At 65.2% G+C, this 55,207-nt stretch carries 58 protein-coding genes and 1 tRNA gene (2 of these 59 only partly in view); 30 read left to right on the top strand and 29 right to left on the bottom strand.

Translation table 11 applies throughout. The features are described 5' to 3' along the window. Both PV773_RS06360 and PV773_RS06365 read right to left on the bottom strand, forming a co-directional pair. A protein-coding gene (locus PV773_RS06360; RefSeq protein ID WP_347965528.1) for a hypothetical protein crosses the window boundary here: on the bottom strand, positions 1-1,928 show its 5' portion. 532 nt of this gene lie to the left of the window's left edge; only the first 1,928 of its 2,460 coding nucleotides appear in the window; its start codon is at positions 1,926-1,928; its stop codon lies beyond the left edge, outside the window. Next, complete coding sequence (locus PV773_RS06365; protein WP_347965529.1) at positions 1,925-3,499, bottom strand: hypothetical protein; 1,575 nt, start codon at positions 3,497-3,499, stop codon at positions 1,925-1,927. Before PV773_RS06365 ends, PV773_RS06360 begins: the two co-directional genes overlap by 4 nt. Before the next feature lie 177 nt (positions 3,500-3,676). Here PV773_RS06365 and PV773_RS06370 point away from each other — a divergent pair, with 177 nt between their 5' ends. Next, positions 3,677-3,964, top strand: coding sequence for a hypothetical protein (locus PV773_RS06370; RefSeq protein ID WP_347965530.1), 288 nt, complete (start codon positions 3,677-3,679; stop codon positions 3,962-3,964). Positions 3,965-4,011: 47 nt separating this feature from the next. On the opposite strand, the gene PV773_RS06375 is transcribed toward PV773_RS06370, so the two are convergent. Next, positions 4,012-4,088 (bottom strand) — tRNA-Arg (locus tag PV773_RS06375). Positions 4,089-4,594: 506 nt separating this feature from the next. Here PV773_RS06375 and PV773_RS06380 point away from each other — a divergent pair. Continuing rightward, the gene (locus PV773_RS06380) at positions 4,595-5,182 is read left to right on the top strand and encodes a YigZ family protein (RefSeq protein ID WP_347965531.1); all 588 of its coding nucleotides are present in this window, start codon (positions 4,595-4,597) and stop codon (positions 5,180-5,182) included. Between the two features lie 97 nt (positions 5,183-5,279). Next, a complete protein-coding gene (locus PV773_RS06385) occupies positions 5,280-5,681 on the top strand; it encodes a cupin domain-containing protein (protein WP_347965532.1) in 402 nt (133 codons plus the stop codon). Positions 5,682-5,792: 111 nt separating this feature from the next. Here the strand turns inward: PV773_RS06385 and PV773_RS06390 are convergent, their stop codons facing one another. The 3 genes from PV773_RS06390 to PV773_RS06400 all read right to left on the bottom strand — a co-directional run bounded on the left by PV773_RS06390 (position 5,793) and on the right by PV773_RS06400 (position 9,038). Further along, positions 5,793-6,668: a sigma-70 family RNA polymerase sigma factor gene (locus PV773_RS06390; protein ID WP_347965533.1), complete on the bottom strand. Its 876-nt coding sequence runs from the start codon at positions 6,666-6,668 to the stop codon at positions 5,793-5,795. After that, on the bottom strand, positions 6,668-7,945 hold the full coding sequence (locus tag PV773_RS06395; RefSeq protein ID WP_347965534.1) for an FAD-dependent oxidoreductase: 1,278 nt from the start codon (positions 7,943-7,945) through the stop codon (positions 6,668-6,670). The genes PV773_RS06390 and PV773_RS06395 overlap by 1 nt, the downstream gene beginning before the upstream one ends. 145 nt (positions 7,946-8,090) lie before the next feature. Continuing rightward, on the bottom strand, positions 8,091-9,038 hold the full coding sequence (locus PV773_RS06400) for a D-alanyl-D-alanine carboxypeptidase family protein (RefSeq protein WP_347965812.1): 948 nt from the start codon (positions 9,036-9,038) through the stop codon (positions 8,091-8,093). 322 nt (positions 9,039-9,360) lie between these two features. On the opposite strand from PV773_RS06400, the gene PV773_RS06405 reads away from it, so the two are divergent. Together PV773_RS06405 and PV773_RS06410 are read left to right on the top strand one after the other, a co-directional pair. Then, positions 9,361-10,458, top strand: a complete 1,098-nt coding sequence (locus tag PV773_RS06405) for a hypothetical protein (RefSeq protein WP_347965535.1) — start codon at positions 9,361-9,363, stop codon at positions 10,456-10,458. Positions 10,459-10,522: 64 nt separating this feature from the next. Then, entirely contained in the window at positions 10,523-11,131 is a 609-nt protein-coding gene (locus PV773_RS06410; RefSeq protein ID WP_347965536.1) for a nucleoside triphosphate hydrolase, read from the top strand. Positions 11,132-11,200: 69 nt separating this feature from the next. Here PV773_RS06410 and PV773_RS06415 read toward each other — a convergent pair whose 3' ends face one another. The 3 genes from PV773_RS06415 to PV773_RS06425 form a co-directional block, all read right to left on the bottom strand. Further along, on the bottom strand, positions 11,201-11,905 hold the full coding sequence (locus tag PV773_RS06415; protein ID WP_347965537.1) for a glutathione S-transferase N-terminal domain-containing protein: 705 nt from the start codon (positions 11,903-11,905) through the stop codon (positions 11,201-11,203). Positions 11,906-12,047: 142 nt separating this feature from the next. Then, positions 12,048-13,259, bottom strand: coding sequence for a beta-ketoacyl-[acyl-carrier-protein] synthase family protein (locus tag PV773_RS06420; RefSeq protein WP_347965538.1), 1,212 nt, complete (start codon positions 13,257-13,259; stop codon positions 12,048-12,050). Position 13,260: 1 nt separating this feature from the next. Beyond that, positions 13,261-13,515 carry an acyl carrier protein gene (locus PV773_RS06425; protein ID WP_347965539.1) on the bottom strand — a complete coding sequence of 85 codons (255 nt, stop codon included), beginning with the start codon at positions 13,513-13,515 and terminating at the stop codon, positions 13,261-13,263. Positions 13,516-13,704: 189 nt separating this feature from the next. On the opposite strand from PV773_RS06425, the gene PV773_RS06430 reads away from it, so the two are divergent. The 12 genes from PV773_RS06430 to PV773_RS06485 all read left to right on the top strand — a co-directional run bounded on the left by PV773_RS06430 (position 13,705) and on the right by PV773_RS06485 (position 21,972). Continuing rightward, positions 13,705-14,559 (top strand): urease accessory protein UreD, encoded by an 855-nt coding sequence (locus tag PV773_RS06430; protein ID WP_347965540.1) that lies wholly within the window; start codon positions 13,705-13,707, stop codon positions 14,557-14,559. A gap of 17 nt (positions 14,560-14,576) precedes the next feature. Then, the gene (locus PV773_RS06435; protein ID WP_347965541.1) at positions 14,577-14,879 is read left to right on the top strand and encodes an urease subunit gamma; all 303 of its coding nucleotides are present in this window, start codon (positions 14,577-14,579) and stop codon (positions 14,877-14,879) included. Positions 14,880-14,886: 7 nt separating this feature from the next. Next, complete coding sequence (locus PV773_RS06440) at positions 14,887-15,141, top strand: DUF1272 domain-containing protein (RefSeq protein ID WP_347965542.1); 255 nt, start codon at positions 14,887-14,889, stop codon at positions 15,139-15,141. A gap of 149 nt (positions 15,142-15,290) precedes the next feature. Further along, positions 15,291-15,596, top strand: coding sequence for an urease subunit beta (locus PV773_RS06445; RefSeq protein WP_347965543.1), 306 nt, complete (start codon positions 15,291-15,293; stop codon positions 15,594-15,596). Continuing rightward, complete coding sequence (gene ureC, locus PV773_RS06450) at positions 15,596-17,308, top strand: urease subunit alpha (RefSeq protein WP_347965544.1); 1,713 nt, start codon at positions 15,596-15,598, stop codon at positions 17,306-17,308. Before PV773_RS06445 ends, ureC begins: the two co-directional genes overlap by 1 nt. Positions 17,309-17,492: 184 nt before the next feature. Then, positions 17,493-18,038, top strand: a complete 546-nt coding sequence (locus PV773_RS06455) for a peroxiredoxin (RefSeq protein WP_347965545.1) — start codon at positions 17,493-17,495, stop codon at positions 18,036-18,038. A gap of 217 nt (positions 18,039-18,255) precedes the next feature. Next, a complete protein-coding gene (locus tag PV773_RS06460; RefSeq protein WP_347965546.1) occupies positions 18,256-18,711 on the top strand; it encodes a DUF29 domain-containing protein in 456 nt (151 codons plus the stop codon). A gap of 203 nt (positions 18,712-18,914) precedes the next feature. Continuing rightward, positions 18,915-19,424 carry an urease accessory protein UreE gene (ureE, locus tag PV773_RS06465; protein WP_347965547.1) on the top strand — a complete coding sequence of 170 codons (510 nt, stop codon included), beginning with the start codon at positions 18,915-18,917 and terminating at the stop codon, positions 19,422-19,424. Beyond that, entirely contained in the window at positions 19,417-20,085 is a 669-nt protein-coding gene (locus tag PV773_RS06470; protein WP_347965813.1) for an urease accessory protein UreF, read from the top strand. The genes ureE and PV773_RS06470 overlap by 8 nt, the downstream gene beginning before the upstream one ends. Then, positions 20,082-20,522 carry a DUF3995 domain-containing protein gene (locus PV773_RS06475; protein ID WP_347965548.1) on the top strand — a complete coding sequence of 147 codons (441 nt, stop codon included), beginning with the start codon at positions 20,082-20,084 and terminating at the stop codon, positions 20,520-20,522. The genes PV773_RS06470 and PV773_RS06475 overlap by 4 nt, the downstream gene beginning before the upstream one ends. Beyond that, positions 20,519-21,154, top strand: a complete 636-nt coding sequence (gene ureG / locus PV773_RS06480; RefSeq protein ID WP_347965549.1) for an urease accessory protein UreG — start codon at positions 20,519-20,521, stop codon at positions 21,152-21,154. The genes PV773_RS06475 and ureG overlap by 4 nt, the downstream gene beginning before the upstream one ends. A 59-nt stretch (positions 21,155-21,213) precedes the next feature. After that, complete coding sequence (locus PV773_RS06485) at positions 21,214-21,972, top strand: class II aldolase and adducin N-terminal domain-containing protein (RefSeq protein WP_347965550.1); 759 nt, start codon at positions 21,214-21,216, stop codon at positions 21,970-21,972. Between the two features lie 43 nt (positions 21,973-22,015). On the opposite strand, the gene PV773_RS06490 is transcribed toward PV773_RS06485, so the two are convergent. Then, the gene (locus PV773_RS06490) at positions 22,016-22,597 is read right to left on the bottom strand and encodes an XRE family transcriptional regulator (RefSeq protein ID WP_347965551.1); all 582 of its coding nucleotides are present in this window, start codon (positions 22,595-22,597) and stop codon (positions 22,016-22,018) included. Positions 22,598-22,744: 147 nt separating this feature from the next. Here PV773_RS06490 and PV773_RS06495 point away from each other — a divergent pair, with 147 nt between their 5' ends. After that, complete coding sequence (locus tag PV773_RS06495) at positions 22,745-23,947, top strand: glycine C-acetyltransferase (RefSeq protein ID WP_347965552.1); 1,203 nt, start codon at positions 22,745-22,747, stop codon at positions 23,945-23,947. A gap of 17 nt (positions 23,948-23,964) precedes the next feature. After that, on the top strand, positions 23,965-24,987 hold the full coding sequence (gene tdh / locus PV773_RS06500; RefSeq protein WP_347965553.1) for an L-threonine 3-dehydrogenase: 1,023 nt from the start codon (positions 23,965-23,967) through the stop codon (positions 24,985-24,987). Between the two features lie 319 nt (positions 24,988-25,306). Here tdh and PV773_RS06505 read toward each other — a convergent pair whose 3' ends face one another. Genes PV773_RS06505 through PV773_RS06530 form a run of 6 tightly spaced genes read right to left on the bottom strand, consistent with a single transcriptional unit; the run spans position 25,307 to position 31,631 of the window. After that, positions 25,307-26,395 carry a sugar phosphate isomerase/epimerase family protein gene (locus PV773_RS06505; RefSeq protein ID WP_347965554.1) on the bottom strand — a complete coding sequence of 363 codons (1,089 nt, stop codon included), beginning with the start codon at positions 26,393-26,395 and terminating at the stop codon, positions 25,307-25,309. Between the two features lie 23 nt (positions 26,396-26,418). Beyond that, on the bottom strand, positions 26,419-27,237 hold the full coding sequence (locus tag PV773_RS06510) for an ATP-binding cassette domain-containing protein (protein ID WP_347965555.1): 819 nt from the start codon (positions 27,235-27,237) through the stop codon (positions 26,419-26,421). A 2-nt stretch (positions 27,238-27,239) separates the two neighbouring features. After that, positions 27,240-28,238 (bottom strand): ABC transporter ATP-binding protein, encoded by a 999-nt coding sequence (locus PV773_RS06515; protein ID WP_347965556.1) that lies wholly within the window; start codon positions 28,236-28,238, stop codon positions 27,240-27,242. 19 nt (positions 28,239-28,257) lie between these two features. Next, positions 28,258-29,115: an ABC transporter permease gene (locus PV773_RS06520; protein ID WP_347965557.1), complete on the bottom strand. Its 858-nt coding sequence runs from the start codon at positions 29,113-29,115 to the stop codon at positions 28,258-28,260. Continuing rightward, entirely contained in the window at positions 29,112-30,155 is a 1,044-nt protein-coding gene (locus PV773_RS06525) for an ABC transporter permease (protein WP_347965558.1), read from the bottom strand. The genes PV773_RS06520 and PV773_RS06525 overlap by 4 nt, the downstream gene beginning before the upstream one ends. Before the next feature lie 12 nt (positions 30,156-30,167). Next, the gene (locus PV773_RS06530; RefSeq protein WP_347965559.1) at positions 30,168-31,631 is read right to left on the bottom strand and encodes an ABC transporter substrate-binding protein; all 1,464 of its coding nucleotides are present in this window, start codon (positions 31,629-31,631) and stop codon (positions 30,168-30,170) included. 561 nt (positions 31,632-32,192) lie between these two features. Here PV773_RS06530 and PV773_RS06535 point away from each other — a divergent pair. Together PV773_RS06535 and PV773_RS06540 are read left to right on the top strand one after the other, a co-directional pair. Further along, the gene (locus PV773_RS06535) at positions 32,193-32,945 is read left to right on the top strand and encodes an aspartate/glutamate racemase family protein (RefSeq protein ID WP_347965560.1); all 753 of its coding nucleotides are present in this window, start codon (positions 32,193-32,195) and stop codon (positions 32,943-32,945) included. 353 nt (positions 32,946-33,298) lie between these two features. Then, positions 33,299-34,009 (top strand): GntR family transcriptional regulator, encoded by a 711-nt coding sequence (locus PV773_RS06540; protein ID WP_340038452.1) that lies wholly within the window; start codon positions 33,299-33,301, stop codon positions 34,007-34,009. Between the two features lie 47 nt (positions 34,010-34,056). Here PV773_RS06540 and PV773_RS06545 read toward each other — a convergent pair whose 3' ends face one another. After that, positions 34,057-34,587 carry a 2-oxo-4-hydroxy-4-carboxy-5-ureidoimidazoline decarboxylase gene (locus tag PV773_RS06545; protein ID WP_347965561.1) on the bottom strand — a complete coding sequence of 177 codons (531 nt, stop codon included), beginning with the start codon at positions 34,585-34,587 and terminating at the stop codon, positions 34,057-34,059. Positions 34,588-34,715: 128 nt separating this feature from the next. Beyond that, the gene (locus PV773_RS06550) at positions 34,716-35,648 is read right to left on the bottom strand and encodes a sugar phosphate isomerase/epimerase family protein (RefSeq protein ID WP_347965562.1); all 933 of its coding nucleotides are present in this window, start codon (positions 35,646-35,648) and stop codon (positions 34,716-34,718) included. Positions 35,649-35,818: 170 nt separating this feature from the next. On the opposite strand from PV773_RS06550, the gene PV773_RS06555 reads away from it, so the two are divergent. Both PV773_RS06555 and PV773_RS06560 read left to right on the top strand, forming a co-directional pair. Further along, the gene (locus PV773_RS06555; protein ID WP_347965563.1) at positions 35,819-37,996 is read left to right on the top strand and encodes a malate synthase G; all 2,178 of its coding nucleotides are present in this window, start codon (positions 35,819-35,821) and stop codon (positions 37,994-37,996) included. A 127-nt stretch (positions 37,997-38,123) separates the two neighbouring features. Beyond that, positions 38,124-39,680: a VOC family protein gene (locus PV773_RS06560; RefSeq protein WP_347965564.1), complete on the top strand. Its 1,557-nt coding sequence runs from the start codon at positions 38,124-38,126 to the stop codon at positions 39,678-39,680. A gap of 21 nt (positions 39,681-39,701) precedes the next feature. On the opposite strand, the gene PV773_RS06565 is transcribed toward PV773_RS06560, so the two are convergent. Genes PV773_RS06565 through PV773_RS06575 form a run of 3 tightly spaced genes read right to left on the bottom strand, consistent with a single transcriptional unit; the run spans position 39,702 to position 42,307 of the window. Continuing rightward, positions 39,702-40,655, bottom strand: coding sequence for a ring-cleaving dioxygenase (locus PV773_RS06565; protein ID WP_347965565.1), 954 nt, complete (start codon positions 40,653-40,655; stop codon positions 39,702-39,704). A gap of 60 nt (positions 40,656-40,715) precedes the next feature. Further along, positions 40,716-41,036, bottom strand: a complete 321-nt coding sequence (locus PV773_RS06570) for a 2Fe-2S iron-sulfur cluster-binding protein (RefSeq protein WP_347965566.1) — start codon at positions 41,034-41,036, stop codon at positions 40,716-40,718. Positions 41,037-41,050: 14 nt separating this feature from the next. Beyond that, positions 41,051-42,307 carry a cytochrome P450 gene (locus tag PV773_RS06575; protein ID WP_347965567.1) on the bottom strand — a complete coding sequence of 419 codons (1,257 nt, stop codon included), beginning with the start codon at positions 42,305-42,307 and terminating at the stop codon, positions 41,051-41,053. Between the two features lie 174 nt (positions 42,308-42,481). Between PV773_RS06575 and PV773_RS06580 the strand changes: the two genes are divergently transcribed. After that, positions 42,482-43,312 (top strand): AraC family transcriptional regulator, encoded by an 831-nt coding sequence (locus tag PV773_RS06580; protein WP_347965568.1) that lies wholly within the window; start codon positions 42,482-42,484, stop codon positions 43,310-43,312. 104 nt (positions 43,313-43,416) lie between these two features. After that, entirely contained in the window at positions 43,417-44,220 is an 804-nt protein-coding gene (locus tag PV773_RS06585) for an arginine deiminase family protein (RefSeq protein ID WP_347965569.1), read from the top strand. Positions 44,221-44,226: 6 nt separating this feature from the next. Here PV773_RS06585 and PV773_RS06590 read toward each other — a convergent pair whose 3' ends face one another. The 5 genes from PV773_RS06590 to PV773_RS06610 form a co-directional block, all read right to left on the bottom strand. After that, positions 44,227-45,222, bottom strand: coding sequence for an MDR family oxidoreductase (locus PV773_RS06590; protein ID WP_347965570.1), 996 nt, complete (start codon positions 45,220-45,222; stop codon positions 44,227-44,229). Positions 45,223-45,435: 213 nt separating this feature from the next. Then, entirely contained in the window at positions 45,436-46,635 is a 1,200-nt protein-coding gene (locus tag PV773_RS06595) for a metal transporter (protein ID WP_347965571.1), read from the bottom strand. Continuing rightward, a complete protein-coding gene (locus tag PV773_RS06600) occupies positions 46,632-47,762 on the bottom strand; it encodes a multicopper oxidase domain-containing protein (RefSeq protein ID WP_347965572.1) in 1,131 nt (376 codons plus the stop codon). Before PV773_RS06600 ends, PV773_RS06595 begins: the two co-directional genes overlap by 4 nt. Before the next feature lie 359 nt (positions 47,763-48,121). After that, positions 48,122-48,295 (bottom strand): hypothetical protein, encoded by a 174-nt coding sequence (locus PV773_RS06605; RefSeq protein WP_347965573.1) that lies wholly within the window; start codon positions 48,293-48,295, stop codon positions 48,122-48,124. A gap of 180 nt (positions 48,296-48,475) precedes the next feature. Then, a complete protein-coding gene (locus PV773_RS06610) occupies positions 48,476-48,796 on the bottom strand; it encodes a hypothetical protein (protein ID WP_347965574.1) in 321 nt (106 codons plus the stop codon). A gap of 322 nt (positions 48,797-49,118) precedes the next feature. Between PV773_RS06610 and PV773_RS06615 the strand changes: the two genes are divergently transcribed. Both PV773_RS06615 and PV773_RS06620 read left to right on the top strand, forming a co-directional pair. Then, complete coding sequence (locus PV773_RS06615; protein ID WP_347965575.1) at positions 49,119-49,778, top strand: ParB/Srx family N-terminal domain-containing protein; 660 nt, start codon at positions 49,119-49,121, stop codon at positions 49,776-49,778. Positions 49,779-49,799: 21 nt separating this feature from the next. After that, positions 49,800-50,810, top strand: coding sequence for a DNA methyltransferase (locus PV773_RS06620; RefSeq protein WP_347965576.1), 1,011 nt, complete (start codon positions 49,800-49,802; stop codon positions 50,808-50,810). Here the strand turns inward: PV773_RS06620 and PV773_RS06625 are convergent. After that, positions 50,696-51,616 (bottom strand): Crp/Fnr family transcriptional regulator, encoded by a 921-nt coding sequence (locus PV773_RS06625; protein WP_347965577.1) that lies wholly within the window; start codon positions 51,614-51,616, stop codon positions 50,696-50,698. The genes PV773_RS06620 and PV773_RS06625 overlap by 115 nt on opposite strands. Positions 51,617-52,197: 581 nt before the next feature. Here PV773_RS06625 and PV773_RS06630 point away from each other — a divergent pair. From PV773_RS06630 to PV773_RS06640, 3 genes are all read left to right on the top strand, one after another. Beyond that, entirely contained in the window at positions 52,198-52,332 is a 135-nt protein-coding gene (locus tag PV773_RS06630) for a hypothetical protein (RefSeq protein ID WP_347965578.1), read from the top strand. 69 nt (positions 52,333-52,401) lie between these two features. Continuing rightward, the gene (locus PV773_RS06635) at positions 52,402-52,746 is read left to right on the top strand and encodes a hypothetical protein (RefSeq protein ID WP_347965579.1); all 345 of its coding nucleotides are present in this window, start codon (positions 52,402-52,404) and stop codon (positions 52,744-52,746) included. A 150-nt stretch (positions 52,747-52,896) separates the two neighbouring features. Continuing rightward, positions 52,897-53,163, top strand: coding sequence for a DUF2933 domain-containing protein (locus PV773_RS06640; RefSeq protein ID WP_347965580.1), 267 nt, complete (start codon positions 52,897-52,899; stop codon positions 53,161-53,163). 127 nt (positions 53,164-53,290) lie between these two features. Here PV773_RS06640 and PV773_RS06645 read toward each other — a convergent pair whose 3' ends face one another. After that, positions 53,291-53,779 (bottom strand): hypothetical protein, encoded by a 489-nt coding sequence (locus PV773_RS06645; RefSeq protein ID WP_347965581.1) that lies wholly within the window; start codon positions 53,777-53,779, stop codon positions 53,291-53,293. 85 nt (positions 53,780-53,864) lie between these two features. Continuing rightward, on the bottom strand, positions 53,865-55,207 hold the 3' portion of the coding sequence (locus tag PV773_RS06650) for a multicopper oxidase family protein (RefSeq protein WP_347965582.1). Its footprint extends 103 nt past the window's final position; only the last 1,343 of its 1,446 coding nucleotides appear in the window; its start codon lies beyond the right edge, outside the window; the stop codon is at positions 53,865-53,867.

Below are 55,207 nucleotides of genomic sequence, written 5' to 3' on the forward strand. Positions count from 1 at the left end.
TCGGCGATCTGCTTTTGAAGATTGGCGACCGCGCCGATCAGCTGATCCCGGTTGGCGCGGCGCTGTTGCGTGCGCCGCTGTTCCATCTGCCGCTCAAGGTCCGGGTCTGCGGACGGTGGTTTGGGCGCATCGGGAGCCGGTGTGAAATCCTCCCCCGCTTCGAGCGCCTTGGTTGCATCCGCCACATCGTCGCCGAGATCAAAAGCCGCCGTGATGCCTTCGGAATCGGCATTCCCGTCAGGGTCGAGCGACGGGCCGTTCAGTGCAAGAATCCGGTTGAGGAAACCCCGGATGTAAGAAAGGTTGGTGCCGCTGAGACTGTCGCGTGACAGGGCGCCAGTATCGGAGCGCAGCTGCCGCCCGGCAACAAAGCTCTCATAGTTCAGCGTCGCGTATGCCACCGATTGGTCGGGCTCGCTGGAAGTGCGAGTCGGCTTCTGGCGCTTGATGGGCGCTCCCTGGCGCAGGGCCGTGTCGGCCGCCTCCAGTTCACTGAGCGTTTCCAGGAGCCACAGGCTCACGTCGGTTTCGCCGTCGAGCATGGCAAGCGCCGCATCGACACGCTTGGTGCGCGGGTCGCGGACCGCTGCGCGCAGCGCGTCGCGTATCAAAATGACGGCGGGCGCAGAGAGATTTCCGTCGGTATACCGCAGGCGGGCGAATGAAGGACGGTCAGAATCGGCAACGGCCAGCCGGTATCGCCGCTCGCTGGTTTCGGTGGACGGCAAAGGGTGCAGCGTGACGGCCACGATCTCGCCGCCGACATTGAGAAATTCAAGCTGGCTGTCATCCACGTTCGCGCCTTCCGGCGGACGCCATGTCAGCGTGTCAAACAGGCAGGAGAACCGGCCCGGATTGCGCGCTGAAAGATCATTGAGAGGGATCGGTTCGTCCGGGGGTATCGAGGCAATCGCGGTCCTGTCGATGGGGGGCGCTTCCAGTGCCGCCGCGAGACCCAGCTTCTCGATCACTGCATTCGGCGGCAGCGCACGATACAGGCACGCTTCCTCGTTGATCCCCGCGAAGCTCGTATTGCCCAGTGCGGCCACGGTACAGTTCGCGCTGCCATAGAGAACATGATCGGCCTGCGCCGTCTGGACGATAATCAGTTTCGCGTGGACAAAGCGGTTTTCATCCGGGGCCTTGAAGTTCCGCAGGCTGATCGGCCATGACTGGTCCAGCGCATCTGGCGGAAAAACGTGGCGGCCTTCATCAAGAAGAATGACAGCCTCGGCAACGGCCGTTGCATCGACAAGGTGGTTGATCGCTGCCAGATCGTCGTCCCAATAGGGGCTGACGACGATAAGCCGTTCGGCCTTCTCGTCTCCGATAGCCGCCAGAAACTGGCCGGCAATCCCCTGGGAACCGCCCGAAGCAATGAAGGCCGCGTGGGTGCCATCCTTGAGGGTGACGATCCCCGGCGTGGGACCGTCTTCCATCAACCACGGCGTCCGCGTGCGCATCCAGTCTATCTGCTGCTGGATGCCGGGATCGCGGTCATCCAGAAACCTCGTGAGATACCGGAAGGCGGCGTTCACAAGCTGACGCTCGCCCGACGGCTCGGCGGCGCATTCCACCACGCCGGCAATTTCCAGATTGCCAGCGAGGCCAGCCGAGGTCGTATTTGCAGAACTGACAATCATGCGACCGCCGGACCTTCCCAGCTGCAACGCGACCTTCGGATGAAAGACGCCTTTCGCCGTCGCGCCTGTTACTGTGTAAAGCCGGCCGGCGTGACGCGGCAGCGAAGAATTGCCGTCCAATGCCAGCGACAGCATGCGATCATCGACAATTAGCAAATTGTTGTGGCAGCCAGCTCCCCGTGCACGCGAAAAAATGACGTTCTCATAGGCGTCGAAATCTACGCCGAACGTCGTCACCAGACAGGTGTGAAAGCCGCTCTTGCCGAAGTACTCATAGAGTTTCATGGCGACCCCATTAGGGCCTTGCCCTGGACAGTGAGGCCCTGATCGGCGATTAGGTGAAGGTCTTCAAGGAAGGTGATGGCGGGACCAAGCCGGGGATTGGTGAGAACCGGCCCGCTCTGCGCGCGCGGGCGAACCCGTCCGTCATCGACTTCGAATAGGAAGGTGTAGTCGTTCTGGTATCTGAATTTCCGGTGCGCGACCCATAGATGGCGCTTGATGACCCGTTCCTCGATGATCCGGGCGATCATGCGAGTGAACGGTTCGTCCTTCCTCGCATTGAGGAATGGCATTTCAGTTACGAGGGAATGAAATCCCTCCCCATTGAGCTGACCTAGCTCCGTCTGCATGGCGGCGCTGACAGTCTCCGAGCGTCCCAGGACGGCGGCGAGCAGTTTTAGCGCGGCCCATGCCGCCTCCGCCGTCGTCTTCTGGTTGGCACCGGCGGTGGCGTTGATCGCTTCGGTCAGCTTGCGTTCCGCAGCCGGACTTCCACCATTGGCGTTTTCGGCCGGCGGCGAGCCATCGAGAAAATCCCGCCATGTCTCTGGCCAACTCGGCGCGGCCTCCGAGATGGAGGATACGGCGTCGGCGATCAGCCGGTTAAGCCCAACGCCCGCTGGAAAGTCCTCAAGGGCGTCGAGGCAGAATTTCAGGAGTGTTTCGTAGCTGTAGTGAAGAAGGTCGTTGGCCTGATAGACCGCCCACCGAAGCCGCTGTTGTTCGAGCACCGGATTGCCGACCTTGAACTTCTCGTCGTTGGGGCTTGCCCCTGCATACAGGAGCCATCTCGCGCTCCCAACATCGGGACCTTCGTGAAGGTGCGCGGCGGCCTGGAGCAGCAGCTGCAAGGTTTGGCGACGAGACAGGTCGGCGGGCCGTTGCAGCGGACCCGACGCAAAGAGCAGGTCCTGGTAAAGCCGACGCTCGCCGCTGTCGGCCGGTATGGATGACGGCGTCAGCGGGGAGAAATCATCAAGGTCGGTGCGGGTGACGACACCGCTCTGTATCGTGTCGAAGAAGCGCTCCGCCAGCGGGCCAGCAGATTCTTCAAAGGCTTTTCCAAGCGCCTCTCCAAACTCGGGGCTTGGAACGGGAATCTGGTGATCTTTGGCAACGGCGTAGACGCCAATCTCAAAAAGCTGACTGGCGTAGGCCGCGCCGTAAGCGCCCCATGCCTGCTGTAGGTAGGGCGCGCCGTCGCTGCCGGGGTCGGCGTGAGGCGCAAACTCCACGACGGATTCCTGATCCGAATCCAGCTTCCGCTGCGCCCACAGGACACCGGCCATGCCGCCTTCATCGCCGCGCCTCTGGGCGGCGAGGGCATAAACGGCCTCGGCGCGCCGCACGAATTTCTGCCATGTCTTCGGGTTCGTATCGCCGACGCGGCGCGCGTAGGTCGATGCAAGCCAAGCATAGAGGCCGTAATAACGGATGCGCAGCGTCACGTTGCTGATGCCGGGCAGCAGACGCTGATAAAGATTGATGCTGCTGTTCTGCATCCCGAGCGGGTCGAGACCGCTCTTTTTCTTGTAGTCGGTCCAGTCGGGATAAGCGGGGAGTTCAGCGGACACGTTGAGTCATGCCGCGATGGCGGTTGTTCAGGTGTGTCACAGTTATCATTCAGCGAGCCCCCACTTTCTGGAAAATAGCTAAGCATATTCAAGAACGTAAGCACGGAAGAACCGCTGACCGCAATGCGTTTTGCTGTCTATTCCTGCGACGGCGTCCGCTGGGGGCGTAGGCCGTCTATGGCAGGCTTCTCCAGCTCCGGCTCGCCCGCGACGGCGCGGTCAAGGAATCTGTCGCACTCGCGCTCCTGCGCTTTCCTTAGAGCGGCGAGCCAGTGGTCCTGTGAGCCCGGAAGCCGGATCACGGAAGACAAGATTGCCGCCTTCGTCGAAACGATGCGCGGCAACGTGCTGTCAGGCGATACGCCGTTTCGCCGCGCCTGGCTGCGCTCGATTATCGACGGCGTCGAGGTGGACGACACGGAATCCGTATTCACGGAAGGCGGACAGTTCTGGAGCGTCTGGTGATGGGTGGCGGCGCGGCTCCGGCAGGAGTGCCTAGTTTTGTTCGTAAATGGCGCACCCAACAGGATTCGAACCTGTGGCCTCCACCTTCGGAGGGTGGCGCTCTATCCAGCTGAGCTATGGGTGCATCGATATTCAGATAGTGCCCGAGATCAAGCAGGGTCAATCCCGAAACTAGGTAATGGATGCGGCTGACTCACAGCGGGCCAACCCCGCCAATCGTCGCCGTTCGTTCTCTACAACCTCCTTCCAGTTTGCTTCCGCGGTGCTTCCGTGACCTCAGAAGCCGTTTCCCTGTTTCTTCCGAGCTCCACCAAAACTTTGGTTTCACTCTACTTTTTTCGCACCCGCGCCTCCCAAAAAGAGCTTGCGTATGCCTTCGGAGGGCAGCGCTCTATCCAGCTGAGCTACGGGTGCTCGTCCACGGCAGACCGCGAACCACGCCCGGCGCGCCGGACGACGCAGCCGTCATAGCCGAAGCCGTCGCCCGCTTCAACGGGGAAGTGGAAAGTGGGGTGCTCCGGACACGGCGAGCGAAGTCCGGGCACCAAGGGCAGCGGCGGCTAGCGGCTTTTCGACTGGCGAGGCGAAGGCCTGCTGGCGATCGGGGCGTCGCTTGTGTATCGGGGAGGCATGTTCACGCTGACGCGCCTCGAGAGCTTCTCCCAGGAGATCAGGAAGAGCCGCTTCCTGGCCGTCGCCGGGCCGGTGGCCAGCGAGGCGGCGGCAAAGGAGTTCATCGCGGCACGTTCGGAAGTTGGGGCAAACCACAATTGCTGGGCTTGGCGCGTCGGCCAGGCCTATCGCTTCAGCGACGACGGCGAGCCGAGCGGCACGGCCGGCAAGCCCATACTGCAGGCACTCGACGGCCAGTCGCTCGACAACGTCGCAGTGGTCGTCACGCGCTGGTTCGGCGGCGTCCTGCTGGGCACCGGCGGGCTGGTGCGGGCCTACGGCGGCACCGCCGCCGCCTGCCTGCGAGCGGCCGAGAAGACCGCGCTGGTGGCGACGACGGACGCATGCGTCAGCTGCGACTTCGCCGACCTGGCACTGGTCAAGGCAAGGCTCACCGCGTCGCCGGGCACAACCATCCAAGCCGAGAATTTCAACGCGACCGGAGCCCACCTCACTGTCAGGATGCCGGAAGCAGAGGCGGAGGCGATTGCCCGGCTGATCGCCGACCTGACCAGCGGGCGCGCAACGATCAGGTTCGCGGATTGATCAAAGCCGGCCGCACCCCTTTGCCTTTTTCGGCCGAGCGCGAGCGGATAGGGTGAACTGGCTCGACCCAAATGACAGGAATCGGAAGGAGGCTCAAATGGAGATCAAGCCCTGCGGATCAAGGCCCTCGGCCAAGCCGTCGCCCGACTACTTCACCGGCGCGGTGCGCCAGGATCCGATCATCGAGGCCCCTGCCCCCGCGCAGGTGCGCGCCGTGACCGTGACCTTCGAGCCTGGCGCGCGCACCGCCTGGCACACCCATCCGCTCGGGCAGACGCTGGTCGTCACGTCGGGCTGCGGCTGGGCCCAGGTCTGGGGCGGACGGATCGAGGAGATCCGGACCGGCGACGTCGTTTGGTTCGCGCCCGGCGAGAAGCACTGGCACGGCGCGACCGCCAGCACGGCGATGACCCACATCGCCATCCAGGAAGCGCAGGACGGCAAGGCCGTCGACTGGCTCGAACACGTGTCGGACGAACAGTACCGGGCGCCGGCCTGACCGCCCCCTTCCTAACGAACCTCGGCTGCCGGCACGGGCGAACCGTCCGCCGGCTCACCGCAGCTTAGCCGCCTACACGGAGGCCATCGGAGGTGGCACGGCCGGCGTCGATCAGTGCAGAGTTTCCACGACGTGCCTGAGCTTGTCTGGATTGCGCACGACATAAATGCCGACGATGCGGCCATTCTCAAGCTCCAGAGCCGTGGTCTGGAGGATGTCGCCCCGCTCGACGGTGACGAACCCGGGCAGGCCGTTGATGAAGCCATAGCGTAGCAGTCGGGACCTGCTCTTAGCGAATGCGGACGCGAAGGTCGCGAACAGCCGCATGACGTTGTCGAGCCCGGAGAGCGGCGCGCCGTGAGCCGTCGCCTTGCCGCCGCCATCGGCATAGACCGTGATGTCCGCGGCGAGCAGCGCGCGCAGGCGCTCCATGTCACCATCCCGGGACGCGGTGAAGAAGGCTTTCGCGATCTCGAGGCCCCATTCCTTCGGCACCGGATAGCGCGGACGATCCGCACGGACATGGGCACGGGCGCGACTTGCCAGTTGCCGACATGCGGCCAGGTCACGCCCGATAGTGGCCGCGACCTCCTCGAATCCGAGACCGAACACGTCGTGAAGCAGGAAGGCTGCGCGCTCCATTGGCGACAGACGCTCCAGCGCCATCAGCAGCGGCAAGGTGACGTCGTCCGCCACATCCTCGCCCGATTCCACAATTGGCTCCGGCAGCCACGAGCCGACATATGTCGCGCGCTCGCGCCGGACCGTCCTGAGCCGGTCCAGACACAAGCGCGTGACGACCCGGCGCAGAAATGCCATCGGCTCGCGCACGGCGCCCCGGTCGACGCCGAGCCATCGCAGAAAGGCATCCTGGACCACATCCTCGGCTTCCGCGACCGAGCCCAGCATCCGATAGGCAACACGGACAAGAGCCGGCCGAAGCGGATCGAACACGGCGGCGGCGTCCTGGCTCGATACGGATGCCATCAGACTACCTTTCGCCGCACCGGCTCGAGATCGGGTTTCGGACCGTCCACCCGGCGGGCCCTTTCGGCAAGGTCGATGCTCGAACTCGCGAGCAACGCTTCGGCCGTGCCATCGGCCGGTGGATAGATGACTTGCGTGTTGACCAGCCGCTTCACCGCCTTGCCTTCGCAGCCGGTCTTCTCGACCCTCCGTTCCCAGCCCTGGGTGACGACCGCGCCGAAGCGGCCGAGGTCAAGGCAGGTAACATAGCGCAGTTGCGTGTAAGGCACCGTCGGCAGGCCAAGCAAGTCACGCGCGGCGTTCTCGCCGGCGACACGGCCGAGCTGCCCCGCGTGCTGGCAGGATTGCAGCGTCCGGTGCCCATCGCCGGTATCGGCCGCCGCGGCGTCACCGGCAACGAAGACCTCAGGCGCGGCGAGCGCCCTGAGCGCGGTATCGACGACGACCCGGCCGAGCTTGTCATGCGCGCCCGGGACCTGCGCCGCGAAAGCAGAGGCGGCCATCCCGGTCGCCAGAACCACGGCATCGGCAGCAAGCACGGTACCGTCATCAAAGCTTACGCGGTCCGCAGCCAAGGTTCGCACCGCAGCACCGAGGCGCCGTTCGACGCGGGCTGCCACCAGCGCCGCCTCGATTTCCGCCCGCGGCCCGGATCCAAGCTCGGGTCCCACGGTCTCGGCCCGGTCGATCAGCACGATGTGCAGCCGCTCGGCGGCATTATCGCCACCGTGAGCAACCAGCCGGTCGCGCAGCTCGAGCGCCAACTCGATGCCGGTGAAGCCCGCGCCGACGACTGCGATGGTCGGCGACGCAACCTCACGGACGAGGTCGCCCAGGCGCCGATCGAAGGCGACCGCCTCGGCCTGGGTGTCGACCGAAAACGCCGCGTCGGCGCCCGTCACCGGGGGCCGGCGCATCCGGCTGCCGGTGGCGACGATCAAGCGGTCAAAAACGAGGCGCCCACCGCCGGACAGCTTCACAGTCCTGGCAAGAGCGTCCAGTCCGACAGCCTCGCCCGGCACGAAGGCGACGTCCACCTTGTGCAGGAGGGGCAACAGCGGGACGCCAAGCGTCTCCGGCCGCGCCTCGTACAGCCGCGGCCGGATTTGAAGCGTCGGCTCAGGCGACACCAAGCTCACATGTGCTCGGGGGCCGGCGACTCGCCGGGCCGCGAGCGCCGCCCAGAAGCCGGCAAAGCCGCCGCCGACAACCAGTATCTTGCCGGCATGATCACGTCCTTCGAAATCGGCAGTGGCGGGGTTCAGTCCAAATGTCATCGTCATCTCCACTTCAGGGGCTTTCGGAGACATGACGACTGGAACGAGCGGAATGTGACATCCGGAGTAAGAATTTTCGGGCGAGCGCCGAGGCTCACGGCCACGGGCGCACATCCGTCGGCCTGACGCTTGCCGTTCGGACTTCTTAGCGGACCTCGGCTTCCGGTACGGGTGAACCGTCCGGCAGCGCCGGCGCCGCGGCCACGGGCATAGGCATCCCCAGGCCCTGGGCAGGCACCTGCGCAACGGCAGGCGCGGCCGGGGGCGCCTGGTACAGCGAAGCCGCGAGGCTGCCGCCGGAAGCCTGCGGCAGGTATCGGGCGATGAGTTCCTCGACATGGGCGTTGCGCTTGCGCGCGGTTTCGCCACCCATGACCACGATGACCAGCTTGCGTCCGCCGGCATTCACCGAGGTGACGATGTTGAAGCCGGAGGCGCGAATGTAGCCGGTCTTGATGCCGTCGACGCCGTCGATCCTGCCAAGCGTGTCGTTGTGGCCGCGGATGCGCTTGCCGCGGTAGCTGAATTCGGTTGCCGAGAAATAGTGATAGTACTGCGGGAAGCGCTGGCGCAGCGCCATGCCGAGCACGGCCATGTCGCGTGCCGTCGTGCGCTGCTCCGGATCGGGAAGGCCGGAGGCATTGCGAAACACCGTCCCGGTCATGCCGAGCTGCCGCGCCCGCGCGGTCATCTGCCTGGAAAAGCCATCCTCCGAGCCGCCAAGATATTCGGCGACCGCAACGGCGACATCGTTGGCCGACTTGGTGGCCAGCGCCTGGACCGCCGAATCGACGTCGATCTGCCCGCCGCGCTTGAGGCCCAGCCGCGACGGAGGCTGGGAAGCGGCATTGTCGGACACGGGAATCAGCGTCGAGCCCGACAGCCGCCCCTGCTGCATCGCCTCGAAGACCAGATACAGCGTCATCATCTTGGTCAGCGAGGCCGGGTAGCGCGGCGCGGTGGCATAGGCCTGGAACAAGGTCTTTCCATTGCCGGCATCGACGACGATGGCCGCGTATTTGTCCGGCGCGGCCGGCGGCGGCGCGACGCTGAGCGTCTCCGTCGTGGCGCAGCCGGCAGTGAACGCAGCCAGGACGAACAGCGCTGCCACCCGGCGCAATAGGCCGGACCACAGCGGCCGGGGACGGCCGATCAAGGGTGAAGGAGAAAGCGCCTGGGCTAACAAAGCAAACCCTGTCGTTGACGATCCCGACCGGCCGAAGCAGACGTCTTCGGACGGCGGAAGCCGGGAAACTATAGAACGCGCGACGCGCCGTCCATTTGGCTCACTCGGTCCGGTACATGTTGGCGCCACAGTGTTGAACATTGGTTACACCCGGCCGCTTGCACGGGCCTTGCGCCACGGCCCCCAAATCGGCTTGTCTCCAAAACATGTGGCAACGGAAGGTCCTGCGATGAACGAATATGCATTTCGAGCAGAGGGAATTGCGGCGAAGCTTGACCTCGCGGTCGGCCACATCGCCGACCTTGCGATCGAACGCGACGGACGGCTGCTCCGCCCCCTGCACCGGGCTTCGTGGGCGGACGGCCCGCGAGACCGGCTGCCACCGGACCTGTCGGCCGGCGTGGCGCGGCTGTCGGGCGATTTTCTCTGCGCTCCCTTCTCGCGCAGCGACATCGAAGAGGCGCCCTTGCACGGCTGGACGGCGAACAGCGCCTGGGAGCCGGTTTCCGACGACGCCGTCGAGGGTGGCAGGCAGGTCAGGTTCAGGCTGCTGCGCAAGGTGATGGGCGCGACCGTGGACAAGGTGCTGACGCTGCGCGACCACCATCCCTTCCTCTACGAGGAACATGTCTTCACCGGCGGTTCCGGATCGATATCGGCAGCATGTCACCCGATGACAGAGATGCGCGACGGCGGCTGGCTGGCATTCTCACCGAAGCGGCTTGCCGCAACGCCGGAGACTGCGCCGGAGCCCGACCCCGGGCGCGGCAAGAGCATGCTGGCCTATCCCGCCCGCAGCGAGGATCTCGGCCGATTCCCGACGGCCGCGGGAGGCACGGTCGATCTCGCCGAATTCCGGGCCGACCTGCGCCACGAAGACTTCATCACGCTCGTCGAGGCGGCGCATGGCGGCATCGGCTGGACGGCGGCAGCCAGGCGTGCCGAAGCCGACGTCGTTCTGGTGATGAAGAACCCGATGGAGTTGCCGGTGACGATGCTGTGGATCAGTAACGGCGGACGCTACTACTCGCCGTGGAACGGCCGCCACGGCGTGATCGGCATGGAGGATGGCCGCACCGCCGTCGGGCACGCCGCTTCGCTCGGAGACAACTGGCTGCGGCGCGAGGGCGTAGCAACCGCCTTCGAGCTGGGTGGCAGATTCGCCTTCCGGCACGTCGTCGGCGCCATTCCCTCGCACGGCGGCGACGCACCGGTTTCGGTCTCCGCGGCAGACGGCACACTGAGGGTGGAATTCGCCGACGGCGCGCAAGAGCTTGTGGCTTTCGACGACAAGTTCCTCCGTATCGGACAATCGCCCTTGAATTGAGGGCACCGCGGCCTCAATTTTGACGTCAGCCGGGGCAGGATGCCAAACTTTCCTGAGGAGGCCCATGTCAGAGATCGCCCATATCGCCGCAACCCTGTTCAAGCGCGCCCACCATGCCGACCGGTTCATCGTCGGCATCGCCGGACCGCCGGGCTCAGGCAAGTCCACGCTCGCAACGGCACTGCATGACGTGCTGCCGGAAGGCGCGGCTGCCGTGGTGCCGATGGACGGCTTCCACTTTGACGACATCGTGCTCGAACAGCGCGGGCTCAGGGCGCGGAAGGGGGCACCGGAAACCTTCGACTTTGCCGGCTTCGAGGTGCTGCTCAAGCGCCTGCGCAGCGCCGAGCCCGACATCGCCATTCCGGTTTTCGACCGCAGCATCGAATTGTCGCGCGCGGCAGCTGCCGTGGTCGGGTCCGACATCAAGTTCATCCTCGTCGAGGGCAACTACCTTTTGCTCGACGAGGACCCGTGGCGGCGGCTCGCACCGCTGTTCGACTTCACCATATTCGTCGACGCGCCGCGCGAGGAGCTCGAGCGGCGGCTGGTGGAGCGCTGGCGCGAACACGGCCGCTCGGACGCCGACGCCCGCAACTGGATCGACACCAACGACATGCCGAACATCGACCGCGTTCTGCACGCGCGGCGACGGGCGGATCTCGAAATCTGAGCTGGAAAAAAGCCGGAACCGCAATGCGGCCCCGGCTTTTCGAATTCTGCCTGGTGGAAGGCGCGGCCGTCAGGGCCGTGCCGGAATGTTCAATCCCTTCTGCACGGCGGGGCGGGCAAGGCCTCGTTCGAGCCATGCCGCGATATTCTTGAAATCGTCGAAGCCGACGAGATGGCCCGCCTCGTAGAAGCCGATCAGATTGCGCACCCAGCCAAGCATGGAGATGTCGGCAATGGTGAAGTCGTCGTCCATGATCCACTTGCGGCCTTCGAGCCGCTTGTCGAGCACGCCGAGCAGCCGGCGCGACTCATCGCGATATCGATCCAGGGGACGCTTGTCGGCGATCTCGCGGCCGGCGAACTTGTGGAAGAAGCCGAGCTGGCCGAATATCGGCCCGACCGACGCCATCTGGAAGAACACCCACTGGATGGTCTCGTAGTGACGGGCGCGGTCGGCAGGGATCAGACGGCCGGTCTTCTCGGCGAGGTAGAGCAGGATGGCGCCCGACTCGAACAGGGCCAGCGGCTTGCCGCCCGGGCCATTGGGGTCGATGATCGCGGGGATCTTGCCGTTCGGGTTCAGGGACAGGAATTCGGGCGTCCAGCTCTCGTTCTTGCCGATGTTGATGGCGTGCGCCTCATAAGGGAGATCGAGTTCTTCCAGCGCGATCGACACCTTCACGCCGTTCGGCGTGGGAAAGGAATAGAGCTGGATGCGGTCGGGATGCTTGGCCGGCCACCGCAGGGCAACAGGAAAAGGGGTAAGCTCGCTCATGAACGGTTCCTTGGGCGTGAGGCCCGCGCGACGCGCCGGCCAGGAAGGTGGGGGCACGCAAGAGTTAGGCATGGTCGCGCGCCGCATCAATATGCAAATGCGCACAAACCCAGCCAGCCAACCCGCAAGGCGTTCAGTCCGTTCAGGCCGCCTTGACCGCCACGACGGCATTGGTGCCGCCGAAGGCAAAACCGTTGCTCAGCGCCACGCGCACCTCGCGCCGCCTGGCGACGTTCGGCGTGACGTCGAGATCGCAATCGGCATCCGCCTCGCGATAATTGGCCGTCGGAGGCACCAGGCCTTCGCGTACGGCCATCACGCAGGCGATCATCTCCAGCGCACCCGACGCGCCGAGGCAGTGGGCATGCATCGACTTGGTCGACGACACCGACAGCTTGCCGGCATGGGCGCCGAAGACCCGCTTGATGGCCGCAGTCTCGATCTGGTCGTTCGCCTTGGTGCCGGTGCCGTGAGCGTTGATGTAGTCGACCTCCTCGGGCGCCAGGCCCGCATCGAGCAGGCAGGCGCGCATGGCGGCGGCAGGACCGTCGACTGTGGGGGCAACGATGTCGGAGGCATCGCCCGACATGCCGGCGCCCGCCAACTCCGCCAGGATGGTCGCGCCGCGGGCAATGGCATGTTCGTAGGTCTCGAGCACGGCCATGCCGGAGCCCTCGCCAAGCACCAGGCCCTGGCGGTCGGCCGAGAACGGCCGGCAGGTGTCGGGCGAAAGCACGCGCAGCGCTTCCCAGGCCTTGACGATGCCCCAGACCAGGGGCGCATCGGTGCCGCCGGCGACCATGACGTCGGCGCGGCCGGCACGCAGTTGGTCGACGGCCGAGGCAAAAGCGTGGTTTGACGAAGAGCAGGCCGAGGTGACGCCGAAGACCGGGCCGCGCAGGCCGAGGCTCATGCTGACCTGGCCGGCGGCAGCGCCCGGCATGACCTTGGGCACGGTGAAGATGCCGGCGCGGTTCCTGCCGTCGAGCAGGATGGCGCGGTAGTTCTCCTCGATCGCCTCCCAGCCGCAGACGCCGACGCCGACGATGGTTCCCATGCGGTAGGTATTGGTCTCGTCGGAAACGAGCCCGGCATGCGCCATCGCCTCGCGCGCCGCGATCACCGCCAGCAGGCTGAAGCGATCCATCGAAACAAGCTGCTTGCGGTCGATGCCGTGATCGGGCAGCTCGGTGATCTCGGCGCCGCTGCGGGTCTTCAGGTCATGCAGCGGCGAATGGACCAGCTGGCCGATGGCCGAGCGGCCATTGCGCATGGCGTCCCAGATGGCGGGCGCGCCGTTGCCGAGCGCGCACAGCCCGCCGATGCCGGTGATGACGATACGCTGGCGGTTCATGTCAGGCTTTTTGGGCAATCAGGCCGCGAACGGCTTCGACCATGTCGCCGACGTTCCTGAGGCTGCTCCAGGCCTCGACCGTGTTCATCTCGATCTCGATGCCGTATTCCTCTTCGAGGTCGAAGATGATCTCGGTGAGTTCGAGGGAATGGATGCCGAGCGACGTCAGTTCGGTATCCAGGGTGATCTCTTCGCCACCGGGTTCGGCGTGGGCCTTGATCTTGTCGATGATGTCCGTTGCCAGTTGATCGGCCATAAGCACCCTTCCCCAGAACTTTTCATTGTCAGGCAATCGCCCCTTCCCGCAGCGGGCCTGAATGAGACCCTCGGGCAATCCAGCCCCCGATATGAGCCAAAGACGTCGTTTCTCTATAGAAACCGAAACGCGGGGAGGCAACAAGCTATATATCGACAAAACCGCCGTCTCGGCTAACCTCAGGGCATCATGAGCATTGGCCTTTCCCCATCCGCCGCGGCCGACGCCGCGGCCATGTCCTCGCAACGCGTCGCCGCGACCGGCAGGCTCGAGGTTCAGTGGCGCGACGGCCGCAGCCGTCTCTCCCGGCTCTTCCAGGAGGGTGCGGCCAAGATCCGGCTTCCAGACACCGGCGCGGACCCGCTCGAGGCGGTGCTGATCAACATGGCCGGCGGATTGACCGGCGGCGACAGGATCGCATGGGAGGCGGAGATCGGGGCGAAGGCCAGGGCTTCACTGACTACCCAGGCCTGCGAAAAGGTCTATCGCGCGCTGGCCGGTCAGGCCGAGGTCGATGTTCGCCTGATTGTCGGCGAAGGCAGCTTCCTCGGCTGGCTGCCGCAGGAAACAATCGTCTTCGACCGCGCCGCCCTTTCGCGCCGGCTCGACGTAGACCTTGCGCCGCGAGCCGAGGCGCTGATCGTGGAGGCGACGATCTTCGGCCGCAGCGCCATGGGCGAGCGCGCCCGATACGGTACGTTCCGCGACCGCTGGCGTATCCGTCAGGGCGGCAGGCTGGTCCACGCCGAAGACCTTGCCGTCGGTCCCGACATCGAGGCGACGCTCGCGCGGCCGGCCTCGGCCGGCAGACACATCGCCTTCGCCACGCTGCTGCTCGTCTCCGAACGCGGCGAACAGATGCTGGAAGCCGCGCGGAAAATCATCGGCGACGACGGCGGCGCGAGTTTCTGGACTGTGGGTGAAACTGGCAAGCTTCTTGCGAGGCTTTGCGCCGAAGACGGCTACCAGCTACGTAAGCGACTCATGCCACTGGTGGCCCTGCTCAATGGACAGGCAGGCTTGCCCAGACTGTGGTCACTCTAGGATTTTTTGGTGCGCGAATGAACCTGACGCCGAGAGAAAAGGACAAGCTGTTGATCGCCATGGCCGCGATGGTGGCGCGCCGCAGGCTCGAACGCGGCGTCAAGCTCAACCATCCCGAAACAGTCGCCCTGATCTCCGACTTCATCGTCGAGGGCGCCCGCGACGGCCGCGCGGTCGCCGAATTGATGGAAGCCGGGGCACATGTCGTCTCCCGTGCCCAGGTGATGGAAGGCGTGGCCGAGATGATCCACGACGTGCAGGTCGAAGCCACTTTTCCCGACGGCACCAAGCTGGTGACGGTGCACGAACCCGTCCGCTGAGGCTTCCATGCTCGAACTGCGTCCCAATTGCGAATGCTGCGACCGCGACCTGCCGCCCGCGGCAACCAATGCCGTGATCTGCACCTTCGAATGCACCTTCTGCACCGATTGCGCGGAAGGCATTCTCGGCGGTACCTGCCCCAATTGCGGCGGCAATCTTTCCGCGCGGCCGATCCGGCCGGCGGCAATGCTTCTGAAATACCCGGCATCGACCAAACGCGTGCTGAAAGCCGAAGGATGCGCGCCGAGGTCGGTCGCCTGATTGTTTGATTTGAAAGGTACTCACAATGTTTACGCGCCTCGCGCTCGCCCTCTCGGCACTTTCGCTCTCGGTCGCGCCCACCTCTGTGCACCTCGATCCTGCCCAGCACGGCGTCTTGCATTCGCTGCTTGGCGCCTGAGGACAGAGCCATGATCCCCGGAGAGATCATTCCCGCCGAGGGCTCAATCGAGCTCAACAAGGGTCAGCCGACCATCACACTCAAGGTCGCCAATACCGGAGACCGGCCGATCCAGGTCGGCAGCCACTATCATTTCTACGAGACCAACAACGGCCTGAAGTTCGACCGCGAGCAGGCGCGCGGCATGCGGCTCGACATCGCCGCCGGCACCGCCATGCGCTTCGAGCCCGGCCAGGAACGCGACGTGACCCTGGTGCCGCTCGGCGGCAAGCGCGAGGTCTACGGCTTCCAGAAGAAGGTGATGGGGAAACTCTGATGCCTGCACAAATCTCCCGCGCCTCCTATGCCAGGATGTTCGGCCCGACGGTGGGCGACAAGGTGCGGCTCGCCGACACCGAGCTGTTCATCGAGGTCGAAAACGACTTCACCGTCTATGGCGAGGAAGTGAAGTTCGGCGGCGGCAAGGTCATCCGCGACGGCATGGGCCAGAGCCAGCTCAGCCGCGCCCAGGGTGCGATGGACTGCGTCATCACCAACGCGCTGATCCTCGACCACACCGGCATCTACAAGGCCGATGTCGGCCTGAGGGACGGGCGCATCGCTGCCATCGGCAAGGCCGGCAACCCCGATACGCAACCCGGCGTCACCATCATCATCGGCCCGGGTACCGAGATCATCGCCGGCGAAGGCAAGATCCTGACCGCCGGCGGCATCGACACGCATATCCACTTCATCTCGCCGCAGCAGGTCGACGAGGCGCTGAACTCCGGCGTCACCTGCATGGTCGGCGGCGGCACCGGTCCGGCGCACGGCACGCTCGCCACCACATGCACGCCCGGCCCCTGGAACATCGCCCGCATCATCCAGGCCTTCGACGGCCTGCCGATGAACATCGGCGTGTTCGGCAAGGGCAACGCCTCGCTGCCGGGCGCGCTGGAAGAGATGGTGCTCGCCGGCGCCTGCGGGCTCAAGCTGCACGAGGACTGGGGTTCGACGCCGGCGGCCATCGACACCTGCCTGTCGGTCGCCGACGCCTATGACATCCAGGTGGCGATCCATTCGGACACGCTGAACGAGGGCGGCTTCGTCGAGGACACTGTCGCAGCCTTCAAGGGCCGCACCATCCACTCGTTCCACACCGAAGGTGCCGGCGGCGGCCATGCCCCCGACATCATCAAGGTCTGCCAGTACCCCAACGTGATCCCGGCCTCGACCAACCCGACGCGCCCCTACACGGTCAACACCATCGCCGAGCATCTCGACATGCTGATGGTGTGCCACCATTTGTCACCGTCGATCCCCGAGGACATCGCCTTTGCCGAAAGCCGCATCCGCAAGGAGACGATCGCGGCCGAGGACATCCTGCATGACCTCGGCGCGTTTTCGGTGATCTCGTCCGATAGTCAGGCCATGGGCCGGGTCGGCGAGATGATCATCCGGACATGGCAGACGGCCGACAAGATGAAGCGCCAGCGCGGCGCGCTGCCTCAGGAAAAGGGCAACAACGACAACTTCCGCGCCCGCCGCTACATCGCCAAGTACACCATCAACCCGGCGATCGCCCATGGCATGTCCCGCGAAATCGGCTCGATCGAGGTCGGCAAGCGCGCCGACCTGGTGCTGTGGAACCCGGCCTTCTTCGGCGTGAAGCCCGACATGGTCATGCTGGGCGGCTGGATCGCCACCGCGCCCATGGGCGACCCCAACGGCTCGATCCCGACACCACAGCCGAGCCATTTCCGCCCGATGTTCGGCGCCTATGGCAAGGCGCTGACCAACAGCTCGATCACCTTCGTCTCGAAGGCCGGTCTCGAAGGCGGCCTGCGCGAGCGCATTGGCGTCGAAAAGCAGATGGTGGCGGTGGAGAACACCCGCAGCGGCATCGGCAAGCACTCGATGATCCTCAACGACGCCACCCCGCACATGGAGGTCGATCCCGAGACCTACGAGGTGCGCGCCGACGGCGAGCTTCTCACCTGCGAGCCGGCGACGGTGCTGCCGATGGCGCAGCGCTACTTCCTGTTCTGAGGCTTCGCGAACCCGCGCATCGACCCTACAGGCCGGTGCGCGGGCTGCCCGCGACTGGATGCCACGGCGGCAATGCTGGACAGGTCCCAGCCAGACACTATGGTGCCGGCGCTAGCTAAAAATTCGGCAAGTTGCCCCGAACCCAAGATCGGGGCATCCGGCTATCTTGGAAATGGAGTTTCACATGATCGGGAAGAACGTTCCTTCCGTCACCTTCCGCACGCGCGTGCGCGACGAGGCCGTCGGCGGCCCGAACCCCTTCCGCTGGGAAGACAAGACCTCGGCGGACTATTTCGCCGGCAAGCGGGTCGTCCTGTTCTCGCTGCCGGGCGCCTTCACGCCGACCTGCTCGACCTACCAGCTGCCCGATTTCGAGAAGCTGTTCGGCGAGTTCCAGGCCGAGGGCATCGACGAAATCTACTGCATCTCGGTCAACGACGCCTTCGTCATGAACGCCTGGGGCAAGTCGCAGAACCTCGCCAACGTCAAGCTGATCCCCGATGGCTCGGGTGAGTTCACCCGCAAGATGGGCATGCTCGTCGCCAAGGACAATCTCGGCTTCGGCATGCGCTCGTGGCGCTATGCCGCCGTCATCAACGACGGCCAGGTCGAGAAGTGGTTCGAGGAAGAAGGCTTCTCCGACAACTGCGACAGCGATCCCTACGGCGTGTCGTCGCCGCAGAACATCCTTGCGGCACTGAAGAACGACGGCGTTGCCGAAGCTGCCTGAGCATCGGCGTCTTCGCTGAACACCCCGGCCGCATCCGCGCGCCGGGGTTTTTCATGAAGTTTGTCCAGAGCCGTACATGGTTTGACAATTGCAGTTTTGCGCAATCGTCAACTTCGAAGGCAAGATAGCGTGATTTGACCGCGATTGCTGATCTTGCCAGGCTCCATCTGCTCCAATTCTGTTGGCGGACCGTCCATTTCAGCGCAAGATAACCGGCATGAACAAGATTTTCGGCAAATCGCAATTGACGCCCTATGAGGCCGACTACGCTCGCTGGTGCTCAGAGCAAGCTTCGCTGCTGCGTGACGGAAAGCTCGAAGCGGTGGACCGGGAGAACCTTGCGGAGGAGATCGAGAGCTTGGGGCGGAGCGACAAACGCGAGATCGAGAGCCGGCTCAACGTCCTGCTCGTGCACTTGCTCAAATGGCAGCATCAGCGGGACGGACGTACGGCAAGTTGGAAGGCGACAATCACGGAACAGCGGTGGCGCATTTCGCGGGTAATCGAGGACAGCCCCAGCCTTGCCAGCTATCCGCGCAAAGTGCTCGCCGGTGAGTATGCCCTTGCCCGCGCGGCAGCAGCCATAGAGACCGGCCTGGCGGAGGACAGCTTCTCTACCGAATGTCCCCTTTCGATCGCCCAGGTCCTCGATCCGGCATTCCTGCCCGAGTGAGGCAAGCGATCGAGAAGACACTCCCCGAACGTGACGTACCGCGATCCCGGTGGCACTTTGCCTCATCGTCACAGTGACCAGCGAGAGGCGATATTCGCTGGCTTTCGTGGTGGCGACTTTGGTTTATCAGTATCGTGGGTGTGGCGGCCTCATCGTCTGAACCCCACACCCATGACATCGCGCCGAGAAGAACGAGGATACCGATGCTGCGCGCAGCCCAGATCATCCGTGCCGACGCCGCCAGTGACCAAACGGCCGCCTTCGACGTCGCCGTGCTCGCCCATGACGAGCGCCACGTCCGCCGCCGCGCCATCGAGCTGTCGAGAGGTGAACGCGTGCTCGTCGACCTGCCCGAGCCGTTGGTGCTCGAAACCGGCGACCTGCTCGTGCTCGAGGATGGCCGCACGGCCGGCATCGTTGCCGCGGAAGAAGAACTCTATGACATCCGCGCCCGCGACGCCGTGCACCTGACGCAGCTCGCGTGGCACATCGGCAACCGCCATCTGGCGGCTGCCATCGCGGCCGACCGCATCCTCATCCTGCGCGACCATGTCATCAGGGCGATGTTGGAAGGGCTGGGCGCCAGCGTGACCGACATCGTTGCGCCGTTCGAACCGGTGCGCGGCGCCTATTCCGGCCATGGCCACGATCACGGCCATAATCACGGGCGTGATCACCACCACCACGGCCACCATCATCACCAGCATGACTGAGCGCGGCAGCACGGCGCTGCTGCGGCTGATGGCCTGGCTGTCGCCCACCTTTCCGGTGGGCGGCTTCTCCTACAGCCACGGGCTCGAACGCGCCGTGCATGACGACCTCATCGCCAACCGCGACGACCTCGCCGCATGGCTTACGGCACTGGCCGAAATCGGCTCGGGCTGGAACGATACGGTGCTGTTTGCCGAGAGCTGGCGCCGTGCCGGCACCGACGGCGACCTGCGCGAGGTTGCGGAGCTCGCCGAGGCGCTAGCCGGCTCGCGCGAACGCCACATGGAATCGATGCTGCAGGGACAGGCCTTCCTGGCCGCAGCAGCCGCCTGGCCGCATCCTGTCATCGAGGGGTTGCCGGCGGAGTGCCCTTACTGTGTCTCCGTCGGGGCGGTTGCCGGCGCGCATGGCATCGTACTCGAAGACGCGCTGGCGGCGTGGCTGCAGGCCTTCGCCACCAATCTCGTGCAGGCGGCGATCCGACTCGGCGTCGTCGGCCAGACCGCTGCCACCGGCATCGTCGCAGGCTTCGAGCCTGTGGCGCTGACAGTCGCCGCTCGCGCCGCGACGTCGAGCCTCGCCGATCTCGGCACGGCAGCGCTGGCCTCCGACATTGCGGCCATGCGCCACGAAACCCAGCATTCAAGGCTGTTCCGCTCATGATCTCTGTCGCCTTCGCGCTCGCCGCGGTGCTCTATCTGCTCACCTCACTGCATGTCTATTGGGGCCTCGGTGGCGTCTGGCCCGGTACAGACCAGGCCTCCTGCGCCCGCGCGGTCGCCGGCTTCCGCGGCATCGACACGATGCCGACGCCCTTCGCCTGCTTTGCCGTCGCTGCCTGCCTGGTGCTGGCGACGCTGTGGCCGCTGGCACTGGGCGGCATCTTCGCCACGCCGTTCCCCACGGCTGGGCTTGCCGCCTCGGCACTGATCATCGCGCTGGTGTTCCTCGGCCGCGGCATCGCCGGCTTCACGCCCAGCTGGCGCCGGCTGACACCGGAAATGCCGTTCGCCCGCCTCGACAGGCTGTACTATTCGCCGCTGTGCCTGATCATCGGCGCAGGCTTCATCTTCCTAGCCATCAAGGGTTTCCAGCAATGACTTCGAAAAACGGCCCGCTTCGCATCGGCATCGGCGGCCCCGTCGGCTCGGGCAAGACGACGCTGACCGAGAAGCTGTGCAAGGCGCTGCGCGACGAATTCTCCATCGCCGTCGTCACCAACGACATCTATACGAAGGAGGATGCGCTGATCCTCGCGCGCCTCCAGGCCTTACCGGAAGAGCGCATCATGGGCGTGGAGACGGGCGGCTGCCCACACACCGCCATCCGCGAGGACGCCTCGATCAATCTCCAGGCCATCGCCGAGATGAACCGGAAATTCCCCGACCTCGACATCGTCTTCATCGAATCCGGCGGCGACAACCTGGCGGCGACCTTCTCGCCCGACCTCGCCGACATCACGCTCTACGTCATCTCGGTCTGCCAGGGCGAGGAGATCCCGCGCAAGGGCGGCCCCGGCATCACCCGCTCCGACTTCCTGGTCATCAACAAGAGCGACCTCGCGCCTTATGTGAACGTCAACCTCGACGTCATGGAGGGCGACGCCGCCCGCCAGCGCGGCAGGCGCCCGTTCGGCTTCACCGACCTTTCGCGCGGCAAGGGGCTCGATGCGGTCATCGACTTCATCGTCGAGACAGGCGGGCTCAGGCTGGAGCAGCGGAAATCGGCCTGAGCGGCGGTTGCCGCGCCGGTGGAGGCGCGGCATTCTCTTCCGACCAGAGGGAGGAAAAGATGGCCGTCACCCAGCTCAAGCAGACCAACCTGTCGTTCTACGAGGAGCGCGTCGACCTCGCCTGCGCCTTCCGCTGGACGGCGCGGCTCAACATGCACGAGGCGGTGGCCAACCATTTCTCGCTCGCCGTCGACGACGACGGCTCGAGGTTCCTGATGAACCCCAACCAGGTGCATTTCTCGCGCATCAAGGCGAGCGACCTGTTGCTGATCGACGCGAACGACCCCGAGACGATGAACGGTCCAAGCGCGCCCGACCCGACCGCCTGGGGCCTGCACGGTGCGGTGCACCGCAATTGCGCCCATGCGCGCTGCGTCATGCATGTGCACTCGATCCACGCCACCGTGCTCGCCTCGCTCGCCGATTCCACCCTGCCGCCGATCGACCAGAACACGGCGATCTTCTTCCGCCGGCATGTCGTCGACAGCCATTATGGCGGGCTCGCCTTCGAGGAGGAGGGCGAGCGCTGCTCTCGGTTGCTCGCCGATCCCAAGGTCAAGGTGATGATCATGGGCAACCACGGCGTGCTGGTCATCGGCGACAGCGTCGCCGACGCCTTCAACCGGCTCTACTATTTCGAGCGCGCCTGCGAGACCTACATCAAGGCGCTGTGGACCGGCCGGCCCTTGCGCGTGCTATCCGACGAGATTGCCGAGAAGGCCGCGTTGGAGCAGGAAGATTATCCCGGCCAGGCCGAGCGCCATCTTGCCGAACTCAAGGCCATCCTCGATGAGCAGGAACCGGCTTACCGGAACTGACTCTTTCGGCGCACGTCGTCGAACGGGAGAATTGCGGTGGCCGTCAGCCGCCCTGATCGTAAAGCACGACCATCAATGCCCGCGCAGTATCGTCGGCCCTATTGGCGATCTCGTGAGCGACGTCGGCGCGGTATCGGGCGGTTTCGCCGGTGGCGAGCGCTTGGGTGCCGTATTCGGTCTCGACGGTCAGTCCGTCGCTATGAGCGGTGAGGTGTTCGAAGGTGCCCGGCGCATGCGGGGCGCTCTGCAGCTTCGAGCCGGGCGCGATCTCCACCTCGTACCATTCGATGCGGCCGGCGAGCGCCGGCGAACTCAGGATGCGCAGGCGCCAGGCCCCGTCGGGGCTCTTGATCTCGGGCGTCAGCGCCACCGTCACCAGTTCGATGGCGTCCGCCTTCCTCTGCTGGGCGACGCCGCCGGCGATGAGCTGGGAAAAGTCGATGCCGAGCGCCTGGGTCAGCGCCCAGAGCACGGCGAAGGTCGGGTTGGCCTCCCCGCGCTCGATCTGCGACAGCATCGATCGCGACACGCCCGAGATCGCCGCCAGCCGGTCGAGCGTCAGGTGGCGTTCCTTGCGTTCCTTCTGGATCACCGGGCCGATCTTCGGCGCGTCGTTCAGTTCCATCTCGATCCCCTCATGCGGGCCGACTGATAGCATTGCGGCAGGCGCGTCGCGAGCAGTTTGCCGCCTCGCCTGCACCGCAGCAATTCCACTAGACTTTCCAGATAATCCAATATATCGGAATTTCCATCTTAATGGATTTTGACGCCGATGAGCCAGGATTTCCTTTCCCACATCTCGAACCTTCTCCGGGGCATCGAGGCCGACGGCCTCTACAAGCGCGAGCGAGAAATCGCCGGCATGCAGGCCGGCCGCATCAAGGTGAAGGGTACGGCGGGCGAACGCCAGATGGTCAATCTCTGCGCCAACAACTATCTCGGCCTCGCCGACAATGCAGAGATCCGCAAGGCGGCCGCGGCCGCCCTCGACGAGTTCGGCTTCGGCATGGCCTCGGTGCGCTTCATTTGCGGCACCCAGACGCTGCACCGCGAACTGGAACGCGCCATCGCCGATTATCTCGGCAAGGACGACGCCATCCTGTTCGCCGCCTGCTTCGATGCCAATGGCGCGCTGTTCGAGCCGCTGCTCGGCGCCGAGGACGCGATCATCTCCGACAGCCTCAACCACGCCTCGATCATCGACGGCGTACGTCTCTCCAAGGCCAAGCGCTTCCGCTACGCCCAGGGCGACATGAACGACCTCGAGGCCCAGCTCAAGCAGGCCGATGCCGACGGCGCCCGCTTCAAGATGGTCGTCACCGACGGCGTGTTCTCGATGGACGGCCACATCGCCAAGCTCAAGGAGATCTGCGATCTGGCCGAGCGCTACGGCGCCCTCGTCGCCGTCGACGACTGCCATGCCACCGGCCATATCGGCGAAGAGGGCCGCGGCACGCCGGCGCTGACCGGCGTCGGCAACCGCGTCGACATCGTCACCGGCACGCTGGGCAAGACGCTTGGCGGCGCCATGGGCGGCTTTATCGCCGCGTCGCAGCCGATCATCGACCTCTTGCGCCAGCGCGCCCGCCCCTACCTGTTCTCCAACTCGCTCGCGCCAGCGGTTGCCGCCGGCTCGCTCAAGGCCATCGAGATCGCGCGCGGCGCCAATGACCTCCGTGCAAAACTCAGCCGCCACACGACCCGCTTCCGCGAGGGCCTGACCCAGGCAGGCTTCACGCTGCTGCCGGGCGAGACGCCGATCATCCCGGTCATGCTGGGCGACGCGGTTCTGGCACAGCGCATGGCCAAGGCGCTCGACGAGCGCGGCGTCTATGTCGCCGGCTTCTTCTATCCCGTCGTGCCGCAGGGCAAGGCGCGCATCCGCACCCAGATGTCGGCTGCCCTCGCCGACCAGGACATCACCTTCGCCATCGACGCCTTCGCCGACGCCGGCAAGTCGCTCGGCATCATCTGAGCTTCTGGAGTTTTCCCATGCGCGCACTGGTCAAGGCCAAGGCTGAACCCGGCATCTGGATGGAAGACCGGCCCGTGCCGGAGGTCGGCCCCAACGACGTGCTGATCAAGGTCAACAAGACCGGCATCTGCGGCACCGACATCCACATCTACAAGTGGGACGAATGGGCGGCCAGGACCGTGCCTGTGCCGATGATCACCGGTCATGAATATGCCGGCGAGATCGTCGAACTCGGCTCCCATGTGCGCGGCTTCACGGTCGGTCAGCGCGTCTCCGGCGAGGGCCACGTCATCGGCATGCGCAGCCGCGCCAGCCGCGCCGGCCGCTTCCACCTCGACCCCGAAACCCAGGGCATCGGCGTCAATCTGCCCGGCGCCTTCGCCGAATATGTGCGCATCCCCGCCTTCAACGTGGTGCCGCTGCCCGATTCGATCGACGACGAACTCGGCGCCATCCTCGACCCGCTTGGGAACGCCGTGCACACGGCGCTCTCGTTCGACGTCGCCGGCGAGGACGTGCTGATCACCGGTGCCGGGCCCATCGGCATCATGGGTGCGGCGGTCGCCCGCCATTGCGGTGCGCGCCATGTCGTCATAACCGACGTCAACCCGAAGCGCCTCGAACTCGCCACCCAGGTGGCGGACGTGACCCCGGTCAACGTCGCCGAGGAAGATTTGCGCGACGCCATGGCCCGCCTGCGCATGCGCGAAGGCTTCGACGTCGGCTTCGAGATGAGCGGCTCGCCCGCCGCCTTCGACCAGCTGATCGAGCACACGCTGATGGGCGGCCGCATCGCGTTGCTCGGCGTGCCGGCCAAGCCCTTCCCCATCGACCTCGCCAAGATCGTGTTCAAGATGATCACGCTGAAGGGCATCTATGGCCGCGAGATGTTCGAGACCTGGCACAAGATGCTGGCCATGCTGGAAAGCGGCCTCGACATCCGCAAGGTCATCACCAGCCGCATGAAGGCCGACGACTACCAGGCCGCCTTCCACAACGCCGCCAATGGCGAGGCCGGCAAGATCGTGCTGGAGTGGTAGGGTCTCACACCTGCTGAAGACGAAAAAGGCCGCGCCCAGTGCGCGGCTTTTTCTTATGCGGCGTCGAGTTTCACGAAGGCCCCTCTCCGCCTCGCTTCGCTCGGCACCTCTCCCCTCGCTTCGCGTGGGCGAGGAACCCAAGTCCTGAAATAAATCGCTCCCCAAAAGGCGACGGCGTCGTCCAGCTTGGGTTCCTCGCCCCCTTGGGGGAGAGGTGGCCCGAAGGGTCGGAGAGGGGGATGACAAGTCAACGATTGGGCAACAGAAAACCCGCGGAAGCTGTCTTCCGCGGGTTTCTCGTTCGGACAATTGGAATGCCTCAAGCCGCCTTTTTCAGCGGCAGGCCGAGTTCTTCGCAGATGCCACGGACATGGGCGGCGCTGTCCTTGATGTAGGCGACCGTCTCGTCATAGTGGTAGTTCTTCACCGCCCAGGCGGCGAAGCTTTCGCGGTCCATGACCTCGCCGCTGGCGATGCGGGCGGCGTAGTCCTGCACCATCTTCATGAAGTCGGCATATTCCTCGACGCCGAGGTCGGGATGGCCGTCGAGCCATTTCGGGTCGGCAATCTCGATGATCATCTTCGGCGGGTTGCGCGGCCGGTCCGAGAACGACTCGTAGTTCTCGATCGACAGGTTGAGATCGGGGTTGGCCGCGGCCAGGATGGGCATGATGGCGCGGAAGTCGACCACGCCGCCGCCGCAGGGACGCATCTGGAAATCGAGCACCTCGCCGTCATAGGCGATCAGCGCGTCCTTGATGTGGGTCTGGCGGACATAGGGCGCGACGCGTTTCGCCGCCCAGACCGGATGCTCGGCGCGCTGCAAGACGTTCGCCGTGTCGAAGACGATGCCGGTCGTATCCGGCCCAACCTCCTCGACCAGCCGCACCAGCTCGAAGGAGGTGATCTCCTCGTGGGTCTCGAGGTTCATGTGGATGCCGAGGTCGCGGGCGATCGGCGCGAGCTTCTTGAGGAAGCGCGCGGTGGCCTCGAGCTGTTCGGGCCAGGTTACGTCGGTGCGGAAGCGGTCATAGGCGAAGCGGCCGGTATAAGCCGGCTTGTAGTTGGCGGTCGCCACCCACAGCTCGCGGCAGTCGATGGCGGCGCAGGCCTCCATCATGCGGCGGAAGCCGAGCACGATGTCGCCGTCGCCGATCAGACGGAGTTCGGGCCCTTCCGGGGTGGCATAGGGATTGACCTTGCCGAGGCCGGTTTCGAGATACATGCCGAGCCCGTCGGCGCGCTGCCTGATCTCGCGGAGGTAACCGGCGTCGAGCGTCGGGCTCATGTCGAGCACGGTGCGGAAGAACAGGCCCTCCATGCCCAATTCCTTGCCATGATCGAAGCTGGCCACCGGGCCGCGCTTGGCGGCTTCGGGAATCTTGCGGCCGTCGACACCGATACGCATCGGCAGTCTCCCTATTCTTTATGTCAGTTGGCAGGTTCGAGATGGCGCGCCGCACGACGGGCGCGGCCGACGACGGGGTCGGGCACGGGTACGGCGGCCAGCAGCGACTGCGTGTATTCCTGCCGCGGGTTGCCGAATATCTCCTCACGCGTGCCCTGCTCGACCACCCTGCCCTTGTGCAGCACGACGATCCGCTCGCAGAGATGGCGGACGACGGCAAGGTCGTGCGCCACGAAGACGATGGCGAGGTTGAGCTTCTTCTGCATGTCCTGCAGCAGGTTGATGACCTGCGCCTGCACCGACACGTCGAGGGCTGCCACCGGTTCGTCACAGACGAGGATGCGCGGGCGGATGACGAGCGCACGGGCAATGGCGATGCGCTGGCGCTGGCCGCCGGAGAAGGAGCGCGTGTAGCGGTCCATGTCGTTGGGGTTGAGGCCGACCATCTCCATCATCTCGGCGACGCGGGCTCGCCGTGCCGCCGCCGTGGCCTCGAGCTTGTGGATCAGCAGGCCCTCGCCGATCAGCTCCTGCACCGTCATGCGCGGGTTGAGGCTGCCATAGGGGTCCTGGAACACCATCTGCACCTCGCGGCGGAAGCGCCTGAGGTCCTCGCCCTTGGCGTGGACCACGTCGATGCCGTCGTAGCTGATCGCGCCCACTTCCGGTTTGATCAGCGCCAGCATGCATTTGGCGATCGTCGACTTGCCCGACCCGGATTCGCCGACAAGGCCGATGGCCTCGCCTGCGGCGATGTCGATCGAGACATCGTGCAGCACCTTGGCCGGCGGATTGGGGAAGGCGTGATAGGACTTGCTGATGTTGTCGACGGACATGAGCATGGTCAGTCACCCTTCCCGTCATGCAAATGGCAGGCGACTCGCGTCCGGCCGATCGGCAGCAGCGCCGGCAGCTCCCGGTCGCAGCGGTCGAAGCGCTGGTCGCAGCGCGGGTGGAACGGGCAGCCGCTTGGCCGGGCCAAAGGCGGCGGCGGCGCGCCGGGGATGGCGTAGAGCGTCGCAAGATCCTGGTCGATGCGCGGCACCGCCTTGATCAGGCCCTGCGTGTAGGGATGGCTCGGCCTGGCGAAGACGCTGCCGACCTCGCCGTCCTCGACGATACGGCCGGAATACATGACCATCACACGCTCGGCGAAGCCGGCAACCACGCCGAGGTCGTGGGTGATGAACAGCACCGCAAGGCCGCGCCGCGTCGAGACATCGTCGAGCAGGTCGAGCACCTGGTCCTGGACGCGCACGTCGAGCGCCGTCGTCGGCTCGTCGGCGATCAAAAGGCGCGGCTCGCCCACCAGCGCCATGGCCAGCACGACACGCTGGCGCATGCCGCCGGAGAATTCGTGCGGGTAGGAATCGAGCCGTTCGGCGGCACGATCGACGCCGAGCTCGTCGAGCACCGACAGCGCCCGCTTGCGCGCCTCGACCTTGCCGATGCCGCGGATGCGCAGTGTCTCGGCGACCTGATCGCCGATGGTCATCAGCGGGTCGAGGAAGCTCATCGGATCCTGGAAGACCATGGCGATGGAGCTGCCGCGCAGCTTGCCCATGTCGCGGTCGGAGAGCTTGAGCAGGTCGGTGCCGTCGAAGTCGACGCGGCCGGACAGCTTGGCCAGGCGGTCGAGCCGCATCAGCGCGCGTGCCGTCAGCGATTTGCCCGAGCCGGACTCGCCGACCAACGCCACGCGCTCGCCGACGCCGACGATGAAATCGACACCGTCGACGATGCGGACGCTCGCGCCGCTGCGGCCCAGCGGCATATCGACCGTCAGCTTGTCGACGGTGACGAGAGGAGGACGAACGGGGGTGAGGGTTGACTGATCGGGCATGGGGTGCGCGGTCCTCATCTCAGTTGCCCCTGAGCGACGGGTCGCGGCGGACCTGGATGATGTCGCCGAGCAGGCCGAAGGCGATCGAGGTGATGGCGACGGCGGCACCGGGGGCGACGACGGTCCACCATGCGGTCGAGACATAGCCGCGTGCGGCAGCGATGGTGGCGCCCCACTCGGCGCTCGGCGGCTGGGCGCCGACGCCGATGAAGGAGAGGCTCGCCAGAACCAGAACCGTTGTGCCGATGTCGCCGGCCCATTTGACGATAAGCACGTCGAGCGAATTGGGCAGCACGTGCTTGGTCATCAGCCGCCATTTCGACACGCCGAGCACCTGGGCGCCGGCGACGAAGGGCTGTTCCATTGTCTGGCGCATGATGCCGCGCAGCATGCGGGCGGTGATCGGCCAGCCGGTGATGGCCATGGCGATGACCGCCGAGCGCAGGCTGGCGCCCATGGCGGCGGCAAAGCCGAGCGCCACGATCATGCCGGGCAGCGCCAGGCCTATGTCGGTGATGCGCATCAGTCCCTCGTCGAGCCAGCGCGGGCCGGCTGCGGCAACGGTGGCGATGGTGACGCCGATCAGCGAATAGAGCGTCACCACCAAGAATGCCGACAGCAGCGTCGTCTGGGCGCCGACGATGAGACGCCAGAACACATCACGGCCCTGGTCGTCTGTGCCGAACCAGTTGGCGGCACTCGGCGGCATCAGCGAGTTGGCGATGTCGGAGTTGTAGACGCTGTCGGGCGCGAAGAACGGGCCGACGATGGCGATGGCCAGCAGTGCGACGACCAGCGCGAACACGAAGGCCTCGAACGGCGTGAAGCCTTCCTTGCGACGCGCGGTTGCCGGCTGGACGATGGCGGGGGCGGTCATTGGCTTTGGCTCCCCAGTTGAGCGGCGCGGATGCGCGGGTCGACCAGAAGCTGGAGGATGTCGACGATCAGATTGACGAGACAGACGACGGTGCCGATGAACATCACCGAGCCCAGCACCGCGAACGCGTCCTTCTGCGCCACCGCATTGAACATGTAGGCACCGATGCCCTGGCGGGCGAAGACGGTTTCGACCAGCACAGCCGAACCGATCATGGCGCCGGCTTGGGTGCCCGACAGCGTCAGCACCGGATTCAGGCTGTTGGGCAGCGCGTGGCGCACCAGCATGTGGCGGGCCGTCGCCCCCTTGGCGCGCACGGCCATGATGAAATCGGAGCGCAGCACGCCGAGCAACGCCGCCCGCAGCGTGCGGAAAATCTGGGTGGCGAACAGCGCCGCCAGCACCGCCGCCGGCAGGATGATGTGGTGGAGCGCGTCGAAGAAACCGGCGAGATTGCCGGCGATCAACGCGTCAAGCGTCGGTGCGCCCGATATCACGGGCGAGTTCATGCCATAGCCCTGCTGGCCCGAGATCGGCACCACACGCCAGACGCTGCCCAGCACATATTGCAGCACCAGCGCCAGCCAGAAGGCGGGCATGCCGCCGAGCATGACGGCGGTGATACGGCTCGTCGTGTCGAAGATGCCACCCTGGCGATAGGCCGCGACGATGCCGGTCGGGATCGCAACTGCGAGATTGAGCAGCATGGCGATGAAGACGAGTTCCAGCGTGCTCGGCAGAACCTTTTCAAGGTCCGCCAGAACCGGCTGGAGCGTGACGATGGAGGTGCCCAGGTCGCCGCGCAGGAGGCGACCCAGGAAGCTGAGATATTGCATGATGACCGGGGCATCGAGCCCCAGCCGTTCACGCACCGCCTCGATCTGGGCGGCGGAGGCGTCCGCGCCAGCGGCCATCTGGGCTTCGTCGCCGGGCATGAGCTTGATCATCAGGAAGACCAGCGACGCCAGTCCCCAAAGGGTCAGCAGGGTCAGGCCCAGGCGTCGGCCCAGGAACCACGAGTAGGCGCGGAACGCGAGCATTGTCGGCCTCGCTTACGGCTTGGCGAGACGGAAGTCCGCCGGCTCGGCGGGTGTTGCCAGCATGCTGGCCTTGAGGTCGGCGAGCGTGCCGACACGATAGGCCGCCGGCTTGTAGACACCATACATGTCGACCATCACGGAGTCATTGTCGAGAATGGTCTGGACCTGCTTGTAGAGGTCGCAACGCTTGGCGTCGTCGGCGGTGGCGAGCGCTTCGTCGAGCAGCTTGTCGACTTCCGGATTGGCGTAGCCGGTGCGGTTGGTGCCGATGGCGTCGGACTTGTAGCCCTTGACCAGCATGATGCCGGCATCAGGGAACTGGGCGAAGTCTTCCAGCAGCATCATCTGCGGGATCGAGTTCGGGTCCTTCAGGCTCGCGAGATAGTTCGGGAAGGCGATGGGCTCAAGCTCGAGTTCGACGCCGATCTCACGCAGGTTGGACTGGAACAGCGTCGCTTCCTGCTTCTGCAACTCGAACACCGGCTGGAAATTCATCTTGAGCTTCAGGTTGGCAGCACCTGCCTCGGCGAGCAACGCCTTGGCGGCGTCGAGGTCGCGCTTCACCTCGGGCAGGTCCGGACGGCAGTCGAGACGCGCCGGCAGCGGGCCGTTGGCGATCTTGCCGTTGCCGCCGCGGATGCCGCGCAGGCCACCGGCATAGTCGTAGACCATGCGCAGAGCCTTGCGCACCTTGGGATCGGCGGTCGGGCCGACCTTGGTATTGAACAGCACCTCGGTCTGATAGCTGGTGTTGATCGGCACGACCTTCAGCGCCGGGTCGGTGGCCATGGCAGCCGCATCGCGATCAGCGAAGCCGAAGGCGACGTCGATGTTGCCGGCGCGAAGCTCGTCGCGGCGCGTCGAGCTTTCGTCGATGCGGCGGAAGACGATGGATTCGGGACGGCCAGCCTCGGCGGCCCAGTAACCCGGGTACAGGTCGATCACCACGGCCTGCGACTGGTCGCCCATCACATAGGGACCCGAGCCTGCGTCATGCGCCTGCAGCCAGCCCTGGCCGTCATCGGCGCCCTTGTTGGCTTCGACCAGCGCCGAATTGATGATGTAGACCTTGCTCAGCGACGGCAGGAACAGCGTGTTGGGCTTTGAGAGATTGATGGTCAGGTGCGTGTCGTCGGTGACCGTGGTCGATTCGTAGCCACCGATCAGCGAGGCGACGCCGGTGCCAAGGCGCTTCAGGCGGTCGAGCGTGTAGGCGACGTCCTTGGCGGTCAGCGTCGAGCCGTCGTGGAACTTCACGTCGGGGCGCAGGGTGAAGGTGATCGACTTGGCGTCAGCGCCATAGGCGTATTCCGTCGCCAGGGATCCGACGAGCTTGGTCTCGTCATACGTCACCAGCGTATCGTAGACGGCGCTGATGATGGTGTTGGTCTGGTTGTAATCGGCGCGCAGCGGGTCGAGCGTGTTGATCTGGCCGCCGAGGCCCACGATGATCGTGTGCTCGCGATCGGCCGCCATTGCGGCTGATCCGCCGAAACCGATAGCCACGGCGATCGCTGCGCCTCCAACAGTCGCGAGGAATTGCCGCCGCCCATGCGACAGCGTGGAAAAGGCGGACAGGAACGAATGCATGTTTGTCTCTCCCGTTGGCTGAACTGACACTGCCTTTTTGGCAAAGGCTCTCCCTGACACTTTTGTATCCGATTTATGCTTCAGTGGATACATAAATATTGTCGTGCGGATGCAAAATGGTTCCCGCGCCGGACGTTTGCCGAATTTCTGTTCAAACTCAATGTGTTAATATGACTATACTTATTCCAGCACTAGGTGAACGACTGATCGAGCCCTCCCTCTGGCCGCTTGCATGCGATCAAATCATGCGCTTCTGGATACCCCAATCCGGAAATCATACATCTGCCTACCGTCGCATACATGAAACGAACGAACGACAAATTTGGATACAAACTTTACAGAGGATATGATACAATGATAAAGACCTAACTACACCAGGGGTTAGCCCAGGAGGCCGTCCCCAAGCCGCTGGTGCAGCTGCCGTTTCATTGCTCTTCGAGGGAATCGATGCGTCGCCTACTCGTCATCAATCCGAACACGTCGATCAGCGTCAGCAACACGATCGACACGCTCGTGCGCGCCGAGACAGCAGGCGTGGCCGATGTCCGGACCGTGACCGCCAACTTCGGCTTCGGCTACATCTCCACGCGCGTGGCGGTGTCGATTGCCGCGCATGCGGTGCTGGACGCCGCTGCGAGGGCGATCGCCGAGGGTGCTGCGCCCGACGCGATCCTGCTCGCCTGCTTCGGCGATCCGGGTCGGGAAGCGCTGGCCGAGATGACGAGGCTTCCGGTCGTCGGGTTTGCCGAAGCGGGACTGCTCGCTGCTGCCGATCTGCCGGGAACATCCCTCGTCGCCACCAACGGCACAGTCTGGTGCGAGATGCTTTGCGAACTGGTGCTGAAGCTCGGCATCGGCGGCAGAATCGCCGGCATCCGTTCAATCGAGGACGTGGCGGACGAGCCAACAGCCGTTGCCGCGTTTCTGGCGGGCGAAGCAGAGGCGCTTGGCGCCGAACGCATCGTTCTGGGCGGCGCAGGCCTGATTCCTTCGCTGCCGGAGGTGACCGAGCTGTCGCCGGTGCCGGTTCTCGACCCGCATCGCATCGCCATCGGCAAGGCGCTGCGACTGGCCAGCCTGCCGCGCCCGACAACTGTCGGGGTTCCGGCCGTCGGCGAGACCTCCGGCCTGTCGCCGCACCTCGCAGAGCTGTTGGGCGGTTCGCCCAACCCGGTTCGACGCCTGGCCGGGGGCCGGTGACCGGCAGCGATGCGAACACACATGGCGCCGGACCGCATCATTTTAGAATCGTATTCAAAATGCCTGTAGATTGAGCGCGATAGTTTTCTCTATTGTATCCGTCAACTTATGCTAAAGTGCCGCCAGCGCAGCTTGGTGGCCGCACGCCGCAACCGTCCTGGCGGATTGCAGGTTCTGACGGCCGACGAACCGGGCTGCTGCAAGGGAGAGCAGCAGACGGCGTTTTCAGTCCGGCTAAAACATTACCGGGATTATGGCAAGAGCCAGCATTCTTCTTGTCTTCAGCCCCCAGCCGATGCATCTGAGACGTGGCATTCTTGCGTGCTGCCCGTGTAACATTGTCTGGTGTTGGAATGGCAAAAGCTGCGAATACTGATTTCGACGATAAAGCCGGCTCTAAGATCGACTCGATCTACCAGGCGCTGTTCAGGGCAATCTTGGCGCGCGAGTTGATGCCGGGGACGAAGCTCAGCGAAGAATCGATCGGGTCGCTGTTTTCGGTGAGCCGCACCATCGTGCGCGCCGCGCTCAACCGGTTGCACTCCGAATCGCTCGTCGAGTTCCGGCAGAACCGCGGCGCGTTCGTCGCCAGCACGACGCCGGACGAGGCGCGGCAGGTATTCGAGGCGCGCAACGCCATCGAACGCGAGATCTTCTCCAAGCTCGCCGCCATCATCACCGACAAGCAGATCGCCATGCTGGAAGAGCACCTCGAAAGGGAGCATAGCATAAGCCATTCCGGCGACCACACCGCCGCTATCGTTGCGTCGGGCGAGTTCCACCTGCTCGCCGCGCACATGGCCGGCAACGAGGTGCTGGCCGGCTTCCTCAAGTCGCTGATCTCGCGTACGTCGCTCATCCTCGCGCAGCACAGCACGCACCAGGAGACCGACTGCAGCGTCGACGAGCATGTCGCTATCCTGCAGGCGTTGCGCGCGCGCGACCCGCAGGCGAGCGCCGCTGCGATCATCGATCACCTGCGGCAGGTATTCGAACAGGCCAATATCGGCCAGACCAAGCGCACCAAGCGCAATCTCAGCGAAATCCTGGCGCGCTACGCCTGAGCTGAAGCGCTCATTCCGAGGGCGAGCCTCGAAGGAACATCAGCAATTCAGGCCGCGAAGCGGGCCACGACCTGAATCTCGGCCAGCAGTTCGACCTCGCCATAGGTGACGGCGAGTTCGGTCTGGCGATCGTTATGGATGCGCGCCTCCAGGGCGGCCAGGAGCTGCGCGGTCGTGTAGCTTCGCACCACGAAGATAGCGTCGAAGCCGAATTTTTCGACATAGGCGCCGAGCAGTTCCAGCAGCCTGCCTTTCTGATATTCCGTCATGGCGTCGAGGCTCGCCGCCTGGCTTTCATCGGCGACGACCTTCGCTGCCTCGATGCGCGGGTCGAGCGGCGTGTAGCCCTTGAGCACCTCGAATTTCTCGGTCTCGCTTGCTGCACGGAACTCCGCCCGCAGGATTTCGAACAGACCGCGAGACGTGTCCGCATCGCAATCGAGCCCCTTGTCGAAGGCGCGCCCGGCCAGCGTCGTTCCATTGCGGAAGCAATTGCTGAACGTCTCGAGGAATGCCTGCCTTTGCATCCGCGACGGCAGCGGCTGCGATGGGCTGTTGCTAGAGGGACTGACGGACACTCGGCTCTCCTGCGGGTGACAGGCGCGGTCGCCTACCGCGCAAGATGGGTGCTTGAAAGGTGTGCATGCCCAAACTGGGCTGAAATCGTTGCCTGAAATCGTCGTCGAGCATTCGGCGGAAAATGATCCTATCTGGGCCAGTTGGCGACGGCCCGCGGCAGCCGCGCGACAGGTGCAGCCTGGTCCCACGGCACGTCGTGCGTCCCGAATTTCGCGGCCATGGCCAAAACCGCCGCAAACTCCTCGAGAGCGACGGGCGGCTGCTGCTTCAGCCAATCCCGATCGAAGACCGGCATAGCGAACTGGCCGGCGTGCATCTCGAACCACACCGTGCGATCAGGCAGGATCGACCTGATCGTATCCCAGTCGACGAAACCTTCGCCGAGCGGCGCGAGGAAGCGGCGGACACCACCCTCCTGGAACCGCACGATCGCATCGTCGACATAGACCTGGCCGACATATGGCGCGACACGCCGTGCGGCGGCGACCGGATCCTCGAGGCGGCAAAGCACGTTGACCGGATCGAAGGCTATGCCGATCACGTCGGGGCCGACCCGCTCGACAAGTGCCACGATCTCGGCCGTCGCGATCTCCTCATGGGTCTTGAGCAGCAGCTTCGAGCCATTCCGGAGCAGGGCAGGCGCACAGCGCAAAAGCAGCTCGGCAACGCCGTCGAGCTGGGTCTGCCAGCTCACATCGGCCTCGAAGCGATCCTCAATCATGCCGATGATGAAGAACATGTCGTGGATGCCGATGCCGGCGGCGAGCGTCGCCAGACGCTCGATGCCCGCCTGCATGTCGCCGCCGCCGGCGTCGACGATCGACTGGCTGCGGGCGGGGAGCGCCGGGTTGACGATGCCGAGCATCGAAGAGATTTCCAGCCCAAGCTTGTCGGCCTCGGCCCGGACGGCCGTCATTTCGGCTGCATCGAGCGTCGGGCTGACGTCGAAGAGCGAGTTGAACAGCAGTCCCCGAAAGCCGAGTTCCGCCGCCTGGCGGAGCGCCTCGGTCGCGTTGAGCGCGCGGCCGTTCGGCAGGGAACTCTTGATGATGCCGATCATGCAGCGACCTCGTCGGACAAATTCGGGGGGCGTCACGCTCTGCGAGCGAGCTGCAGTCCCGCGGCTGACAGTTGCAGCGTATGGGTACTATCTTGTATCATAAAATCCTTGTCAATGGATACAATCTTTGCCATCAGCATCGACAGAACCGAGTTTGGAAGGAACCCCAGATGAGCAGGAATTATGAAAGCGTCGCCGGCCTGTCGGTCGACCCGGCGCTGCGCGCCTTCGTGGACAATGAAGTGCTGCCGAGCGCCCGCGTCGATCCGGCGGCCTTCTGGTTGGGCCTGGCGGAGATCGTTCGCGACCTGGCGCCGCGCCATCGCGAGCTGCTTGCCATTCGCGACGACCTGCAGGCAAAGATCGACGCCTGGCACCGCGAGCGGAAGGGCAAGCCGCACGACGCGAATGCCTACGAGCAGTTCCTGCGCGACATCGGCTATCTGGTGCCGGCACCGGCGGCGGACGCCTATCAGGTCGCCACCAAGAACGTCGACGCCGAGATCGGCACCGTTGCCGGTCCGCAACTGGTGGTGCCGCTGTCCAACGCCCGCTACGCGCTGAATGCGGCCAACGCGCGCTGGGGCTCGCTCTACGACGCGCTCTACGGCACCGACGCCGTTGCCGAGACCGACGGCGCCGAGAAGGGCGCGGCCTTCAACCCGGCCCGCGCCAAAAACGTCATCGCCCGTGCCCGCGCCTTCCTCGACCAGGCGATGCCGCTGGCCACGGGCAGCCATGCCGATGCCACCGGCTACATCGTCGAGCGCGGCAGGCTGCAGGTGACGCTGGCCGACGGCGTGAAGACCGGGCTCAGGTCGGCGGCCCAGTTCGCCGGCTTCACCGGCCCGCGCCACGAGCCGAAGAGCGTGCTGCTGGTCAACAACGGGCTGCATGTCGAACTGGTGGTCGACCGTGAGCATCAGGTCGGCCAGCTCGATGCCGCCGGCATCGCCGACATCGTCATCGAGGCGGCGATCTCGATCATCATGGACCTCGAGGACGCGGTGGCCGCCGTCGACGCCGAGGACAAGGTCATCGTCTACCGCAACTGGCAGCGCCTGATGGACGGCAGCCTGAGCTCGGAGTTCACCAAGGGCGGCAAGACCGTCAGCCGCAGGCTGGTCGGCGACCGCGTCTTCACCGCCCCCGGCGGCGGCACGCTCACGCTCAATGGCCGCTCGACCATGCTGGTGCGCAATGTCGGCCACCACATGTTCACCGACGCCGTGCTCGACGAAGCCGGCAACCCGGTGCCCGAGGCGATCCTGGACGCGGCCATCACCGTCGCCAGCGCCGCACAGGACATCCGCGGCGAGAATGCGGTGCGCAACAGCCGCACCGGCTCGGTCTACGTCGTGAAGCCCAAGATGCACGGCCCCGACGAGGTCGGCCTGTCGGACGCGCTGTTCAAGCGCATCGAGGAACTGCTCGGCCTGCCCAAATACACCATGAAGATCGGCGTCATGGACGAGGAGCGGCGCACCTCGGCCAACCTCGCCGCCTGCCTGTCGAAGGTGCGCGACCGCACCGTCTTCATCAACACCGGCTTCCTCGACCGCACCGGCGACGAGATCCACACCTCGATGGAAGCGGGCCCGATGCTGCGCAAGGGCGAGATGGCGGACACCGCCTGGCTCGCGGCCTATGAGGCCAACAACGTCGACGTCGGCATCGCCCGCAACCTTCCCGGCCGCGCCCAGATCGGCAAGGGCATGTGGACGGCACCCGACCAGATGGCTGAAATGGTCGAGCAGAAGGTCGCCCATCCCCGAGCCGGCGCCAGCACGGCCTGGGTGCCGACGCCGACGGCCGCCGTGCTGCATGCCATGCACTACCATCTGGTCGACGTGTCGGCGGTCCAGGACGAGCTGCGCGGCAGGGAGCAGGCGTCGCTCGCAGACCTCTTGACCATCCCGCTGGCGACCCGTGGCTACACGGCCGACGAGATCAAGGCCGAGCTCGAGAACAACCTTCAGGCTCTGCTCGGATATGTCGTGCGCTGGGTCGACCAGGGCGTCGGCGTGTCGACCGTGCCCGACCTCGACGACGTCCGGCTGATGGAGGACCGCGCCACGCTGCGCATCTCCTCCCAGCACGTCGCCAACTGGCTGCACCACGGCGTCGTCGGCGAGGCCGAGGTGCGCGAGACGATGAAGCGCATGGCCGTCGTGGTCGACCGGCAGAACGCCGAGACCGAAGGCTACAGGCCGCTGTCGCCCGGCTTCGACAGCCCGGCCTTCCAGGCAGCCGGGGACCTGGTGTTCATGGGCCGCATCCAGCCGAACGGCTATACCGAGCACGTGCTGCATGCCCGCCGCCGCGAGGCCAAGGCGCTGTCGGCCTGAGGCAGAGACGCGAGATCGAAAGGCCCCGCTCGTCGGGGCCTTTTCTCATTGTGCTGCGTTCGCCGGGTTGCGCCTCCCGCATCGCTGAGGGAATGTCGGCCGGAAGCAAACCGGCCGGAGGTGCGTCATGGGCACGGGCATCCATCACATCACGCTCATCACCCGCAAGGTGCAGGCCAATGTCGATTTCTATGTCGGCTTCCTCGGGCTCAGGCTGGTCAAGCAGACCGGCGGTTATGAGGACGCAACTCAGCTTCACCTGTTCTATGGCGATGGAGCTGCCAATCCCGGCACGCTGATCACCTTCCTCGTCTGGGAGGACGGCGCGCCGGGCCGTGTCGGCCATGGCCAACCGAGCGAGATCTCTCTCGCCATCGATCCCGCCAGCATCGGCTTCTGGCTGACGCGGGCACTGTCGCACCACGTCGATATTTCTGGGCCGAGCGAGGAGATGGGCGAGCCGACGCTGCGGCTGAAGGACCCCGACGGGGTGATCGTCAAGCTGGTCGGCGTGACCGGCTTCCCGGCGCCGGCGGACTGGGACGGCTCGACCGTTCCCCAGGAGCACGCCATCCGCCGCATCCGCGGCGCAACCATCATGACCGAGGTGCCGGAGTTGACCGAGAGCTTCGTCACCAGGCATTTCGGCTACCGGCCGGAGAAAAGCACCGAGTTCATCCGCCGGCTGGTCTCGGATTCCGGCGACATCATCGACGTCAGGGACGCCAAGGGCTTCTGGTCGAGCGCCCCGGGCACCGGCACCATCGACCACATCGCCTTCCGCGCCCGCGACACTGAACAGGTCGAGGCCGTGCATGCCGAGCTTGCCAAGGGCAATTCCTCGATCACCAACGTTCACGACCGCAAATATTTCTACTCGCTCTATGTGCGCGAGCCGGGAGGCACGCTGTTCGAGCTGGCGACCGACGCGCCGGGCATGGCGGTGGACGAGGCTCCGTCGGAACTCGGCACGCACCTGTTCGTGCCACCCGAACGCGCCGACAAGATCGACGAGCTGAGGACGATGCTGCCGCAATTCTCCTGGCCGGGCGAGGAGCGCGTCATCTATCGCGAGCTGCCCTTCGTCCACCGCTTCTACACGCCCGAAAATCCCGACGGCACGACGATCGTCTTGCTGCATGGTTCCGGCGGCAACGAGACGAGCCTGTTGCCCTTCGCCGCCAAGGCCGCGCCCAACGCCACGCTGCTTGCCCTGCGCGGCCGCGCCACCGAGGAGGGCACGCCGCGCTGGTTCCGCCGCTTCTCGGCCAACAGGTTCGACCAGGCGGATGTCAGGTCGGAGGCCGAGGCGCTTGCCGCCTTCGTCGAGGGCGCCGTCGAGGCTTACCGGCTCGACCCGCAAGAACTCGTGTTCCTCGGCCATTCCAACGGCGCCAACATGCTCGCCGCGACCATGCTGCTGCACCCGCATGTCATCCGCCGCGCCGCCCTGCTGCGGGCGGCGATGGTGCTGGAGTGGCCGCCGGCGGCCGACTTGTCGGATGCCGAGGTGCTGATGGTCACCGGCGATGTCGACGTGTTCAGCGGCTATGGCCCCGAACTCGCCAGCCTGCTGCGCGATGCCGGCGCCGAAGTCGACGCCCGCACCATTTCTTCCGGCCACGCCTTCGAGGACGCCGACATCGGGATCGTCAGGGAGTGGCTCGCGGCGAAAGGGATCTAGCCGCGCGCAATCCCCACGGAATTAGCCCAGCGGTTTGAGCTTGGCCTCGATCGCGGCGCGCTTGCCCTCCAGGAACGGCGGCAGCGACAGGCGTTCGCCGAGCGTCTCCATCGGCTCGTCGACAGCAAAGCCGGGACCGTCGGTGGCGATCTCGAACAAGACACCGGCGGGTTCGCGGAAATAGAGCGAGCGGAAGTAATAGCGCTCGACCTCGCCGCTCGACGGCAGGCGGAACTCCTGCAGCCGCGCCGTCCACTGGTGGATCTGCTCGACATCGGGGGTCCGGAAGGCGACGTGGTGAACGCCGCCGGCGCCCTGCATGGCCGGGTCGAGCTTCGGCTGCACCGCGACATGCAGTTCGGCCGCCGGCCCGCCCTCGCCCATCTCGAAGGCATGGACATGGCCCTCGCCGTCGGGCGAGGCGAAATCGCGCACCTGGCGCAGGTTCATCACCTTGGTCAGCACCAACTGGGTGTTGGCGAGGTCGGGCGCGCTGATGGTGATCGGCCCGAGGCCCCTGATCTGGTGTTCCGCCGGGATGGTGCTGGCGGACCATTCGTTGACTGGGCCCTTGCCGCCATCGTCGACGAGGCGCAGGCGCTGGCCCTCGGGATCGTCGAAATCGACCGACCGGTAGCCGCCGACCTCTCTGATCTCCGATGCCTCGATGCCCTTGTCGGCAAGATGGTCGCGCCACCACGACAGCGACGCCTCGCCGGCGACGCGCAGGCCAGTGCGGCAGATGCTGTGGGTGCCGCGGCGCTCGCGGCCCACCGGCCAGTCGAAGAAGGTCAGGTCCGAGCCCGGGCTTGCTTTGCCATCGGCATAAAACAGGTGATAGGCGCTGGTGTCGTCCTGGTTGACCGTCTTCTTGACCAGCCGCATGCCCAGAACCTGCGTGTAGAAGCGCAGGTTGCCGGGCGCGTCGGCGGTGATGGCGGTCAGATGGTGAATGCCCGTCAGTTGCAGCGTCATCAGAGCCTCCTGTTACCGGGAAGCCCTAGAGATAGCGCCTTTAGGCCGGGGCGGCCAACCTCAATATTGCTCGCGCGGCAGATGCACGACGAGGCCGTCGAGAGCGGCCGACATCTTGAGCTGGCAGGTCAGACGGCTGCGCTCGGTCGGGTTCATCAGGCACTCGATCATGCCCTGCTCGGAATCGTCAGGCGCCGGCAGCTTCCCGGTCCAGCTGTCGTCGACATAACAATGGCAGGTGCCGCAGGCACAGGAGCCGCCGCATTCGGCGAGGATCTGGTCGATGCCGTTGGCGACGGCCACCGACATGACGCTCTGGCCTTCATTGGCCGAAAGTTCGGTTGCCTGGCCGTCGGCATCGACGAAGGTTACGCGATACATGTGTTTCTCCTGGATCAGGCCGGCGTCAGCGTCAGGCGCAGCGCCCTGGGGCCGCGCACGGACAGGCCGGGCTTGTATTGGGGTTCGGCTTCGGCCAGCGAGACAGACTTCAGCCGCTTGATCAGCGTGGTGAAGATCACCTCCATGTCGAGGCGCGCCAGATGGTTGCCGAGGCAGAAATGGGCGCCGCCGCCGAAGGCGAGGTGACGGTTTGGGTTGCGGCCGACATCGAAGCTGCCCGCGCCTTCTCCGAAGGCGGCGGGGTCGCGGTTGGCGGCACCATAGAGCAGGCCGAACTTGGTACCGCGCGGAAACGCCTTGCCGCCAACCACGCAGTCGGATGTCGAATAGCGGTGGAAGAAGGGCAGCGGCGACTCGAAACGGAACATCTCCTGGATCGCCGTGTGGATCAGGCCGGGATCCTGTCGCAGCCGCTCCATCTGGTCGGGGAAACGCAGCAGCGCATGCATGCCCGAACCCAGCACGTCGATGGTCGAGCCGTGGCCGGCCATCAGGATCAGCATGCAGGTGGAGACCAACTCGTCCTCGTTGAGGTGACCGGCATCCTGCGCCGCGATCAGGCGGGTGATCAGGTCTTCCTGCGGGGCGGCACGGCGCTCCGCCATCAGCTTCTGCAGATAGTGGTAGAACTCGGTCGTCGCCTTTTCGGCCAGCGCCTTGCGCTCGTCGGTGCGGTTGATGTCGAAGAACTGCACGACCCTTTCCGACCAGCCGCGCAGCTGCGGGCAATCCTCGTCCGGCACGCCGAGCACGCGTCCGATGATGTGGCCCGGCACCTGGGCGGCGAGGTCCTCGACGAAATCGATCTCGCCCTTGTCGATCAGGCTTTCGACGAGCTTGTCGACGAAGCTCTGGATCATGCCGCGCTGGCGGGCGATGAAAGCTGGCGTGAACTCGCGGAATACCTGCTTGCGCAGCCGGTCGTGCACCTCGCCGTCGCTGTCTAGCATGGAGAACTGCACGAAGCGCTCGTGGTGCGGCATGTCGAGCCAGTTCTGCAGCCGCCTCTGCTCGTGCACCTCCTCGGCCGACATGAAGAAATCGGGCGAACGCACCATCGAGTTGTCGCGGGCGATTGCAGCGACGTCGTCGAAGCGGGCAACCAGCCACATGTCGAAATCGGGGAAGAACTGCGGCTCACCCATGTCGCGCAGCGCAGCATAGGCCGGATACGGGTTCTGGGCGAAGGCGGTCGACAGCGGCTCGAATGCCGTGCCGGGTTCGCTTGCCTTTGGGGTGGCGGTCGCCATCTGGTCGCTCCAACTGAAATGGACAGGCGCAGCAGTGCGGCCGCCTGCCCCAGGCTAGCGCCATCATCGCCGATATGAATGCACTTCAGTCGCGCCTTGATGGATAAAACTCGCATCATGATCGGCATGCCGCTACAACGTCGGCAACGACCTGTCCGCACGACCTGCGCAAAAATGACCGACAAGCATCGTAACGAGATCCTGTTCCACACGCCGGGGCGGCATGCGGAGGCCTATCCCTACAAGATCCTGGTTGCCGGGCGCACGCGCTTCACAGCCGAAGACGGGCTGGTGACGCGTCGCTTCCACCACCACACGCTGATCCTGACCATGTCGGGGCGCGGACTGATCGAGGTCGCGGGCCAGCGTTTCGCCGCCCAGGCCGGCAGCGTCGTCTGGCTCGACACTGCGATGCAGTATGCCCATGGCTGCCACCCCGACGCCGGCCACTGGCGCTATCTCTGGATGAGCATCGACGGCCACGGGCTCGACGCAGTGTTTGCCTTCCTGCGCGTCGGCCAGTCGCCGGTCTTTTCAGGATCGAGTTCAGCCGAGCCGCTGTTCGAGCAAGCGATCGACAGGCTCGCGCACCGAAGCCAGACTACCGATGCGCTGTCGAGCGCCGTGGTCGGTCAGCTGGTGGCGCTGCTGGTCGCCGAGCGCGGCGAGCAGGAGGAAGACCGTGGCGAGCGCATCCAGCGGCTGATGCGCACGCTCCGGGCCGACATCGCCCGCAACTGGCAGATCGAGGACATGGCCGAGATCTCCAGCCTCAGCGCCTCGCAGTTGCATCGCCAGTTCCGCCAGAAGACCGGCACGACGCCGATGGACTGGATGCGCCACGAGCGCATGAACTTCGCCAAGCGGCTGCTGACGGACTCCGACGCGAAGATTTCGGCCGTTGCAGCGAGCTCGGGTTATGCCGATCCCTATCATTTCAGCCGCGACTTCCGCCGCATATCGGGCCAGTCGCCGAGCGAATTTCGCGGCGCGCGGGGGCAGTAGAGCGCAGCGCGCCGCTGCCATGTCTGGACCATGCCGTGCCCGTCGACAGGCCCGGCCAATTCGGGCAGGTTGAGGCTGGATATCCAGAGCACGAGCGCAGCGACATGACATCAAGGCCAACCGTCTACGAGTTCAACGCGGCGATCGTGCGCGAGCCGTCGCGCTCCGTCGTCAACGGTCTGCGCGCCGACGACCGCGGCAACCCGACCTATGAGGGCGTGAAAGCGGAGCATGCGGCCTATATCGCGGCGATGCGGGCAGCAGGTGTCGAGGTAACGGTGCTGCCGGCGCTGGAGGCGTTTCCGGATTCGATCTTCGTCGAGGACCCGGCGCTCGTCTTCCCGGAAGGAGCGATCCTGCTCAGGCCGGGCGCGGAGACGCGCGTCAGGGAAACAGCCGAAATCGCGCCGACGCTGAAGGCGATGTTCGAAACCGTGCTCGACCTGCCTTCGCCCGGCTATGCCGACGGCGGCGACGTGTTGACGACGCCGAAAAGCGTGATGATCGGCCTGTCGGCGCGCACCGACCGTGCTGGCGCCGAGGGGCTGATATCAAGCCTCGAGCGGCTCGGCCGCAAGGGCGAGATCGTGCAGACGCCCGAAGGCGTGCTGCACTTCAAGACCGACTGCTCGCTGCTCGACGACGAGACGATGCTGACCACCGAAAGGCTGGGGCGCTCGGGCGTGTTCTCCGGCTTCCGCCAGGTGACGATCCCCGCCGGGGAGGAGCCGGCGGCCAACGCGCTGCGCGTCAACGGCGTGGTGATGGTGGGCTCGGACTATCCGCGCACGATCGAGATGCTCGACAAGCTGGGTTACAAGGTCGTGCCGCTCAAGACGACCGAGATCGGCAAGATCGACGCCGGCCTGTCCTGCATGTCGCTGCGCTGGCATCGCCACGCCGGCTGACCCCTTTCAAACGCTGACCTCGATGACGACCCGGCCGCGCACCTGGCCGGCAACGATGCGTTCGGCAAGGGCGGGCAGTTCGCTCATCGGGTGCACCTCGGTCATGGCCGCCAGCTTGTTCCGGTCGAGATGGGCAGCCAGCGTCTGCCAGGCCTTCTGGCGCCTGGCCAAGGGCGCGAAGACGGAATCCACGCCGATCAGCGCCACGCTGCGCAGGATATGCGGCATCACGGTGCCCGGCAGGTTGGCGCCGCCGGCCAGACCGCAGGCGGCGACCGCACCGCCATAGACCGTCTGCGCCAGCACGTTGGCGAGCGTGGTCGATCCGACCGAATCGACGGCGCCGCTCCAGCGCTCCTTCTGCAGCGGCCTCACCTCGCCGGCGAGTTCGGCGCGATCGACGAAGGACGCTGCGCCAAGCCCGCGCAGATAGTCATGCGTTTCGGCCCGCCCGGTCGAGGCGACGACATTGTAGCCTTTGGACGACAAGAGGCTGACGGCGGTGGAACCGACGCCGCCGGCGGCACCCGTCACCAGCACCTCGCCCTTGCCCGGCTGGATGGCACCCCAGGCCTCGAGCGCATCGACACAGAGAGCGGCGGTATAACCGGCGGTGCCGATGGCCATCGCCTGCTCCATGGTGAAAGCCTCGGGCAGAGGGATCAGCCATTCCGGCCTCAGCCGCTGGAAGCGGGCATAGGCGCCCCATTCGGTCTCGGACATGCCCCAGCCATTGGCAACGACGCGATCGCCAGGCCTCCAGGCAGGCGAACGGGATTCGACGACGGTGCCGGCAATATCGATGCCGGCGACCATAGGCAGGCGGCGGGCTATACGGCCCTTGCCGGAGATGGCGAGGCCATCCTTGTAGTTGAGGCTCGAATAGGCGACCTCTACCAGCACATCATGGTCGGGCAGGTCCGCCCTGGTGATCTCGCGGAAGCCGGCACGCGGCTTGCCGTCGACGTCCTCGATCATCATCGCGGTGAAGGTGTCGGTCATGAGGCTCTCCAGGGCTCGTCAGGTCAGCATAGCCCAACTGAGGACGGCCGGCTTGCCGTACTTCTGTCGCAGGAGGGTTGCCTGAGGAACTGGCCATCGTGCCCGTCCTTCGACCCGGCCATCGTGGCCGGGTCGTCCGTCGCCAGCAAGTGCCGGTCCGATTTTGGTTTGAGACCCCTGGCGAGTACGGCAGCCTGACCGGCTGCCGCCCCTCTAGATCTTCACCAGCATGGCGGTGGCGTACATGAAGCCGGCACCGGCGAGCAGGCCAGCCATGGCGCTGGGAGCCAGGAGCGCCCGAGATCCCTCGCCGCGATCTCTCGCAAGCATCGCTCCTACCTCCACGATGACCTGCAGGATCGCGCCGGCGCCGATGGCCAAGGCCAGCGCGGACCACTGCGGCGCATAGGCGAGGCTGCCGATCCACAGGCCGACGACCGCGGGCGCACCGGCGAGCAGGGTCAGCGCGGCGAAGGCCCACAGCGGCGGGCGCTGCTTGAGAATGGGCGCGGCGATGCCGATGCCTTCGGTGATGTTGTGCAATGTGAAGCCGAGCACCAGGAAGGTGCCCAGGCCCGCGGCGCCCGTGGCGAACGCCGCGCCGATCGCGAGCCCCTCGCCGAGATTGTGAAGCCCGATGCCGAGCGCGATGAAGGTGGCAAGCGCCAGTCCCCGTGGCGCTCCCTTCCAGCGACCGACCGCCAGCAGCAGGAGGAAGCTGGCGGTGGCAGCCAGTACGACCATGGTCGACCCCTGGAACAGCGCCGCCGCTTCGCCTGCAAGTTCGAGCGCGTCTGCAGAGGCGTCCACGAACAGGAATGCCAGCAGGCCGACGGTCAGGGAAAGCAGGAAGGTCATCCCGTCGCGTCCGACACCACGCAGAGCCGGGTAGAACATCAGTCCGATGGCGACAGGCAAGATCCCCACGAAGCCGCCCAACAGGACCTGCGAGGTCAGGCTCATGGTGTCCCGAGTCGGTGTCGGCACCGCCACGGGGATCTCATGCGCGAATGTCGCGCCGGTATTGGTGACGATATTGACCGCGTGCGCCTCCCCCAGAACCCAGGGGAAAGGCACGCTGATCCAGGCCGTATCTCCGCGCGCCAGGGGGCCGGAAGGCTCCTGGGTGAACTGCCAATAGGCGTCATCCACCTGGACCTGGGCTATTTTCATCGGCTCCGAACCGCCGGCGCGCACCAACACGCGGATGCCGTTGCCGTCGAGGATCGTGCGCTCAAAGGTGATCGCCTCGACCGGCGGCGCACCGTTGCGGAACGCCGACAGGGGGTCGGCCGCGATCAGCCAGGCGACCGCAAGCGCAAGGATGGCCAGCGGCACGGCGATCCAGAGCAGATAGGCGCGGCGCGGCGCCGTGGCGCCCGCATCGGGGGAAGAACTGGCAAGATTGGTCACGAAATGGCCTCCACGACATCGAACATGCCGACCCAGCCAAGTTCGGTGAACTCCGACTGGTGGGCATGGAACATGTAAAGGCCGGGTTCGTGCTCCTTGAAGCTGAACTCTAGGATGCCGCGCTCGGCCTGGCATTGGGTGATCAGGTCGACCGTCCGCAGTGTCGGCGTCAGCGTCGTGCCCTGGTTGTAGTAGTCGAAGAAATTGCCATGGAGATGGAACGAGTTGATGGGATCGAACTCCACCACGTTGATGAGATAGACGCGGATCGGTTTGTCCTTCACCACCCGGATCGGCTTTTTCGCGTAGGCGTGGGCGATCGTGTTGGCCGCGTAAACCTCGTTCTCGTTGTCGAAATTCGTGTCGAACGCGTTCATCACCATCACGAATTCCTGCCAGCCCGCGTTCTCCGGGCTGCCGAGCAGCCGCGAGCGCGCGGCCGCCTCGTAGTCGGGATGGCGGGCGGGGTCCGGGTCGATCACGAAGGCGCCGTACATGCCCTTGTGAATGTGCCGCTTCAGCGGCAGCGCGTGGCAGTGATAGAGATGGCAGCCGAACGGCTTGGCATCGAATTCGTAGACGAACTCCTCGCCCGGTCCGATCAGGCCGGCACCGGGCACGCCGTCCATGCGGGCGGCGTGAATGCCATGGAAATGGATGGAATGCGGGTGCGAACCGCCATTCTTGAAGACGATCCTCAGCCGCTCGCCTTCCGTCGCACGCAGCGCGGGGCCGGGTACCCGGCCATTGTAGGTCCAGGCCGGGAAGAAGATGCCGGGCGCGATCTCGATCTCCTTGTCCTCGGCCGTCAGCTCGAAGGTACGCAGCGTCCGCCCGTCGGGTAGCGTGGACACGGTGCCGGTCTCCCACTCCGAAAGCAGCAGCTCAGGGTCAAACCCGTTGCGCGCGTCGTCGACTTCGCCAACCGTGATCATCGCACCATGAGCGGCGTTGTGGGCCGGCGGCTCTGCTCCGCCGGGGGCCACTGCAACTCCATGACCGGCGTGTCCGGTTTCGCCGCGGGCGGCGCCCGCCGCGATCGCCGTGCCGCCGGCGGCAGCAAGCCCGCCCGCCAGGAGCAGCCGCCGATCGATCTTTTGCCGCAGCCACAATTTCGTTTCGCTCACGCCTCCACCTTTCTGCAATTGCAAACCATTCGCAATAAATAGCACAAGGTTCCAGCTTTGGCCACACCTCGAATCGCAAGCGACACCAACCGGCGGCCCGCCTCGCGAGGAACAGCGGGGCAGGTCCGAAAGCACACGTCCAGCTTGGCTCGCCGTTGATTACCTGCACGCCTGCGGCACACCCGCGCGGCGGGCGCCGCGGAGCGAGCAGCCGTGCCTTGAACCGCAGTGCGGGCTTGGCTGGCGGCGGTCCGCGCATGTGCATTCGGGAATGTGAGGAACGCCTCGCAGGTACCTGACGATACGCGCTGGGGGGGGGGCGGCGCCATCGGAGAACGGTCGAACCGCGGCCGGGAAGTTCACACCGAAAACGATTGCCCCAGGCTCTCCATCGCCACGACCTGGCCTGATCCCGCCATCGTCTGCATGGCCCGGCGGACACCCGGTATTGGAAACGCGCCCGCCGAGCAGGCGTAAGCGGTAAGGCATGCGCTCAGCGCGATAAGCTGGAGAAACGACGATACGGTGCTCATGGTCTTCGCCAGTCAAAAGCTATCCGCCTGAAGCGCGGACCGCCTCAGCGAAGCTACGGATTGTTGTGCCTGCGAATGTTCGGAAGCGGTCGTCCTGTCGACCCAAATCCGAGTATGCTATATTCATAGCATGAATTTCATTTTCATTCCAGTGAATTTTGAATCACAAAAGCGATTCTGTCAGCCGATAGCAAGGCCGGCGACCCGTTGGTCGGCGAATCGGTGGCCTGTCCGCAGCAACGCTTGCGATTCGGCGCATACCGTCGACATCGAAAAGATCGAGAAGCCGCCTTCTCGCGGCTTCATCGTCAGAATGGCGGAGATGACAGCAGATGCGAACACCCGCGGCCGGATCGGCATGGACATGTCCACGCCGATCCGGAGACGATCAAGCGGGCGGAAGAAGATTTGGTGGTGGAGGCAGTCTTCGGCGAACCGGTCTCGCGAATAATTTCCTGGTCTCAGGGAATTCTGCAGGGATTTCTGGTACTGAGCTGCCATTTTGACCCTTCCGAGTGCGCTCTAGCCACCACAGCCCGGACAAGGAACTGCAAATTCCCTGATCATTCGAAACAGGGAATTTGCTCTCAAGGCACCTGGCGTCTGCAGGGAACAGCCGTGCGGAAGGTCCGTCACATACGGCCTTTGGCAGCCTGAAAATATGTAAATCGTCCGCCCCATCGGTGAGCTGCGACAGGCTGGCTCTGTTACTCAGTTAATACGCTGGGATAAGAGGGGCGCGGAATCCTCCTCGCCCTGAGGAGAACGGGTGCTGGGCCATAGTGCCCGCACTTCGCTCCTCCATCTCAGGAGGTTGCCGACCATGATATCAGAGAAGTCCATTCGAGGCCTGGAGGTAGAATACCTTCAGACCTCATCGCTAACCCCCGATCCGAACAACGCCCGCAAGCACTCGCAGCGGCAAATCACGCGGCTCAAGGCGGTCATCGCTGAGTTTGGGTTCACGGTGCCGATCCTTGTCGATGAACGGCTTATCGTCATCGCCGGCCACGCAAGGCTGATGGCCGCCAAAGAGCTTCACCTCGAAACCGTTCCATGCATCAGGATCGAGGGTTTGTCAGAGGTCAACAAGATCGCGCTGGCGCTCGCCGACAACAAACTGTCGGACATGTCCGAGTTTGATCCGACGGCGCTCGCCAAACAGCTGGAAACGCTGTGCGCGCTCGATGTCGATTTCAAATTCGAGTTGACCGGGTTCGAGACGGCCGAGATCGACTTGTTGCTCAAGCAGCCCCAAGTCGGAACGGCCGATGCTGCGGACGACCTTCCCGACGACGAGGGCGCGCCGGTGGTGTCCAGACCCGGCGATCTGTGGCAGCTCGGCATCCACCGCGTCATCTGCGGGGATGCCCGGGATCCGTCCGTCTATTCCACATTGTTGGGCAAAGAGCGCGCCAATGCGGTGTTCTGCGACAGTCCCTACAATGTCGCCATAGACGGGCATGTCTCTGGGCTCGGCTAGGTAAAGCATCCCGAGTTTGCCATGGCCTCCGGCGAAATGTCGTCATCGGAGTTCACCGGGTTCCTGGGCCAGATCATGACCAATCTGTGTCAGTTCAGCACCGACGGGTCGCTTCATTATCACTGCATGGACTGGCGCCACGCCCGCGAGCTGCTGGAGGCGGCATCGGGCGTCTACAGCGAGTTCAAGGCCCTGTGCGTGTGGAACAAGACCAACGCCGGCATGGGCTCGCTCTACCGTTCCGAGCATGAACTGGTTCACGTCTACAAACATGGCACGGCGCCACACGTGAACAACGTGCAGCTCGGCCGCCATGGCCGCTACAGGACCAATGTCTGGGACTATCCCGGCGTCAACACGTTCAGGGCCGGTCGCATGGACGAACTGTCACTGCATCCCACCGTCAAGCCGGTGGCGCTCGTCGCCGACGCCATTCGCGATTGCACCAAACGTGGCGCGCTGGTCCTCGACCCGTTTGTCGGCTCTGCCTATTTGGCGCACATCCCAAAGGCCGTTGCCCTACCCAGCCTGCCGAAGCCAAACAAAGAGAGTTTCCGTGTGTATGTGCCGCGTGCCCAACGCCGGCGGATTCTGGCAACGCTGAGCTTCGAGACGCTTCAGCCATTCCGTCATGCACGCGTCTTTGCCGAAGAGATTGCAGCCGATCCCTCCCGTTTTGTGCTGCTCTTCAGGGACAGCATGATCGAAGAGTTAGACCCCATCCTGCGTCAGGCCGATCGGACGACATTGCTGTACTCGCTGTGGCCCGGTTATCTCGACCAACCAGGCAGCCGGTTGCGCGCATGGTGTGCGGACAACGGCATCCCCCTGTCGCAGTGCCACACCTCCGGCCATGCGGATCCGCACACCTTGAGCCGCCTTGCCCGATCACTCAACGCGCGTCACGTCATTCCGATTCATGCCGGCTCGCCTTTGGGCCAATTCCGCGCCATCCAGGCCGCTGCCATCTGCGGATCGACGCCGGCGATGTCCATCAGCTTGTCCGGATTGAGGATGCGGAGCCGCCGATAGTGAAACTCAGCGATCCGTTCCTTGCGGAGCGCGCTGAGCACACGGTTGACATGCACAAAGGTGAGTCCCGTAGCATCGCCGATCTGCTCCTGCGTCAGAGGCAGGCACATCTCCTCGATCCGGTTTCCCGGCCACTGCGCGCGAAACCGTATGAAGAGCTCCAGCAAAAGATGCGCCACCCGTTCGCGCGCCGACCGCCGGCCGATGCTGGTCAGATGACTGAAGGCCAGGCTGCAATCGCGGGCAAACAGCCGCGCCAGGCGAAGGCTTATTCCCGGGTCGTGGCGATTGTACGAAATCAGGGTGGAATACGGGATCACTGAAACGACGACGTCGGTCAGGGCCTGGACGCCGAAGGTCGACTGCTCGCCTTCGCAGGGCAGGATGCCGAGGACGGTGCCCGGCAGACCGAACTGCACGATCTGCCGTCGTCCATCCTCCAGCAGCGTGTAGAGCGCGACCCAGCCGTCCAGCAGATTGTAGATGGTGTGTCCGTCAAAGCCGATGCCGAACAGGTCGCGGCCCGCTTCGAACTTCCGGTCGCCCGTTCGAAACTGGGGGATCAGGCGATGCGTCTCCAGATCCGGGCGTACGACGGAAAGGGGCGCGGACGCCTCCGCCTTGCTTTCGCTGTTGGCGGTTCTCGGGAGCAGATTGGTCTGGCCCGCGACGGCCTTCTTGGGATCGCCCGGCCCAGCACTTGTGAGTGCACGAATGTTCGGCTCGCTCCATCCGTGCGCGACGTGATCCCAATCGCTGCGGAACGATCGGACATCCGGAGATCTCAATACTTGATTCAAGCTCATAGTACACCTCCCGGGCCCAGGCCCGTTTCGGCGGCTGCTCCACAGCCAAGGATGAGGATGCTTGGTTCCGACCGCTCGCGTTCGAGACGATCGGTTCGACCGCGCGGTCCATCGGCGGCGGCACCTATGCAATGCAGCGATGCGCGGCCTGTGTCCGACGGCCTAGATGGAGCGGCTTCGAGGTACCGGTGGATCGCGGCCGAGGATGTGGGAGCGCAGGCAATCGTTGCGCATGGAGGTCACGCGGGACGAATTCGACCGCAATTGCGGTCCGTCCCATCGATCGTTGAAATAGGATGCCTGGCAGGGGGCATGCATGACCATGCAGCACGCCCGCTCGGAAGCACAACGGGTCTCGTCGCCTGCCGGCGCCATGGCCAGCGCTAGGACGACCGCAGGCCCATTGGACATCTCGTCCAGATGGTTGCCGCTGGCCGACGCCGGCTCCGTTGATAGCAACGTCGCCGCGTACAAGAACAAAAGAGCCAGAAGCCGAAGCATTCGCTCACGCCCACCGCAGTATTCGCCCGTCTTGTCGACACCGAACGCGTCAGAATCAACCTGGTGCACGCGCCCGTCGTGTGAACCTCACCATCGCAATCAACGACAAGTCGACCTTCGCCGCATTGATCCTGATCAAACGCGCGACGCGGGCAGAAATGCCGCGCGAACGGATCGCCCGGTGGCGGCCACAGGCCGCCTTGCTATTTGATTGATTGAGGTTAAAGCCCGACACGGAGTTCGCTGCTCCAATGGCATTTGGATTCCATTCATCCGGGTCAGACATGGCATCCTCGATTTCACCCCCGCGGCAGCCGCCGCCCATAGCCATCCTTGTCGTGGTGAGCGGCAATCTGGTGATGCTGAGCCCGTTCTTTGCGAAGAGCGACGGCCTGCTGGTGCTGGATCTGGCCGCGGCGACCCGGTCGTTTCAGCCCAACACCCAACGTACCGGACAAGCGACATGCGACCTGGTGCTGCGCAGCGGGGTCAACAGGTTCATCTGCGGCTTCGTCGCGGCGCCGGAAAGAGACAGGCTCCTGGACGCCGGCCTGGACGTGCGCATAGGCTCCTGCTCATGCCCGGTCGTCGACCTCGCGCGCGACTTCGACGGGCTCCCCACGGCTTGAGGGGCGCTTGTCGGGCCGCCCCTGCCCGCTCGCCATGCCGTCGCAGCATCCACCAAAGGACTTTAACCGAGATCAAGGAATCGGCGCCCAGCCCGGCGCATTGTGCGTCTATGACTTCCGAGCGTGCGCGCTCCTGCCTGGGGACTGACCATGGAAACGAGATCACCGGACCAACATCAAGGCGAGAAGCCACGGCAATTTTCGCTCACTGCCAAAATAGCATTCGCCGGCCTGCTCGCCGCTGCGGGTGTCTATGTCGTGGCCGACCGGGCGAATCTCCTCGCATGGCTGCCGTTCCTGGTCATCCTCGCCTGCCCGCTGCTGCACATGTTCATGCATCGCGGCCATGGCAAGCATGGGAGCCAGCCACGGCAACCATCGTCTCCAGCGGACAGGGAAGCATCCCACACGCATTGAGGGGGAAGGCCGCTTCGAGGGGCCTCGACGACGGTACCGACCGGCAGACGCGACCAGCGCCGCCCTTCTCGAGCATCGCCGGGTCGCGCCTGTCGGATCTCCATAGTTTGCTTGCGGGCCGATCTGATCAGCGCAGATGTTCGTCCGTAAAATCGAGGCGTACGGGCTTGTCCCGACCCGGGACGCTCACCTCGACAGCGATCTGGTAGCGGTCGGCGCCAGCGAAATCGACGAAGCCGCCATAGGTCACCGTCCCTGCAATCGCCATCGGTTCAAACGAGACCCGCTTGCGGCCGACATGGCCCAGGCCAGAGATCGTGGCCGCCACGGTCGCGTTCTCGACGCGGTCCCCGCTCTTGGCGTCGAACACAGCGACCACGACATGCCGCACATGAGCGCCTGCGGGCGCCCCGCCATGCATGTCGGCTTCGGGATGCCCCGCCGGGTGCCCCTTGACCACCGCTGCGGGGATGATGCCCAGGTATACGGCCAGTCCGTCGGCAGTCTGGTAGCCATCGGCGGCCCCTGCCCCACCCACCGACAGCACCAGGCCGATCGCGGCTCCGGCGAGCGCTAAGATCGCGCCACGCCGTGTAAATGCGGATTGCGCACCCATACTGGTCAAAACCTCTGGTTCATTGGCTTTGGATGTGTTCTCGAGGGCAGGCGCGAGCGGTACTCGCGCCTGCCCAACCCGACGGTCAGGCCGCGTAGGCGAAGGTCGTCATCATGCCCGTAGCCATGTGGTAGAGATGGTGGCAGTGGAACGCCCATTGACCGGGATTGTCCGCATCGACCGCGATCGTCACCGAGCGGCCGGGAGGCAACAGGACCGTATCGCGTATCGCGCCGGAGAAACGCGCCCCGTCGATGGCGACGACCTGGAAATGATGCCCGTGCAGATGCATCGGATGGGCCATCATCGACTTGTTCGCCATGGTGACCTCCACCCGCTCTCCGGGCGCGACCGTGATTGCGGGGTCCGCTACGAGGCTCCATTGGTATGGCGTCATCGAACCGCCCAGGGCCAGGTCGAAACGCCGGTCGGCGGTACGCTCGGCCAGCGGCGAAACTGCGCGGAGCCGGGCCTCCAGATCGAGGTCCAGGACAGGCCCGGCCTGATCGCCGGCAGGAGACAGTTTCGCGACCGGAGCGTCGCCGACCCTCAAGATGAAGCCCGTGCGCTGGACAGCGCCTTCGCGCAACGCAAGCACCGGGAACGAGCGCTTGTCGGCCGGCAGCTCCAGCCTCACGTCGACCCTCTGACCCATGGACACCGGGAAGCGCTGGCCCGTGACCGGTTCGACCGGCTGGCCATCCACGGCGACGAGAGTTCCCTGCAATTCGCCGAGATCCAGCGTGAAGGCCGTTGCGGTGGCGCCGTTGATGAGCCGCAATCTTACGCGGCCGCCCTTCTCCACTGAAATGATCTCTGGATCGTCGAGGGTACGGTCGTTGGCGAGATAGGCGTCGTACTCGATGTCGTTGAGATCCATGGCAGCGCCGCCGCCCGGCATCTGCATGCCATCCATCTGCATGCCGTCCATCTTCATGCCGCCCGTAGCCTGGCCCTGATCGCCATGGCCGCCGCCTTTCAGCTTCTCGAGTATCTCGCCCGCCGGGGTGAACGAGAAATCATGCAGGAGGACAACCACCTCCTGTTCGTCGCGGCCGTCGTCGCGCGGATCGGCGACGACCAGGGGAGCCGCGAGAAGCTGCTGCTCCTGCAGGGTGTGGGCGTGCATCCAGTTGGTGCCGGGCAGAGCGACCGGAAAGTCGAACGACCGCTCGGCGCCGGCGTCGAGCAGCGGCATCGGCGCGCCGGCAACCCCGTCGCTCGGCCAGGGCGGCGTCAGGCCGTGCCAGTGGACGATCGTCGGCTCGGCCGCCTCGTTCGCCAGGAGCACGTTGAATCGCTCGCCGGCGCGGATGCGAATGCCGTGGCTGCCGTCCTTCTGCTGCAGCCCGAAGACAGTAGCGTCGCGACCATTGACCTCGATCGTTCGCTTGACGACCCGCAGCAAGGTGGGCTGGCCAGCGCTCG

The sequence above is a fragment of the Mesorhizobium sp. CC13 genome, from assembly GCF_039907765.1.
Lineage (GTDB): Bacteria > Pseudomonadota > Alphaproteobacteria > Rhizobiales > Rhizobiaceae > Aminobacter.

Bases quoted from the DNA above. Each gene is read 5' to 3' on its own strand.
- PV773_RS06370 (WP_347965530.1), top strand. From the start codon at position 3,677: ATGGCAGGCTTCTCCAGCTCCGGCTCGCCCGCGACGGCGCGGTCAAGG.
- PV773_RS06380 (WP_347965531.1), top strand. From the start codon at position 4,595: ATGTTCACGCTGACGCGCCTCGAGAGCTTCTCCCAGGAGATCAGGAAG.
- PV773_RS06385 (WP_347965532.1), top strand. From the start codon at position 5,280: ATGGAGATCAAGCCCTGCGGATCAAGGCCCTCGGCCAAGCCGTCGCCC.
- PV773_RS06390 (WP_347965533.1), bottom strand. From the start codon at position 6,668: ATGGCATCCGTATCGAGCCAGGACGCCGCCGCCGTGTTCGATCCGCTT.
- PV773_RS06395 (WP_347965534.1), bottom strand. From the start codon at position 7,945: ATGACATTTGGACTGAACCCCGCCACTGCCGATTTCGAAGGACGTGAT.
- PV773_RS06405 (WP_347965535.1), top strand. From the start codon at position 9,361: ATGAACGAATATGCATTTCGAGCAGAGGGAATTGCGGCGAAGCTTGAC.
- PV773_RS06410 (WP_347965536.1), top strand. From the start codon at position 10,523: ATGTCAGAGATCGCCCATATCGCCGCAACCCTGTTCAAGCGCGCCCAC.
- PV773_RS06415 (WP_347965537.1), bottom strand. From the start codon at position 11,905: ATGAGCGAGCTTACCCCTTTTCCTGTTGCCCTGCGGTGGCCGGCCAAG.
- PV773_RS06420 (WP_347965538.1), bottom strand. From the start codon at position 13,259: ATGAACCGCCAGCGTATCGTCATCACCGGCATCGGCGGGCTGTGCGCG.
- PV773_RS06425 (WP_347965539.1), bottom strand. From the start codon at position 13,515: ATGGCCGATCAACTGGCAACGGACATCATCGACAAGATCAAGGCCCAC.
- PV773_RS06430 (WP_347965540.1), top strand. From the start codon at position 13,705: ATGAGCATTGGCCTTTCCCCATCCGCCGCGGCCGACGCCGCGGCCATG.
- PV773_RS06435 (WP_347965541.1), top strand. From the start codon at position 14,577: ATGAACCTGACGCCGAGAGAAAAGGACAAGCTGTTGATCGCCATGGCC.
- PV773_RS06440 (WP_347965542.1), top strand. From the start codon at position 14,887: ATGCTCGAACTGCGTCCCAATTGCGAATGCTGCGACCGCGACCTGCCG.
- PV773_RS06445 (WP_347965543.1), top strand. From the start codon at position 15,291: ATGATCCCCGGAGAGATCATTCCCGCCGAGGGCTCAATCGAGCTCAAC.
- ureC (WP_347965544.1), top strand. From the start codon at position 15,596: ATGCCTGCACAAATCTCCCGCGCCTCCTATGCCAGGATGTTCGGCCCG.
- PV773_RS06455 (WP_347965545.1), top strand. From the start codon at position 17,493: ATGATCGGGAAGAACGTTCCTTCCGTCACCTTCCGCACGCGCGTGCGC.
- PV773_RS06460 (WP_347965546.1), top strand. From the start codon at position 18,256: ATGAACAAGATTTTCGGCAAATCGCAATTGACGCCCTATGAGGCCGAC.
- ureE (WP_347965547.1), top strand. From the start codon at position 18,915: ATGCTGCGCGCAGCCCAGATCATCCGTGCCGACGCCGCCAGTGACCAA.
- PV773_RS06470 (WP_347965813.1), top strand. From the start codon at position 19,417: ATGACTGAGCGCGGCAGCACGGCGCTGCTGCGGCTGATGGCCTGGCTG.
- PV773_RS06475 (WP_347965548.1), top strand. From the start codon at position 20,082: ATGATCTCTGTCGCCTTCGCGCTCGCCGCGGTGCTCTATCTGCTCACC.
- ureG (WP_347965549.1), top strand. From the start codon at position 20,519: ATGACTTCGAAAAACGGCCCGCTTCGCATCGGCATCGGCGGCCCCGTC.
- PV773_RS06485 (WP_347965550.1), top strand. From the start codon at position 21,214: ATGGCCGTCACCCAGCTCAAGCAGACCAACCTGTCGTTCTACGAGGAG.
- PV773_RS06490 (WP_347965551.1), bottom strand. From the start codon at position 22,597: ATGGAACTGAACGACGCGCCGAAGATCGGCCCGGTGATCCAGAAGGAA.
- PV773_RS06495 (WP_347965552.1), top strand. From the start codon at position 22,745: ATGAGCCAGGATTTCCTTTCCCACATCTCGAACCTTCTCCGGGGCATC.
- tdh (WP_347965553.1), top strand. From the start codon at position 23,965: ATGCGCGCACTGGTCAAGGCCAAGGCTGAACCCGGCATCTGGATGGAA.
- PV773_RS06505 (WP_347965554.1), bottom strand. From the start codon at position 26,395: ATGCGTATCGGTGTCGACGGCCGCAAGATTCCCGAAGCCGCCAAGCGC.
- PV773_RS06510 (WP_347965555.1), bottom strand. From the start codon at position 27,237: ATGCTCATGTCCGTCGACAACATCAGCAAGTCCTATCACGCCTTCCCC.
- PV773_RS06515 (WP_347965556.1), bottom strand. From the start codon at position 28,238: ATGCCCGATCAGTCAACCCTCACCCCCGTTCGTCCTCCTCTCGTCACC.
- PV773_RS06520 (WP_347965557.1), bottom strand. From the start codon at position 29,115: ATGACCGCCCCCGCCATCGTCCAGCCGGCAACCGCGCGTCGCAAGGAA.
- PV773_RS06525 (WP_347965558.1), bottom strand. From the start codon at position 30,155: ATGCTCGCGTTCCGCGCCTACTCGTGGTTCCTGGGCCGACGCCTGGGC.
- PV773_RS06530 (WP_347965559.1), bottom strand. From the start codon at position 31,631: ATGGCGGCCGATCGCGAGCACACGATCATCGTGGGCCTCGGCGGCCAG.
- PV773_RS06535 (WP_347965560.1), top strand. From the start codon at position 32,193: ATGCGTCGCCTACTCGTCATCAATCCGAACACGTCGATCAGCGTCAGC.
- PV773_RS06540 (WP_340038452.1), top strand. From the start codon at position 33,299: ATGGCAAAAGCTGCGAATACTGATTTCGACGATAAAGCCGGCTCTAAG.
- PV773_RS06550 (WP_347965562.1), bottom strand. From the start codon at position 35,648: ATGATCGGCATCATCAAGAGTTCCCTGCCGAACGGCCGCGCGCTCAAC.
- PV773_RS06555 (WP_347965563.1), top strand. From the start codon at position 35,819: ATGAGCAGGAATTATGAAAGCGTCGCCGGCCTGTCGGTCGACCCGGCG.
- PV773_RS06560 (WP_347965564.1), top strand. From the start codon at position 38,124: ATGGGCACGGGCATCCATCACATCACGCTCATCACCCGCAAGGTGCAG.
- PV773_RS06565 (WP_347965565.1), bottom strand. From the start codon at position 40,655: ATGACGCTGCAACTGACGGGCATTCACCATCTGACCGCCATCACCGCC.
- PV773_RS06570 (WP_347965566.1), bottom strand. From the start codon at position 41,036: ATGTATCGCGTAACCTTCGTCGATGCCGACGGCCAGGCAACCGAACTT.
- PV773_RS06575 (WP_347965567.1), bottom strand. From the start codon at position 42,307: ATGGCGACCGCCACCCCAAAGGCAAGCGAACCCGGCACGGCATTCGAG.
- PV773_RS06580 (WP_347965568.1), top strand. From the start codon at position 42,482: ATGACCGACAAGCATCGTAACGAGATCCTGTTCCACACGCCGGGGCGG.
- PV773_RS06585 (WP_347965569.1), top strand. From the start codon at position 43,417: ATGACATCAAGGCCAACCGTCTACGAGTTCAACGCGGCGATCGTGCGC.
- PV773_RS06590 (WP_347965570.1), bottom strand. From the start codon at position 45,222: ATGACCGACACCTTCACCGCGATGATGATCGAGGACGTCGACGGCAAG.
- PV773_RS06605 (WP_347965573.1), bottom strand. From the start codon at position 48,295: ATGAGCACCGTATCGTCGTTTCTCCAGCTTATCGCGCTGAGCGCATGC.
- PV773_RS06610 (WP_347965574.1), bottom strand. From the start codon at position 48,796: ATGGCAGCTCAGTACCAGAAATCCCTGCAGAATTCCCTGAGACCAGGA.
- PV773_RS06615 (WP_347965575.1), top strand. From the start codon at position 49,119: ATGATATCAGAGAAGTCCATTCGAGGCCTGGAGGTAGAATACCTTCAG.
- PV773_RS06620 (WP_347965576.1), top strand. From the start codon at position 49,800: ATGGCCTCCGGCGAAATGTCGTCATCGGAGTTCACCGGGTTCCTGGGC.
- PV773_RS06625 (WP_347965577.1), bottom strand. From the start codon at position 51,616: ATGAGCTTGAATCAAGTATTGAGATCTCCGGATGTCCGATCGTTCCGC.
- PV773_RS06635 (WP_347965579.1), top strand. From the start codon at position 52,402: ATGGCATCCTCGATTTCACCCCCGCGGCAGCCGCCGCCCATAGCCATC.
- PV773_RS06640 (WP_347965580.1), top strand. From the start codon at position 52,897: ATGGAAACGAGATCACCGGACCAACATCAAGGCGAGAAGCCACGGCAA.
- PV773_RS06645 (WP_347965581.1), bottom strand. From the start codon at position 53,779: ATGGGTGCGCAATCCGCATTTACACGGCGTGGCGCGATCTTAGCGCTC.